This window comes from Mesorhizobium sp. WSM3862, from assembly GCF_002294985.1.
Classification (GTDB): Bacteria; Pseudomonadota; Alphaproteobacteria; order Rhizobiales; family Rhizobiaceae; genus Mesorhizobium.
This window is the reverse complement of the sequence record NZ_NSGE01000001.1, coordinates 167,851-223,284: the sequence shown is the minus strand read 5'-3', so window position 1 is coordinate 223,284 and position 55,434 is coordinate 167,851. Positions and strand designations below refer to the sequence as shown.

The 55,434-nt window shown below is 63.1% G+C and carries 55 protein-coding genes and 2 pseudogenes (2 of these 57 cut by a window edge); 35 read left to right on the top strand and 22 right to left on the bottom strand.

The window, feature by feature from the left end:
- From CK224_RS31720 to tsf, 4 genes are all read left to right on the top strand, one after another.
- Window positions 1–143, top strand: the 3' end of a protein-coding gene (locus CK224_RS31720) for a hypothetical protein (protein WP_245425702.1). The gene continues 211 nt to the left of window position 1, outside the view; the window shows 143 of its 354 coding nt (coding positions 212–354); its start codon lies off the left edge, out of view; the stop codon is at window positions 141–143.
- A 64-nt stretch (window positions 144–207) separates the two neighbouring features.
- Entirely contained in the window at window positions 208–486 is a 279-nt protein-coding gene (locus CK224_RS01105; RefSeq protein WP_067319872.1) for a DUF4031 domain-containing protein, read from the top strand.
- Window positions 487–745: 259 nt separating this feature from the next.
- Entirely contained in the window at window positions 746–1,525 is a 780-nt protein-coding gene (rpsB, locus tag CK224_RS01100) for a 30S ribosomal protein S2 (protein WP_059188654.1), read from the top strand.
- A gap of 120 nt (window positions 1,526–1,645) precedes the next feature.
- Window positions 1,646–2,566, top strand: a complete 921-nt coding sequence (gene tsf / locus CK224_RS01095; RefSeq protein ID WP_095780533.1) for a translation elongation factor Ts — start codon at window positions 1,646–1,648, stop codon at window positions 2,564–2,566.
- 53 nt (window positions 2,567–2,619) lie between these two features.
- Here the strand turns inward: tsf and CK224_RS01090 are convergent, their stop codons facing one another.
- On the bottom strand, window positions 2,620–3,546 hold the full coding sequence (locus CK224_RS01090) for a LysR family transcriptional regulator (RefSeq protein ID WP_095780532.1): 927 nt from the start codon (window positions 3,544–3,546) through the stop codon (window positions 2,620–2,622).
- A 118-nt stretch (window positions 3,547–3,664) separates the two neighbouring features.
- On the opposite strand from CK224_RS01090, the gene CK224_RS01085 reads away from it, so the two are divergent.
- The 13 genes and pseudogenes from CK224_RS01085 to lpxB all read left to right on the top strand — a co-directional run bounded on the left by CK224_RS01085 (window position 3,665) and on the right by lpxB (window position 16,757).
- Window positions 3,665–4,192, top strand: a complete 528-nt coding sequence (locus CK224_RS01085; protein WP_095780531.1) for a nuclear transport factor 2 family protein — start codon at window positions 3,665–3,667, stop codon at window positions 4,190–4,192.
- A gap of 29 nt (window positions 4,193–4,221) precedes the next feature.
- Window positions 4,222–5,331, top strand: a complete 1,110-nt coding sequence (locus CK224_RS01080; protein WP_095780530.1) for an aldo/keto reductase — start codon at window positions 4,222–4,224, stop codon at window positions 5,329–5,331.
- Between the two features lie 150 nt (window positions 5,332–5,481).
- Window positions 5,482–6,204, top strand: a complete 723-nt coding sequence (pyrH, locus tag CK224_RS01075; protein WP_066992639.1) for a UMP kinase — start codon at window positions 5,482–5,484, stop codon at window positions 6,202–6,204.
- An 89-nt stretch (window positions 6,205–6,293) separates the two neighbouring features.
- Window positions 6,294–6,848, top strand: coding sequence for a ribosome recycling factor (gene frr / locus CK224_RS01070; RefSeq protein ID WP_082980388.1), 555 nt, complete (start codon window positions 6,294–6,296; stop codon window positions 6,846–6,848).
- 20 nt (window positions 6,849–6,868) lie between these two features.
- Window positions 6,869–7,600: pseudogene (locus CK224_RS01065) on the top strand (isoprenyl transferase); the annotation flags it as partial.
- Between the two features lie 10 nt (window positions 7,601–7,610).
- Entirely contained in the window at window positions 7,611–8,426 is an 816-nt protein-coding gene (locus CK224_RS01060; RefSeq protein ID WP_066992644.1) for a phosphatidate cytidylyltransferase, read from the top strand.
- A gap of 103 nt (window positions 8,427–8,529) precedes the next feature.
- Window positions 8,530–9,672, top strand: coding sequence for an RIP metalloprotease RseP (rseP, locus tag CK224_RS01055; protein ID WP_066992647.1), 1,143 nt, complete (start codon window positions 8,530–8,532; stop codon window positions 9,670–9,672).
- Window positions 9,673–9,890: 218 nt separating this feature from the next.
- Entirely contained in the window at window positions 9,891–12,257 is a 2,367-nt protein-coding gene (gene bamA / locus CK224_RS01050) for an outer membrane protein assembly factor BamA (protein WP_095780528.1), read from the top strand.
- A gap of 78 nt (window positions 12,258–12,335) precedes the next feature.
- Window positions 12,336–13,391, top strand: a complete 1,056-nt coding sequence (gene lpxD / locus CK224_RS01045) for a UDP-3-O-(3-hydroxymyristoyl)glucosamine N-acyltransferase (RefSeq protein WP_066992654.1) — start codon at window positions 12,336–12,338, stop codon at window positions 13,389–13,391.
- A complete protein-coding gene (gene fabZ, locus CK224_RS01040; protein WP_095780527.1) occupies window positions 13,384–13,845 on the top strand; it encodes a 3-hydroxyacyl-ACP dehydratase FabZ in 462 nt (153 codons plus the stop codon). The genes lpxD and fabZ overlap by 8 nt, the downstream gene beginning before the upstream one ends.
- Window positions 13,846–13,860: 15 nt before the next feature.
- Window positions 13,861–14,697, top strand: coding sequence for an acyl-ACP--UDP-N-acetylglucosamine O-acyltransferase (gene lpxA, locus CK224_RS01035; RefSeq protein WP_095780883.1), 837 nt, complete (start codon window positions 13,861–13,863; stop codon window positions 14,695–14,697).
- Window positions 14,684–15,586, top strand: coding sequence for a UDP-2,3-diacylglucosamine diphosphatase LpxI (gene lpxI / locus CK224_RS01030; protein WP_095780884.1), 903 nt, complete (start codon window positions 14,684–14,686; stop codon window positions 15,584–15,586). The genes lpxA and lpxI overlap by 14 nt, the downstream gene beginning before the upstream one ends.
- Window positions 15,576–16,757 carry a lipid-A-disaccharide synthase gene (gene lpxB, locus CK224_RS01025; protein ID WP_095777721.1) on the top strand — a complete coding sequence of 394 codons (1,182 nt, stop codon included), beginning with the start codon at window positions 15,576–15,578 and terminating at the stop codon, window positions 16,755–16,757. Before lpxI ends, lpxB begins: the two co-directional genes overlap by 11 nt.
- Before the next feature lie 82 nt (window positions 16,758–16,839).
- On the opposite strand, the gene gltA is transcribed toward lpxB, so the two are convergent.
- Together gltA and gltX are read right to left on the bottom strand one after the other, a co-directional pair.
- Window positions 16,840–18,168, bottom strand: a complete 1,329-nt coding sequence (gltA, locus tag CK224_RS01020) for a citrate synthase (protein ID WP_095777720.1) — start codon at window positions 18,166–18,168, stop codon at window positions 16,840–16,842.
- Window positions 18,169–18,349: 181 nt separating this feature from the next.
- Window positions 18,350–19,774: a glutamate--tRNA ligase gene (gltX, locus tag CK224_RS01015; protein WP_095780526.1), complete on the bottom strand. Its 1,425-nt coding sequence runs from the start codon at window positions 19,772–19,774 to the stop codon at window positions 18,350–18,352.
- Between the two features lie 102 nt (window positions 19,775–19,876).
- On the opposite strand from gltX, the gene CK224_RS01010 reads away from it, so the two are divergent.
- Both CK224_RS01010 and CK224_RS31130 read left to right on the top strand, forming a co-directional pair.
- On the top strand, window positions 19,877–20,827 hold the full coding sequence (locus CK224_RS01010; protein ID WP_176477826.1) for a DUF4131 domain-containing protein: 951 nt from the start codon (window positions 19,877–19,879) through the stop codon (window positions 20,825–20,827).
- A gap of 6 nt (window positions 20,828–20,833) precedes the next feature.
- On the top strand, window positions 20,834–21,145 hold the full coding sequence (locus tag CK224_RS31130) for a hypothetical protein (RefSeq protein ID WP_176477825.1): 312 nt from the start codon (window positions 20,834–20,836) through the stop codon (window positions 21,143–21,145).
- Here the strand turns inward: CK224_RS31130 and lexA are convergent.
- From lexA to CK224_RS00980, 6 genes are all read right to left on the bottom strand, one after another.
- A complete protein-coding gene (lexA, locus tag CK224_RS01005) occupies window positions 21,139–21,873 on the bottom strand; it encodes a transcriptional repressor LexA (RefSeq protein WP_066992799.1) in 735 nt (244 codons plus the stop codon). The genes CK224_RS31130 and lexA overlap by 7 nt on opposite strands.
- A gap of 115 nt (window positions 21,874–21,988) precedes the next feature.
- Window positions 21,989–23,194, bottom strand: a complete 1,206-nt coding sequence (gene glp, locus CK224_RS01000) for a gephyrin-like molybdotransferase Glp (protein WP_095780525.1) — start codon at window positions 23,192–23,194, stop codon at window positions 21,989–21,991.
- Between the two features lies 1 nt (window position 23,195).
- A complete protein-coding gene (gene moaC, locus CK224_RS00995) occupies window positions 23,196–23,675 on the bottom strand; it encodes a cyclic pyranopterin monophosphate synthase MoaC (RefSeq protein WP_066992680.1) in 480 nt (159 codons plus the stop codon).
- A gap of 2 nt (window positions 23,676–23,677) precedes the next feature.
- A complete protein-coding gene (gene trpC / locus CK224_RS00990) occupies window positions 23,678–24,493 on the bottom strand; it encodes an indole-3-glycerol phosphate synthase TrpC (protein WP_170950217.1) in 816 nt (271 codons plus the stop codon).
- Between the two features lies 1 nt (window position 24,494).
- Complete coding sequence (trpD, locus tag CK224_RS00985; protein ID WP_095780523.1) at window positions 24,495–25,505, bottom strand: anthranilate phosphoribosyltransferase; 1,011 nt, start codon at window positions 25,503–25,505, stop codon at window positions 24,495–24,497.
- Window positions 25,502–27,394: a SurA N-terminal domain-containing protein gene (locus CK224_RS00980; protein ID WP_095780522.1), complete on the bottom strand. Its 1,893-nt coding sequence runs from the start codon at window positions 27,392–27,394 to the stop codon at window positions 25,502–25,504. The genes trpD and CK224_RS00980 overlap by 4 nt, the downstream gene beginning before the upstream one ends.
- Window positions 27,395–27,538: 144 nt before the next feature.
- On the opposite strand from CK224_RS00980, the gene tpiA reads away from it, so the two are divergent.
- The 6 genes from tpiA (at window position 27,539) to CK224_RS00950 (ending at window position 34,839) form a co-directional block, all read left to right on the top strand.
- The gene (tpiA, locus tag CK224_RS00975; RefSeq protein ID WP_095780521.1) at window positions 27,539–28,306 is read left to right on the top strand and encodes a triose-phosphate isomerase; all 768 of its coding nucleotides are present in this window, start codon (window positions 27,539–27,541) and stop codon (window positions 28,304–28,306) included.
- 171 nt (window positions 28,307–28,477) lie between these two features.
- Window positions 28,478–29,002: a preprotein translocase subunit SecG gene (gene secG / locus CK224_RS00970; RefSeq protein WP_066992690.1), complete on the top strand. Its 525-nt coding sequence runs from the start codon at window positions 28,478–28,480 to the stop codon at window positions 29,000–29,002.
- Between the two features lie 212 nt (window positions 29,003–29,214).
- The gene (locus tag CK224_RS00965; protein WP_095777712.1) at window positions 29,215–30,339 is read left to right on the top strand and encodes a L,D-transpeptidase; all 1,125 of its coding nucleotides are present in this window, start codon (window positions 29,215–29,217) and stop codon (window positions 30,337–30,339) included.
- Window positions 30,340–30,588: 249 nt separating this feature from the next.
- Complete coding sequence (locus tag CK224_RS00960) at window positions 30,589–32,226, top strand: CTP synthase (protein ID WP_082953678.1); 1,638 nt, start codon at window positions 30,589–30,591, stop codon at window positions 32,224–32,226.
- Between the two features lie 17 nt (window positions 32,227–32,243).
- Entirely contained in the window at window positions 32,244–32,780 is a 537-nt protein-coding gene (locus CK224_RS00955) for a DUF1697 domain-containing protein (RefSeq protein ID WP_095780520.1), read from the top strand.
- A gap of 283 nt (window positions 32,781–33,063) precedes the next feature.
- Window positions 33,064–34,839, top strand: coding sequence for a ShlB/FhaC/HecB family hemolysin secretion/activation protein (locus CK224_RS00950; RefSeq protein WP_095780519.1), 1,776 nt, complete (start codon window positions 33,064–33,066; stop codon window positions 34,837–34,839).
- A gap of 43 nt (window positions 34,840–34,882) precedes the next feature.
- Here the strand turns inward: CK224_RS00950 and CK224_RS00945 are convergent, their stop codons facing one another.
- Window positions 34,883–36,136 carry a serine hydrolase domain-containing protein gene (locus CK224_RS00945; protein ID WP_095780518.1) on the bottom strand — a complete coding sequence of 418 codons (1,254 nt, stop codon included), beginning with the start codon at window positions 36,134–36,136 and terminating at the stop codon, window positions 34,883–34,885.
- A 343-nt stretch (window positions 36,137–36,479) separates the two neighbouring features.
- On the opposite strand from CK224_RS00945, the gene CK224_RS00940 reads away from it, so the two are divergent.
- Window positions 36,480–37,541 (top strand): peptidoglycan-binding protein, encoded by a 1,062-nt coding sequence (locus tag CK224_RS00940; protein WP_245425701.1) that lies wholly within the window; start codon window positions 36,480–36,482, stop codon window positions 37,539–37,541.
- A 98-nt stretch (window positions 37,542–37,639) separates the two neighbouring features.
- On the opposite strand, the gene CK224_RS00935 is transcribed toward CK224_RS00940, so the two are convergent.
- The gene (locus tag CK224_RS00935; RefSeq protein WP_095780516.1) at window positions 37,640–39,097 is read right to left on the bottom strand and encodes an NCS1 family nucleobase:cation symporter-1; all 1,458 of its coding nucleotides are present in this window, start codon (window positions 39,095–39,097) and stop codon (window positions 37,640–37,642) included.
- Between the two features lie 295 nt (window positions 39,098–39,392).
- Between CK224_RS00935 and CK224_RS00930 the strand changes: the two genes are divergently transcribed.
- From CK224_RS00930 to CK224_RS00920, 3 genes are all read left to right on the top strand, one after another.
- Window positions 39,393–39,695: a DUF982 domain-containing protein gene (locus tag CK224_RS00930; protein ID WP_067319945.1), complete on the top strand. Its 303-nt coding sequence runs from the start codon at window positions 39,393–39,395 to the stop codon at window positions 39,693–39,695.
- A 350-nt stretch (window positions 39,696–40,045) separates the two neighbouring features.
- Entirely contained in the window at window positions 40,046–41,206 is a 1,161-nt protein-coding gene (locus CK224_RS00925) for a hypothetical protein (protein WP_245425700.1), read from the top strand.
- Window positions 41,193–41,816, top strand: a complete 624-nt coding sequence (locus tag CK224_RS00920) for a hypothetical protein (protein WP_245425699.1) — start codon at window positions 41,193–41,195, stop codon at window positions 41,814–41,816. Before CK224_RS00925 ends, CK224_RS00920 begins: the two co-directional genes overlap by 14 nt.
- A gap of 3 nt (window positions 41,817–41,819) precedes the next feature.
- On the opposite strand, the gene CK224_RS00915 is transcribed toward CK224_RS00920, so the two are convergent.
- The 3 genes from CK224_RS00915 to CK224_RS00905 are packed head-to-tail and all read right to left on the bottom strand — an operon-like array spanning window position 41,820 to window position 43,969.
- Entirely contained in the window at window positions 41,820–42,263 is a 444-nt protein-coding gene (locus tag CK224_RS00915) for a GtrA family protein (RefSeq protein WP_066992710.1), read from the bottom strand.
- Window positions 42,241–42,933, bottom strand: coding sequence for a class I SAM-dependent methyltransferase (locus tag CK224_RS00910; RefSeq protein ID WP_095780515.1), 693 nt, complete (start codon window positions 42,931–42,933; stop codon window positions 42,241–42,243). The genes CK224_RS00915 and CK224_RS00910 overlap by 23 nt, the downstream gene beginning before the upstream one ends.
- Entirely contained in the window at window positions 42,908–43,969 is a 1,062-nt protein-coding gene (locus CK224_RS00905) for a glycosyltransferase family 2 protein (RefSeq protein ID WP_095780514.1), read from the bottom strand. Before CK224_RS00905 ends, CK224_RS00910 begins: the two co-directional genes overlap by 26 nt.
- Window positions 43,970–44,435: 466 nt before the next feature.
- Here CK224_RS00905 and dusA point away from each other — a divergent pair, with 466 nt between their 5' ends.
- A complete protein-coding gene (dusA, locus tag CK224_RS00900; protein ID WP_095780513.1) occupies window positions 44,436–45,434 on the top strand; it encodes a tRNA dihydrouridine(20/20a) synthase DusA in 999 nt (332 codons plus the stop codon).
- A 97-nt stretch (window positions 45,435–45,531) separates the two neighbouring features.
- Here the strand turns inward: dusA and CK224_RS00895 are convergent, their stop codons facing one another.
- Window positions 45,532–46,236: a TIGR02281 family clan AA aspartic protease gene (locus tag CK224_RS00895; protein WP_095780512.1), complete on the bottom strand. Its 705-nt coding sequence runs from the start codon at window positions 46,234–46,236 to the stop codon at window positions 45,532–45,534.
- Window positions 46,237–46,264: 28 nt separating this feature from the next.
- Window positions 46,265–46,495 (bottom strand): DUF1289 domain-containing protein, encoded by a 231-nt coding sequence (locus CK224_RS00890; protein WP_066992723.1) that lies wholly within the window; start codon window positions 46,493–46,495, stop codon window positions 46,265–46,267.
- A 162-nt stretch (window positions 46,496–46,657) separates the two neighbouring features.
- Between CK224_RS00890 and CK224_RS00885 the strand changes: the two genes are divergently transcribed.
- Complete coding sequence (locus CK224_RS00885; protein WP_095780880.1) at window positions 46,658–47,671, top strand: nicotinate-nucleotide--dimethylbenzimidazole phosphoribosyltransferase; 1,014 nt, start codon at window positions 46,658–46,660, stop codon at window positions 47,669–47,671.
- Here CK224_RS00885 and CK224_RS00880 read toward each other — a convergent pair.
- Window positions 47,668–49,188: a HAMP domain-containing sensor histidine kinase gene (locus CK224_RS00880; protein WP_067319971.1), complete on the bottom strand. Its 1,521-nt coding sequence runs from the start codon at window positions 49,186–49,188 to the stop codon at window positions 47,668–47,670. The two genes, CK224_RS00885 and CK224_RS00880, sit on opposite strands and share 4 nt — an antisense overlap.
- Window positions 49,189–49,263: 75 nt before the next feature.
- On the opposite strand from CK224_RS00880, the gene CK224_RS00875 reads away from it, so the two are divergent.
- From CK224_RS00875 to CK224_RS00860, 4 genes and pseudogenes are all read left to right on the top strand, one after another.
- Window positions 49,264–49,887, top strand: a complete 624-nt coding sequence (locus CK224_RS00875) for a thermonuclease family protein (RefSeq protein WP_095780511.1) — start codon at window positions 49,264–49,266, stop codon at window positions 49,885–49,887.
- Between the two features lie 117 nt (window positions 49,888–50,004).
- On the top strand, window positions 50,005–50,616 hold the full coding sequence (locus CK224_RS00870) for a glutathione S-transferase (RefSeq protein WP_095780510.1): 612 nt from the start codon (window positions 50,005–50,007) through the stop codon (window positions 50,614–50,616).
- Window positions 50,556–51,261, top strand: a pseudogene (locus CK224_RS00865) (uracil-DNA glycosylase family protein). The gene CK224_RS00870 and the pseudogene CK224_RS00865 overlap by 61 nt, the downstream one beginning before the upstream one ends.
- Before the next feature lie 108 nt (window positions 51,262–51,369).
- Window positions 51,370–51,861 (top strand): Lrp/AsnC family transcriptional regulator, encoded by a 492-nt coding sequence (locus tag CK224_RS00860; RefSeq protein ID WP_066992738.1) that lies wholly within the window; start codon window positions 51,370–51,372, stop codon window positions 51,859–51,861.
- A 42-nt stretch (window positions 51,862–51,903) separates the two neighbouring features.
- Here the strand turns inward: CK224_RS00860 and CK224_RS00855 are convergent, their stop codons facing one another.
- The 5 genes from CK224_RS00855 to CK224_RS00835 form a co-directional block, all read right to left on the bottom strand.
- The gene (locus CK224_RS00855) at window positions 51,904–52,476 is read right to left on the bottom strand and encodes a DUF3299 domain-containing protein (protein ID WP_066992741.1); all 573 of its coding nucleotides are present in this window, start codon (window positions 52,474–52,476) and stop codon (window positions 51,904–51,906) included.
- Window positions 52,477–52,543: 67 nt separating this feature from the next.
- Window positions 52,544–53,248: a DNA alkylation repair protein gene (locus tag CK224_RS00850; protein ID WP_095780508.1), complete on the bottom strand. Its 705-nt coding sequence runs from the start codon at window positions 53,246–53,248 to the stop codon at window positions 52,544–52,546.
- A 6-nt stretch (window positions 53,249–53,254) separates the two neighbouring features.
- Window positions 53,255–54,124 (bottom strand): NAD(P)-dependent oxidoreductase, encoded by an 870-nt coding sequence (locus CK224_RS00845; protein WP_095780507.1) that lies wholly within the window; start codon window positions 54,122–54,124, stop codon window positions 53,255–53,257.
- 112 nt (window positions 54,125–54,236) lie between these two features.
- Window positions 54,237–55,061 carry an ABC transporter permease gene (locus CK224_RS00840; protein ID WP_066992749.1) on the bottom strand — a complete coding sequence of 275 codons (825 nt, stop codon included), beginning with the start codon at window positions 55,059–55,061 and terminating at the stop codon, window positions 54,237–54,239.
- Window positions 55,058–55,434, bottom strand: partial view of an ABC transporter permease gene (locus CK224_RS00835; RefSeq protein ID WP_066992752.1) — the 3' portion only. It continues 340 nt past the right edge of the window; the window shows 377 of its 717 coding nt (coding positions 341–717); its start codon lies off the right edge, out of view; it ends in the stop codon at window positions 55,058–55,060. The genes CK224_RS00840 and CK224_RS00835 overlap by 4 nt, the downstream gene beginning before the upstream one ends.

Sequence of the window (55,434 nt, the reverse complement as noted above, 5' to 3'; positions counted from 1 at the left end):
CGCTTCATGCCTATGATGGTTCGGTCGAAGAGGCGCTCGCCGTGCTGCGCTCAAGGATGCAGGAAGCGGTGTCGAGAATCGTGACCGAACTTGAAGCCGCCGGCGGCTTCATTTCCTGTCCGAATCCCTTCTATCATCGCTGACTTCGCGTCGGCCCGGGGTGATTGTGAGCGGGCCGCCGATATCGGTTGGAGTGCGGCAAGCTCGATGGCTGTCTATGTCGATGCGGCGATCTGGAAATGGGCCGGCCATCGCTGGTGCCATCTGCTCGCCGACGACACCGACGAGCTCCACCGCTTTGCCGCCGAGCTCGGCCTCAAGCGCTCGTCCTATCAGGGGCCGCCGAAGACTTCGGCGCCGCATTACGATATCACCGGCTTCGAGCGCGACCGCGCCGTGCGGCTTGGCGCGGTCGAATGCAGTCGCGAGGAGATTGTCGCCGTCTTCCGCCGCGTCAGAGTGCCGAACGGCAAGACCCGACGCTGACGGAGTTTTGATGCATGTCGTTGTCCCAGAACCGCCGAACACTTCTGGGCGACATGCATAAGTGCGCGGATCGCCGCAGGTGAGGGCGTTTTCCGGTAGCTCGCTTGCGTTTACGAGACTTCCCCTCTATATGCGCGCTCATTCCACACACGGACTTTGGTGTCTGCCCGGGAGAAATCCGGCTGAAACCTCCGGTGGCATCAGGACACAAGTCCGAAATGCCTGTGTCCGTGGAGGCCAACCGGAAAGGAACTAAAGAATGGCTCTGCCTGATTTCAGCATGCGCCAGCTTCTGGAAGCTGGTGTTCACTTCGGACACCAGACCCACCGCTGGAACCCGAAGATGGCGCCCTACATCTATGGCGCCCGCAACAACATCCACATCATCGACCTGTCGCAGACGGTGCCGCTGCTGCACCAGGCCCTGAAGCAGGTTTCCGACACCGTCGCCAAGGGCGGCCGTGTGCTGTTCGTCGGCACCAAGCGCCAGGCTTCGGACATCGTCGCCGACGCCGCGCAGCGTTCGGCCCAGTATTACGTCAACTCGCGTTGGCTGGGCGGCATGCTGACCAACTGGAAGACGATCTCGAATTCGATCCAGCGCCTGCGCAAGCTCGACGAGACGCTGGCCGGCGAGGCCCAGGGCCTCACCAAGAAGGAGCGGCTCAACCTCGACCGCGAGCGCGAGAAGCTCAACAAGGCGCTGGGCGGCATCAAGGACATGGGCTCGACGCCGGACCTGATGTTCGTCATCGACACCAACAAGGAAGCGATCGCCATCCTCGAGGCCAAGCGCCTCGGCATCCCGGTCGTCGCCATCATCGATTCCAATTGCGACCCGGACAAGATCGACTTCCCGATCCCCGGCAATGACGACGCGGCCCGCGCGATCCAGCTTTATTGCGATCTGATCGCCAAGGCTGCGATCGACGGCATCGCCCGGCAGCAGGGTGCGCTCGGCATGGACATCGGCGCGTCGGCCGAGGCTCCGGTCGAGCCGGCGCTCGACACTCCGGCCACTGAAGCTCCGGAAGCTTGAAAAACGAAGGCCGGCTTCGGCCTTCATCTTTCCAATAAGTTGGCGCGTTAAAGGCGCTTTTGCCGGGCGCATCATCGGGATTCGATGGTGCGTCGGCGCATTTGAAACAAAGAGGCGACAATGAGCATTTCGGCTGCACAGGTCAAAGAACTCCGCGACTTGACTGGCGCGGGCATGATGGACTGCAAGGCGGCGTTGAACGAAACCAACGGCGACATGGAAGCGGCCGTCGACTGGCTGCGCAAGAAGGGCATCTCCAAGGCCGACAAGAAGGCCGGCCGCACCGCGGCGGAAGGCCTGATCGGCGTCGATTCCGGTGTTCGCGAAGCCGCGGTCGTCGAGGTGAACTCCGAGACCGACTTCGTCGCGCGCAACTCCGCCTTCCAGGAAATCGTCGCCAACGTCGCCAAGGTGGCGCTCGCCTATGGCACGACCGAAGCAGTTGCCGCGGCCAAGTATCCGAGCTCCGACAAGTCAGTCACCGACACCATCAAGGACGCGGTCGGCACCATCGGTGAGAACATGGGCTTCCGCCGCTCGGCCAAGCTCACTGTCCCGCATGGCGCGGTGGCGACCTATGTCCACAATGCCGTCGCGGATGGCCTGGGCAAGCTCGGCGTGCTGGTCGCGATCGAGACTACCGGCAATGAGCATGCGGCGAACGCCTTCGGCCGCCAGGTCGCCATGCATGTCGCCGCCACCAACCCGGTTGCGCTGACTGCCGAGGAAGTCGACCCGGCCCTGATCGAGCGCGAGAAGGCGATCTTCTCCGACCAGGCCCGCCAGTCCGGCAAGCCGGAAGCGATCATCGAGAAGATGGTCGAGGGCCGGCTGCGCAAGTTCTATGAAGAGGTCGTGCTCCTGAAGCAGGCCTTCGTGCTCAATCCCGACATCACCGTCGAGAAGGCGCTGAAGGATGCCGAGAAGGAGATCGGCGCGCCGGCCAAGATCACCGCTTACCTGCGCTTCGCGCTGGGCGAAGGCATCGAGAAGGAAACGACCGATTTCGCGGCTGAAGTCGCGGCCGCGGTCAAGAAATAGCTCCGATTCTGGGGAGCGCTTAGCGTGTCCCTTGAGGTGAAGAGCTCACGAGCTCAGGCAACTCGGCCGGGTGTCCGCATGGATGCCCGGCCGATCTCTTGAGCGGTATCGATAAAGGCTCTGAGCTTCGGCGCCATCGATGCCCGGCGCGGAAAATAGAGGAACAGGCCTGGCTCCTCGATCGCCGTCTTCTGCAGGATCTGGACCAGACGACCCGCGGCGAGATCGGCGCGCACCAGCGGCTCGAATACGTAGGCGAGCCCGACCCCAGCAAGCGCAAGATCGATCGCCGCAAGCGAATCGGTGACGATGGCCGTGCCGCGCGTCTCGACCACGACATCCTTGCCGTTCTCGTTCAGATCCCAACGATAGAGCCCGCCGGAGCGGACAAGCCGGTAGCCGATGCAATTGTGCTTGGCGAGATCGGCCACGGCGCGGGGACGGCCGTGCTTTTCGACATAGGCGGGCGAGGCGACAACCACCGCCTTGAAGGGAGGCGTAAGCCGCACGGTGATCATGTCCTGTGCGATCATCTCGCCCAGCCTGATGCCGGAATCGAAACCCTCGCCGACGATATCGACCAGGGCCTGGTCGGCGAAGACCTCGACCGTTACCTCCGGATAGCGTTCGGCCATGGCCGCGATCACCGGCGTGACCGCCAGGGGGATCGCGATATTGGACGCATTGATCCTGAGCAGGCCGGAGGGCCTGCCGTTGACGCCGCGGATGCGGTCGATGCGCTCGGAGATGTCCTGCAGGGCAGGGGCCGCGGTCTCCACCAGCGCCTTGCCGGCTTCGGTCAGCGAAACGCTGCGCGTTGTGCGCGCAAACAGCGGCTGGCCGATGCGCTCTTCCACCAGCCGCACCGCATGGCTGACGGCCGACGGACTCATGCCGAGCTCGGCCGCGGCAAGCGCGAAGCCGCCGCGCCGAGCCACGGCGACGATCACCGGCAGATGCGTCAGCAGATCTCGATCCATTCATGAATAACATCGCATAGTCCTTGCGAACAATGCAATCTTATCGATGCCGTCAACGTGGTCCACATTGTCGCCAAACACATCGGCGGTGGGGCGCGATGCGCAAGGAGAAGAAAAAATGAATGCTTTGAGACACGTGACCTTCGCGGCAGGACTGGCACTGGCGCCCGTCGATGCCGGCGGAGCCGAACCAACGGGCTGGCAAGCGCTCGCCGACGAGCGCGCCGTCATCCGCATCGCGGATGCCATTGACCGCGCCGTCGATGCGCAGGATTGGAAACTCGCCCGCAGCTACTTCGCCGACCGGGTCACCGCCGACTTCAGCAGCCTTTCCGGACAGCCCGCGGCCACGGTCGCCTCCGACGATCTGATCGGCGCCTGGGCTGCCAATCTCAAAGGCAGCAAGACGAGCCTGCACCTGCGGACCAACCATCAGGTCGAAATAGAGGCCGATATGGCGACCGTCCGTTCCAACGGCTATGCCTGGAACAGGATGGAAGGCAATGGCGATCCGCTCTGGGAGGTCTGGGGCACCTATGAGCATCGCCTGACCCGATCGGGTCAAGGCTGGAAGGTCGACGGCTTCACGTTCCGCATGACGCATGAGCGCGGCAATCCCTGGGTGAAAGCGACGCCTGGCCAATAAGCCCATACCAAACACGATCGGAACACGTCATGAGCATGAACTATTACACGCTTGGCAACAGCGGCCTGCGCGTCAGCCGGCTGGCGCTGGGCACCATGACCTTCGGCACCGAATGGGGCTGGGGTGCTGACAGGGAAACCGCCCGCGCCATGTTCGACGCCTATGTCGAGGCCGGCGGCAATTTCTTCGACACGGCCGACCTCTACACCGGCGGGACGGCAGAGACCTGGCTCGGCGAATTCGTCGCCGAGCGCGGCTTGCGCGACAAGGCGGTGATCGCCACCAAATTCACGATGAACAAGGAACCCGGCAATCCGAATGCCGGCGGCAATGGCCGGAAGAACATCATGCGCGCGGTGGACGCTTCGCTGAAGCGGCTCGGAACCGACTATATCGATCTTTACCTCATGCATGTCTGGGACAGGCTGACGCCGGCCGAGGAGGTGTTGCGCACGCTGGACGATTTGGTGCGTGCCGGCAAAGTACGCCATATCGGTCTTTCCGACGTGCCGGCCTGGTATGCCGGGCGGGCGCAGGCGATCGCCGAACTGCGCGGCTATGAGCCGGTCTCGGCCCTGCAGCTCGAATATTCGCTCGCCGAGCGCTCGATCGAACATGAATTCGCGCCTTTCGCCTCGCGTCACGGCGCCGGCATCATGGTGTGGAGCCCGCTGGCCAGCGGCCTGCTCAGCGGCAAATACCGCCCGGCGCAGGCCGGCAATGCCGGCCGGCTCGACGGGTTCCGCAACACCACGCATCCGGGTTTCCAGAAATTCAGCGAACGCAATTGGGCGATCGTTACGGAACTCGAGAAGGTGGCTTCCGAACTCGACCGAAGCATGGCGCAGGTGGCGCTGAACTGGGTTGCGGCGCAGCCGGGTGTGGCCACCGTCATCCTCGGCGCGACGAAACTTGCCCAGTTGCAGGACAATCTCCGGGCGCTCGACTTTTCAATCCCTGCCGAACTCCGCAAGCGGCTCGATTCGGTGAGCCTTGCGCCCGCGCCGTTCCCGCATTCCTTTTTTTTACCCGAGATTCAGGTCAGGGTGGCCGGCGGCGTCGTGACCGGCGACAAGCCGTCCGGCTATTCGCCGCCGGTCCTGATCGAAGGCGAACTGGTCGGGATCAGCAGCAACTGATCGGAAAAGCCTGGAATTTTGCGCGAGGGCGCGGCGTGACATCGCCGCGCCCTTCGTGTATCGGGTCGAACCATCGTGCCAGCGCCGCCAGGCGAAGCGAGGCGCCTTCGCCTCCAGATTTGCCCGCGCCGAGATTTTTCGAGGAACCAGATGACGGTGAAGCCCCTCTATCGACGTGTCTTGCTGAAAGCTTCGGGCGAAGCCTTGATGGGGGAACAGCATTTCGGCATCGACGTCTCGGTCGTCGACCGTATCGCAGCCGACATTGCCGAGGCGCGGGCGCTTGGCGTCGAAGTCGGAGTCGTGATCGGCGGCGGCAACATCTTCCGCGGCGTGGCCGTCGCCTCCAAGGGCGGCGACCGTGTCACCGGCGATCACATGGGCATGCTCGCCACCGTCATCAACTCGCTGGCGCTGCGCACCTCGCTGAACAAAATCGGCGTCGACGCCGTGGTGCTTTCGGCCATTGCCATGCCGGAACTCTGCGAAAGTTTTTCACAGCGCCAGGCGACCGCCTATATGAATCAAGGCAAGGTGGTGATCTTTGCCGGCGGCACCGGCAATCCGTTCTTCACCACCGATTCGGCCGCAGCGCTGCGCGCCGCCGAGATCGGCGCCGACGCGCTGTTCAAGGGCACGCAGGTCGATGGCGTCTATTCGGCCGACCCGAAGAAGGATCCGGAGGCCGTGCGCTTCGACCGCATAAGTCATGCCGAAGTCATCAAACGCGGGCTTACGATCATGGATACGGCCGCGATTGCACTTGCGCGTGAAAACAACATTCCGATAATCGTCTATTCGATCCACGAAAAAGGTGGTTTCGGCGAAATTCTAAGAGGCGGCGGCCGTTGCACCATCGTCGCGGACAATTGACTGGGGCCGAAGACGGCTGAATGATCGCCGGTCCCGGACGAGACTAGAAGACAAGCAGTGAACCCGGCGAACGGGTCGAGGAGATGATCATGAGTGGCGAGTACGACGATCTCAAGCGGCGCATGGACGGGGCGATCGCGGCCTTCAAGCACGATCTCGCTTCGCTGCGCACCGGCCGCGCTTCCAGCAACCTGCTCGACGCCGTCCAGGTCCATGCCTACGGTACGACGATGCCCATTAACCAGGTGGCCAATGTATCGGTGCCCGAGCCGCGAATGATTTCGGTCTCGGTCTGGGACAAATCGATGGTGAGCGCCGTCGACCGCGCTATCCGCGAGGCCAATCTTGGCTTCAATCCGATCGTCGACGGCACCAATCTGAGGATTCCTTTGCCCGAACTCAACGAGCAGCGCCGCAAGGAACTGGTCAAGATCTCGCACGGCTATGCGGAGAACGCCCGCGTCGCGGTTCGCCATGTCCGTCGCGACGGCATGGATTTCCTCAAAAAGGCGGAAAAGGACGGCACGATCAGCGAAGACGATCATCGCAAGCGCTCCGACCAGGTTCAGAAGCTGACCGATGAGATGATCAGCACCATCGATCACCTGCTTTCCGATAAGGAAGCTGAAATCATGCAGGTTTAGGGTCGGTTTCTCACCGGCTCGAAAGCGAGACCATGACAACCCCCGCGCATGTCGCGATCATCATGGACGGAAACGGACGCTGGGCCAAGGCGCGCGGCATGCCGAGGCTCGCCGGCCACCGCGCCGGCGTCGAAGCCTTGCGCAAGACGGTGCGCGCCGCGCCAGAGCTCGGCATCTCCTATCTGACGGTCTACGCCTTCTCCTCTGAAAACTGGTCGCGGCCGAAGTCCGAGGTCAGCGACCTGATGGGCCTCCTGAAGCTCTTCATCCGCCGGGATCTCGCCGAGCTGCATCAAAACGGCGTGCGGGTGAGGGTGATCGGCGACAGGGAGGGGCTGCAGCCGGACATCAGAGGCCTGCTGCAGGAGGCCGAATCGCTGACCGCAGGCAATGAGGCGCTCACGCTGGTCATCGCCTTCAACTATGGCGGGCGCGATGAGATCGTGCGCACCGCGCGCAAGCTCGCCGATGCCGTGGCTCGCGGCGACTTGACAAGCGACGCCATCACGATGGAGAGCTTTGCCGGCTCGCTCGACACCGAGGGCATTCCCGATCCAGACCTCGTGATCCGCACCAGCGGCGAGCTCAGGCTGTCGAACTTCCTTTTGTGGCAGGCCGCCTATAGCGAGCTTGTCTTCCTGCCTTGCTACTGGCCGGACTTCAGCCGGGAGCACCTGGCCGACGCCCTGCGCGACTTTGCCGGCCGCGAACGCCGTTTCGGCGGGCTCGCCGCCCGCGACGTCGCCTTGTAGCGCGGCATCGATGAGCAATCTCCAGCAGCGTGTCATCTCGGCCATCGTGATGGCAGCCGCCACACTTGCGCTCACCTGGCTCGGCGGGCTGCCGTTCCGCCTGTTCTGTGCGGCGATCGCGGCGTTGATCTTCTACGAATGGACGCGCATGGCACGCGCTGAGAACGGTGCGACGCTCGGCTTTCTGCCGGAAGTGCTGATTCTGGTCTTCATCGGCGCGCTGGTCGCCGGCCTGCCGGCACTGTGGCTGCTGCTTCTGGTCGCAGCCATCACTGTTATCGTCGCTGTTGCCGCGCGACTGCGGGGAGCAGTGCAGTGGGAGGCCTCGGGGCTGGCATACGCGTCGTTGTCCGGCTTGTCGCTCGCCTATCTGCGCGGGGACAGCCACTCAGGATTGATCGCCATCCTCTTCCTGTTCGCGGTCGTCTGGGCGACCGACATAGCGGCCTATTTCGTCGGCCGCAGGGTCGGCGGCCCGAAGCTTGCGCCATCAATCTCGCCCGGCAAGACGCAGAGCGGCGCGCTTGGCGGCGCTGTCGGCGGCATCGCTGCCGGATTGGTGCTGGCAATCGCGGCCGGGGCCGGCAATCTCACTATGCTTGGTCTCGTCGCCTTGGCACTCTCGATCGTCTCGCAGATCGGCGATCTGTTCGAATCCTGGGTCAAACGTCGGCACGGCTGCAAGGATTCGAGCAATCTCATTCCCGGCCATGGCGGCGTCATGGACAGGGTGGACGGGCTTGTCGCGGCTGCGTTCGCCCTGTACGTCATCGGTTGGATTGCGGCGGGCGCCGACCATCCGGCAATGGGGCTGTTTCCGAACTGACTGGCGTCGCCAATGGGCGAAAACGACGCGTGCCATGGATTCGCCCGGATTGATGCCACAGTCGCGGCGGACTGTCGCGCTGGGCGAATTTTGAGGGCATGACTTGAACGAGATTCTTCACGCGCTCTTCAGCACGCAGGGCTTTGTCCTCGGCACCCTTGTGCCGTTCCTGTTTGTGCTCACCGTCGTGGTATTCGTGCATGAGATGGGCCACTACCTCATCGGCCGCTGGTGCGGCATCGGCGTCAAGGCTTTTGCCATCGGCTTCGGCCCGGAGCTCTTTGGTTTCAACGACCGCCACGGCACACGCTGGAAGCTTTGCGCCATTCCGCTTGGCGGCTACGTGAAATTCGTCGGCGACATGAACGCGACATCGAGCCAGCCGAGCACCGAGGACCTCGAATCGCTGAGCGAGGCCGAGCGCGAGGTCGCCTTCCACACCCAGCCGATCTGGAAACGCGCGGCGACCGTCGTCGCCGGGCCGCTGTTCAATTTCCTGCTGACGATCGCCGTGTTCGCGGTGCTGTTTTCCCTCTACGGCCGCCCGGTAATGGAGCCGATGGTGGCCGAAGTCAGCGCCGGCAGCCCGGCGGCGCGGGCGGGCATTCAGCCCGGCGATCGGTTCGTCAGAGTCGACGGCAACAAGGTGGAGACCTTCGCCGACGTTCAACGCCTGGTTTCGGGCCGCGCCGGCGACGCCATCACCTTCACCATGTTGCGCGACGGCAAGGAAATCACCGTCACCGCGACACCGGAACCGATGGAGCAGCAGGATGCGCTCGGCAACAAGGTCAAGGTCGCGATCATCGGCGTGGCCAACAACGCCGAACTCGGGCAGCCGCGACTGGTCTCCTACACGCCCGCGGGCGCGCTGGCGGCGGCTGTCGAAGAAACCGGGCATGTGATCGAGCGCACCGGGCAATTTCTGCAGCGCTTCGTCGTCGGGCGCGAGGACAAATGCCAACTCGGCGGCCCGATCAAGATCGCGAAAATGTCGGGTCAGGCGGCCAAACTCGGTTTCGAGTGGCTGGTGCAGCTTGTTGCATTCCTGTCAGTCGGGATAGGGATTCTCAATCTTCTGCCGATTCCCCCTCTCGACGGCGGCCACCTCTTGTTCTACGGCGTGGAGGCCGTCATAAGGCGGCCCGTGTCGGAGCGGATGATGGAGATGGCCTACCGGACCGGTCTCCTTCTGGTGCTCGGATTTATGGGTTTCGTTTTTTGGAATGATCTGTTTGGGTGCTGAAATCATGAAGGAATTTGGCTTCGGCCCCACCCATATTGAGACGCCGTTTACCATGCGTGGGGATATGCGTGACACGAAAGCCACGCAACAGGGTTAAGTAAATACAAATTAACCGGGAGCCTTGCGTGTAGGGGAAATCCGGTTAATACGGTAAGGGAAAATACCGCACGTCCGGTTTTCTCGCCGTGGGGACTACGAGAAAAAGGTACAAAAGCCCGATGAAGGCAGCATCCAAGTTTCTGAGCGCCGCGTCCGCGGCGGCTTTGTCCGCCGCCCTGGTTTTGCCAGGCGCGCTCGCAGTGCAGTTCGTTGCCACATCGGTAGCCGAAGCAGCAGTGGTCAGCAGGGTCGAGGTCAGCGGCAACCAGCGTGTCGATGCCGAAACCATCCGCAATTACATCGCGATCAAGCCCGGCAAGGCGTTTTCAAGTGCCGATATCGATAGCGCCGTGAAGGCGCTGTTCGGCACCGGGCTGTTCTCGGACGTCCAGATCAATCAGGTCGGCTCGACCCTGGTCGTCAAGGTTTCCGAATACAAGGTGGTCAACCAAGTCCTGTTCCAGGGCAACAAGAAGCTCAAGGACAACGCGCTCCAGGCTGCTGTGCAGCTGAAGCCGCGCGCGACCTTCTCGCAGCAGGCGCTCGACGCCGACGTCGAGGCGGTCAAGGCTGCCTATCGGCGTATCGGCCGCGACGACGCCGCCGTGACCTCCCAGATCATGGACCTCGGCGACAACCGCGTGAACGTGGTCTTCAACATTAACGAAGGCGCGCGCACGCAGATCGCGGCGATCAATTTCGTCGGCAACAGCGCTTTTTCCAGCCGTCGCCTGTCGGATGTCATCAACACCAAGCGCTCGTCCTGGCTTTCGTTCGTGCTGCGCGACGATGTCTATGATGAGGACAAGCTGCGGGCCGACCAGGAGTTGCTGCGCCGCTTCTACTACAATCACGGTTACGCCGACTTCCAGGTCGTTTCGGCCGTCGGTGAGTTGGATGAAGCCACCAACAAATACACGGTCACGATCACCGTGCAGGAAGGCGAGCGCTACAACTTCGGCGACATCAGCGTCGAGAGCACGATTCCCGAGGTCGACTCAAAGTCGCTTGAGTCGGTGGTCCAAACGCACAAGGGCGATGTCTACAACGCCAAGGACGTCGAGGACACGATCGTTGCGCTCACTGAAAAGGTCGCCGGCTCAGGCTATGCGTTTGCCCAGGTGACGCCGCGCGGCGACCGCAATTTCGAGAATCATACGATCTCGGTCGTGTACACCATCGACCAGGGTACCAAGGCTTATATCGAACGTATCGAAATCCGCGGCAACGACCGCACGCGCGACTATGTCATCCGGCGCGAATTCGATGTCAGCGAAGGGGACGCGTTCAACCAGGTGCTTATCCAGCGCGCGAAGAAGCGCCTGGAAGCTCTGGATTATTTTCAGAAAGTCGACATCTCGACCGTCCCCGGGTCCGCTCCGGATCAGGTTGTCCTGGTGGTCGATGTGGTCGAGAAGTCGACCGGTGAGTTCTCGGTCGGCGCCGGCTATTCGACCGGCGGCGACACGCCGGGCCCGTCCGTCGAAGGCTCGATCACCGAGCGCAACTTCCTCGGCCGCGGCCAGTACATCAAGCTGTCGGCCGGCGGCGGCAAGAACTCGCGCGACTACGCTATTTCGTTCACGGAGCCGTATTTCCTCGGCCGGCGCATCGCGGCGGGCTTCGATATCTACAAGTCGACCCGCGAGTACAATCACTACAACACTGACGTCACCGGCGCGACCATCCGCTTCGGCCTGCCGATCACCGACAGCATATCGACGCAATTGGCGTACAACATCTCTCGGGAAAAGTATTCCATTGCCGATGGCTGTGTGGATGCCAATGGCGACTACGATCCGAGTAAGTGCACCATCTCCGACGCAGTCCTTGCAGGTATTGGGGAAAGTCCATGGACGAAGTCTTCGGTTAGCCTAGGCTTGGTCTATAACACCATCGACGACATGAAAAACCCGCACGAGGGTCTTTATGTCACAGGCACGACCGAGTTTGCCGGGCTTGGTGGCGATGCCAAGTGGGTGAAGGTGACCGGGCGCGCTAGTGTCTACCAGACCTTGTCAGAGCAACTCGACCTGGTTGGCCTTGTTTCTGGCGGCGCCGGCTACATCGCGGGCTACGGCAGCAACGATCTGCGCATATTTGATTACTTCCAGAGCAACGACCGTATGATCCGCGGTTTTGCCTATGGTGGCATTGGTCCAGTTGCTTTAGGCGACAGTGGCGATCATCTCGGTGGCTCGACCTATTTCAATGCATCTGCCGAGGCCCAATTCCCGTTGCCGGTCATTCCGGAGAGCTTCGGCTTGCGCGGCGCCGTCTTTGCCGATGCGGCGACGCTGTATGGCAACAAACTTGTTGGTGTCGACCCAGATTCAACTGGCCTGCAGTTACGTGCATCGGTTGGTCTTGGCCTGATGTGGGCTTCGCCGTTTGGCCCGATCCGCATCGACTACGCGATCCCGGTCAAAAAGGAAGCGAAGGACGACGTGCAGGAATTCAACTTCGGCATAGCGACCCGTTTCTAATCCGCGGGTTACGATGTTTCCGGGTCGTGTGATGGCCCGGAATCGACTGATCCGACCTAGCTGGATAATGTTTGTGGAATGACCGATCCGGTGTTCTTCGCGCCTTCACGCCGGTATACGGCTGGCGAGGTCGCGAATCTGACCGGCGCCAATCTTATTGATTCCTCGCAGGCCGACATCGCCATCGACGCGCTGGCGCCCGCCAATGAGGGTGGCGACGGTGCGCTCGTTTTTGTCGACGGCAAGCGCAATTTCGCCTTGATGCATTCGCTCAAGGCGGCTGCCGTTCTCTGTCCTGCCGACTTCGCCAACAGGGCGCCGCAGGGGATTGCGGTGCTGGCGCATCCGCGCCCGCAGCAGGCCTTCGCCATGGTGGGGCGACTGCTCTTTCCGCAGGCCGCCACGCCCGGGCCGATGACCGGCGAAACCGGCATTTCGCCGCAAGCGCACATCGACCCGTCCGCGCGTGTCGAAGCCGGGGCGATCGTGGAGGCAGGCGCCGTGATCGGTCCCGGCGCTGCCATCGGGAGCGGCACGGTCATTGCGCCCCATGCCGTCATTGGCCGATCGTGCAAGATAGGTCGTGATGGCTATGTCGGTCCGGGCGCCAGCATCCAATATGCGCTGATCGGCAACCGCGTCATCATTCATGGCGGTGCAAGGATCGGTCAGGACGGGTTCGGCTTCGTGGCCGGCGCGAAGGGACCTGAGCGCGTGCCGCAGATCGGCCGCGTCATCGTCCAGGACGACGTCGAGATCGGCTCCAACTCGACCGTCGATCGCGGTGCGATGTCCGACACGATCATCGGACAAGGCACCAAGATCGATAATCTGGTGCAGATCGCCCACAATGTTCGCATCGGCCGCAATTGCATTATAGCCGGGCTTTCGGGTATTTCCGGTTCCGTCGTCGTCGGCGACAACGTCACCATGGGTGGCGGCGTCGGCCTCGCCGATCATTTGACCATCGGTCCCGGGGCCAAGCTTGCTGCGAGAAGTGGATTCATGAGCAACGTGCCGGCGGGCGAGGTCTGGGGAGGCTATCCGGCGCAGCCCATGGCGGAAGCCATGCGTGAGATCGCGATGCTGCGCAGGCTGGCCAGGACTCGCAAGCAGGGCGACGGAAATGGCTGAGACGGTTGCGACGACACTTGAGGCGGTCGACATAATGGGGCTGATGAAGCTCCTGCCGCACCGTTATCCGTTTCTGCTGATCGACCGCATCGTCGAAATCGACGGCGACGACTCCGCGGTCGGCGTCAAGAACGTGACCATCAACGAACCGCATTTCCAGGGCCATTTCCCGCAGCAGCCGGTGATGCCGGGCGTGCTCATCATCGAGGCCATGGCCCAGACCGCCGGCGCGATCTGCATTCGCAGCCTCAATGCGGAAAAGCCGTCGCTGGTTTATTTCATGACCATCGACAACGCGAAGTTCCGCAAGCCGGTCGTCCCCGGCGATCAGCTCAGGATCCACGTCAAGAAGATCAAGAAGCGCGGCAACCTGCTGAAATTTGCCTGCGAGGCGATGGTGGATGGCGCAAAGGCCGCCGAAGCCGAAGTTTCGGCTATGATGGTCACCGGCTGACGGTTTCTAATGCTCATGAAAGTTCAGACATCAATCCATCCTTCGTCGGTCGTCGAAGAAGGTGCCCAGCTCGGCGAAGGTGTGCGTATCGGACCCTTCTGCCATGTCGGCGCCGATGCCGTCATCGGCGATCGCGTCGAGCTGGTCAGCCATGTCTCGGTGATGGGCGCGACCACCGTCGGAGGCTCGACCAAGATCTATCCAATGTCGACGCTCGGGGCGCCGCCGCAGAACACCAAGCACAAGGGCGGGCGCACGACGCTGGTCATCGGCGAAAATTGCACCATCCGCGAAGGCGTCACCATGCATGTCGGCACCGATTCCAGCCGCGGCGAGACGACGGTCGGCGAAAATGGCAATTTCCTGGCCTACGCCCACATTGCCCATGACTGCATCGTCGGCAAGAATGCCACCTTCGCCAACGGAGCAACGCTCGGCGGGCATTGTGAGATCGGCGACAATGTCTATATCGGCGGCTTGACCGCCGTGCATCAGTTTGTCCGCGTCGGCGACAACGCCTTTATCGGCGGCTGCTCGGCGGTCGTCGGCGACGTCATTCCCTATGCGATCGCCGTCGGCAATCGCGCCAAGCTGCGCGGGCTCAACGTGATCGGCCTGAAGCGCTCCGGCCTGCCGCGCGCCGAAATCTACATGATGCGAAGGGCTTACAGGGCGATTTTCGACCACTCCCGCACGGTCGGGGAGAATGTCGAGATCGCCAAGGCGGAGTTCGCCTCGTCACCGACGGCCATGAAGATGATCGACTTCATCACCAGTCGCGGCAAGCGGCATTATGCCGTCCCGCCGCTGAAGGGCGGTGGCGGCGATGACGATGGCGATGACGAGGGCTGAGCCCGCGGGGTCAGGGCTTGCACTCGCGCCGGGCTCCAGGGTCGGCATCATCGCCGGTGGCGGCAGCCTGCCGGTCGAAGTGGCGGAAGGTCTGGTCAGACAGGGACATTCGCCTTTCATCATCCTGGCCGAGGGCGAGGTGGATCGCGAAGCGGACTTCGCCGCCTACGAGCAGGCGACGCTTGCGCTCGAAGACATCGGGTTCCTGCTTCCCTTGCTGAAGCGCGAAGGCATTAGCCACCTGGTTCTTGCCGGCGAGATCAAGCGCAGGCCGCGGCTTGCGAAGATACGTCCAACGCTCAGTCTGCTGACGATAATCCCCTCCGTGGCAATGGCGCTGGCCCGCGGCGACGACGGGCTTTTGAAGGTTCTGACGCGCGGGCTGGAAAGGCGCGGTATCACGGTGGTCGGAGCGCATGAGATCGTTCCAGATCTCGCTGCCGGCGAGGGCACGCTGACCAAGGCAGGACCAAAGCAATCGGACTGGCGCGATATCGAGGCGGGCCGCGCGGCGGCCAAGGCCATCGGCGAGCTCGACATCGGCCAGGCGGCGATTGCGGTCGGAGGGCGGGCTATCGCGTTGGAAGGCATCGAAGGCACTAGAGGCCTGCTCGAGAGGACGCGCGAATTGCGCGGGCACGGCAGGCTCGCCGGCAAGACGCGCGGCGTTCTCGTCAAATGCGCCAAGCCAGGGCAGGAGCTGCGCGCCGACTTGCCGTCGATAGGCCCGCAGACGGTCGAGGCCGCACATGCGGCCGGCCTTGCCGGCATCGCCGTTGAAGCCGGCCGCTCGCTCATTCTCGAAGGCCCGGCGACTCTTGCGCGGGCCAATGCGCTTGGCTTGTTCATCGTCGGATTTCCCGCGACGGAGCCGACCGATGGCCAGTGAGAGGCCGCTCAAGATCGCCATCGTCGCGGGCGAGGAATCGGGCGACTTGCTCGGCGCCGACATCGTGCGTGCGCTCGAGAAAACCACCGGCCGTAAGATCCGGCTCGTCGGCATCGGCGGCCGGCATCTGCAGGAACTGGGGCTGACACCGCTCTTCGACGGCAGCGAGATCGCGCTGATGGGCTTCAGCGCCGTCTTGCGCGACCTGCCGCGGCTGATGCGCCGGATCAGCCAAACAGCCGGCACCATCGCGGCGGAGCGGCCGGATTGCCTGATCACCATCGACAGCCCTGATTTTTCGCTGCGGGTCGCCAAAAGGGTCCGCGCCGCCGCGCCCGCCATCCCGATCGTCCATTATGTCTGCCCGAGCGTGTGGGCATGGCGGCCGGGCAGGGCGGCGGCGATGAAGCCCTATGTCGATCACATCCTCTGCATCCTGCCCTTCGAAGTGAAGGCGCTCACCCGACTTGGTGGGCCGCCCGGCACCTATGTCGGCCACCGGCTGACCCAGGATCCCGGCGTGCTTGGCGCCGCCAAGGCGCAGAGCTTGCCGCGGGACCTGTCGGAGGATCGCGTGAAGACGCTGCTGGTGCTGCCCGGCTCGCGCCGCGGCGAGGTGCGCCGGCTGATCGAGCCGTTCGGCAAGGCGATATCGGTCTTGCACCAGCGCGGTCACCGCTTGCGGCTGATGCTGCCGACGGTGCCGCATGTCGCCGACCTGGTGAAAACATCCGTCACGCGTTGGGACGAGAAGCCAGAGATCATCACCGATCCGGAGCGCAAATGGTTGGCTTTCGGCAAGGCCGACGCGGCTCTGATCGCCTCCGGAACAGTTTCGCTCGAGCTTGCGCTTTGCGGTGTTCCAATGGTCTCCAGCTACAAGCTCGATCCGATCGCGAGGCAGCTGCTGCAGCATCTGGTGACGACCTGGTCGGCGCTGCTGCCCAACCTGATCGCCGATCGCGCGCTGGTGCCGGAGTTCTACGATCAGTATGTCAGGCCGGAGAACCTGGCGCGTCAGTTGGAAGCCCTGTTTGCCGACACCGGCATGCGCGCCTGGCAGCGGGCAGGTTTTGCCGAAATCGCCAGGCGCATGGCGACCGACAGGCCGTCGGGCGAGATTGCTGCAGAGGTGGTGCTGGGGTGCATCAGAAAAGCGAATAGGGAGTAGCGAATAACGAGTAGGCTGGGCGCCGCTCAGCGCCGCCGAGTTCTGTCCCTATTCGCTACTCGCTATTTCGCTATTCGCTCACTCACCGCTTCGCAATCGGCACGTAATCGCGCTCCGTGGCGCCGGTGTAGAGCTGGCGCGGGCGGCCGATCTTCTGGTGCGGATCTTCGATCATTTCCTTCCACTGCGCGATCCAGCCGACGGTGCGGGCGACCGCGAACAGCACGGTGAACATGGTGGTGGGGAAGCCCAGCGCCTTCAGCGTGATGCCCGAATAGAAGTCGACGTTCGGATAGAGTTTCTTCTCGATGAAATACTCGTCGGTCAGCGCGATCTTCTCCAGCTCCATCGCGATGTCGAGCAGCGGATCATCCTTGATGCCGAGCTCGCCCAGCACCTCATGCGCCGTCTTCTGCATGATCTTGGCGCGCGGATCGTAGTTCTTGTAGACGCGATGGCCGAAGCCCATCAGGCGGAACGGGTCGTTCTTGTCCTTGGCGCGGGCGATGAATTCCGGGATGTGATCGACATGGCCGATCTCGCCCAGCATGTTGAGGGCCGCCTCGTTGGCGCCGCCATGCGCGGGGCCCCAGAGGCAAGCAATGCCGGCCGCGATGCAGGCGAACGGATTGGCGCCCGAAGAGCCGGCGAGACGAACCGTCGAAGTCGACGCGTTCTGCTCGTGATCGGCGTGCAGGATGAAGATGCGCTCCATGGCGCGCGCCAGCACCGGATTGATCTTGTACTCCTCACACGGCACGGCAAAGCACATGTGCAGGAAGTTGGCGGCGAAATTCAGCTCGTTCTTCGGGTAAATGAAGGGCTGGCCGATGTGGTATTTGTAGGCCATCGCCGCGATCGTCGGCATCTTGGCGATCAGTCGCATGGAGGCGACCATGCGCTGATATGGGTCCGAGATGTCGGTCGAGTCGTGGTAGAAGGCCGACAGCGCGCCGACCACGCCGCACATGACGGCCATCGGATGGGCGTCGCGGCGGAAGCCGGTGAAGAAGCGCGACATCTGCTCATGCACCATGGTGTGGCGCGTCACGCGATAGTCGAAGTCGTCCTTCTGCGCCTTGGTCGGCAATTCGCCGTAGAGCAGGAGATAACAGACCTCGAGGAAGTCGCCGTGCTCGGCGAGCTGGTCGATCGGGTAGCCGCGATGCAGCAGGATGCCGGCGTCGCCGTCGATGAAGGTGATCGCCGACTCGCAGCTTGCCGTCGAGGTGAAACCGGGATCGTAGGTGAAGGCCCCGGTGGTGCTGTACAGCGCGCCGATGTCGATGACGTCGGGCCCGGTCGAGCCGCTTCGCACCTTGAATTCATGCGTCTTGCCGGCGAGCTCGAGCCTTGCGGTCGACTCGCGCGCCTTGCCGCCCGATTCCAGTTTTGTCGCAGCTTCGCTCATTGCAAACTCCTCTATGTTTTCTCATGCCGGCAAGGCAATTCCTGCAAACGACACGTCGAAATCACCGGAATGCGCGAACTTGCCACCGCATTTTAGGAGGTGCGTGCCAGATTGGGCCAAGGCCTAATGTTGCACTGCGAAACACACCTTTCAATGCCAATCTTCTTGGGCCAGTTCGCTCCTAATCGATTTGATCCGCAACGCGCGCTAGGCTCTCCTCACGGCCAAGTACGGCGAGCACGTCGAACACGCCGGGCGAGGTGCTGCGGCCGGTGAGCGCGGCTCTCAGCGGTTGAGCCACGGCGCCGAGCTTATGGCCGCCTGCCTGCGCAAAATCGCGAATAGCGGCTTCCGCGGTTGCGGCGCTCCATTGGCTGGAGATCGCGGCGAGCGCGGCATGGGCGCCGCGCAAAATGGCGCGGGCGTCGCTGCCAAGCAACCCCGCAGCCTTTTCGTCGAGCCGCAAGGGCCGCTCGGCGAACAGGAAGCCGGCTCCATCGACAAGCTCGACCAACGTCTTTGCCCGCTCCTTGAGGCCCGGCATGGCGGCAAGCAGCTGTGCCTTGCGCCTCTCGTCGAGTTTGGCCGCGAGCGCCGGGCCACCCTCGAGATAGGGCAGGGTGGCTACGAGAATACCAAACAGCGCCTTGTCGTCCATCTTGCGCATATGGACGCCGTTCAGCGCCTCGAGCTTGGCGAAGTCGAACCGGGCGGCGCCCTTGTTGACGTCGCCGATGTCGAACCAGGAGATCATATCCTTGATCGACATCACCTCGTCGTCGCCGTGGCTCCAGCCGAGCCTGGCCAGATAGTTGAGCAGGGCCTCCGGCAGATAGCCCATGGCGCGATAAGCCTCGACGCCGAGCGCGCCGTGGCGCTTCGACAGCTTGGCGCCGTCGGCACCATGGATCAGCGGGATGTGCGACATCGACGGCACGGTCCAGCCCATGGCGTTGTAGATTACGGTCTGGCGCGCGGCGTTGGTCAGGTGATCGTCGCCGCGGATGATGTGGGTGACGCCCATATCGTGATCGTCGACGACGACGGCATGCATGTAGGTCGGGTTGCCGTCCGAGCGCAGGATGATGAAGTCGTCGAGGTCCTTGTTCGGGAATCGCACCTCGCCCTGCACGCGGTCGTGCACGACGGTCTCTCCTTCGGTCGGCGCCTTGATGCGGATGGCGCCCTTGACGCCGGGAGGGGCCTCGGAGGGCTCGCGGTCGCGCCACTGGCCATTGTAGCGCGGCGGCAGCCCCTTGGCCCGCGCCGCCTCGCGCATCGCCTCCAGCTCGGCAGGCGTCTCATAGCTGAAATAGGCCTTGCCCAGCCGTACGAGCTCCTCTGCCACCTCACGGTGGCGCGGCGCGCGCTCGAACTGCGACACGGCCTCGCCGTCCCATGAGAGGCCGAGCCAGGTCAGCCCGTCCAGGATAGCGGCCGTCGCCGCTTCGGTGGAGCGCTCGCGGTCGGTGTCCTCGATGCGCAGCAGCATCGTGCCGCCCGTGTGCCTGGCGTAGAGCCAGTTGAACAGCGCCGTGCGCGCGCCGCCGATGTGCAAATAGCCGGTGGGCGAGGGGGCAAAGCGGGTGACGACCTTGTCGGACATGGAACTCTCGGAAGAAGCACTGAAGCGGGCATGTTTGCGCGGACTTTCGCGCGGTGGGCGTTCATGTAGCATAGGAGGTCTGGGGCGCAAGGGGCAGACCCGATGGCTGGACGTGGCCGGGGTGCGGAGGAGGGCGAGGAGACGACGGCTGGCGTGAGCGAGCGCCTGCTGTTTGCCGCCACCGTGCCTGCCGAGGCTGTACCGGTTTTGGTTCCAGTGCCGCGTCCGGCCGCCGAAATTTTGCCGCCGGACGGCGATGCTTCGCTACAAGCTCGTCCGCCGGCAGCCATCGACTTAATCCGCAGGCGGTTCCGCCGTGCCTCGTTTTCCGCGTTTCGCCGGGGTGTGGCCGAGGCAGCCTCCACCGAGCTCGACCGCGGCATCGGCTTCCTGCTGGTGCCGGTGTTCCTGGCCGCCGGCGTGATACTCTATTATTCCTTGAGCGCCGAGCCGGATCTTTACCGACCGCTGGCGGCGGTGGCGCTGATGGCTCTATGCGCGGCCGTTTCGCGTCCCTGGCTGAAGACACACCTGGTCTTTATGGCGGCTTTGTTTTGCGCGCTGGGCTTCATCGCCGCGAAGGTCGAGACCTGGCGCGCCGCAACACCGATGCTCGGCTCCGAAATCCAGACGCGGCTGACAGGCCGCGTCGCCGTCGCCGAGGAAATGGCCAATGGCCGCGTCAGGCTGACCATCGATCTCGTCTCGACAGCGCATCCAAAGCTGCGCTACGCGCCGGATCGCGTCAGGCTCTCGGCACGCAGGATCCCGGCCGGCATGAAGGCCGGATCGCTGGTTACGGGTTACGCACGGCTCCTGCCGCCGACCGGGCCGGTCCGTCCCGAAAGCTATGATTTTTCCTTCGACAGCTATTTTTCCGGCATCGGCGGCAGCGGATTTTTCCTCGGCGACCCGAAAGTCATTTCGCCAACGGACCCGATCGCTCAGACGAGCATCGCCTCAGCCATCGAGAACGCGCGCGAAAAACGCACGCCGACGATCAGTGCGGCGGCAATCTCGCCTTCGGGTCCACCGACGGTGCTTCTGATGTGATCGGCAATGCAGACCCGCGAAGCTTCCCGACCTGCCTGCGACTTTGCAGACCTCATCGTCATCAACGACGCCACGGCCTACAATCCCTGCCGCGATCCACGTATCCTCGTCGTCACCAAGCGGCAGCTCGCGCGCGACGGCAGTGCCGCCGTCTTCTTCGATCCGCAATCGGCGACGGCGCGAGCATCCATTCAATACGCCGTCGAAAAACCGTACCGCCCTTGGCACGAACAGCGGCGCTACTCGCGTGAGGCGAGGGGGTTAGCGCCTTACAAGAAGCCCGAGAAGCCGGAAGCCAAGCCGCAGCCCCCTCAGTAGCGGCGGATGAGCCCCACGAGCTTGCCTTGAACCTTGACGCGATCGGGACCAAAGATGCGGGTCTCATAGGCCGGATTGGCAGCCTCGAGCGCGATGGAGGCGCCCTTGCGGCGGAAGCGCTTCAGCGTCGCCTCCTCGTCGTCGACCAGCGCCACGACGATCTCCCCGGGGCTCGCAGTGCTGGCGTTGCGGATGATGACCGTATCACCATCGAAGATGCCGGCCTCGATCATCGAGTCGCCTTTGACCTCGAGCGCGTAGTGCTCGCCGCCCGCGATCATGTCCGGCGGCACTGTGATCGAATGCGTCTGGTGCTGGATGGCGTCGATCGGCACGCCGGCGGCAATGCGACCCATCACCGGGATGGAGACGGCTGAAACGGCGTCGTCGTCATTGCTGGGCGTCGGCGTGCGGGCGGGCGCCGCGGGTTTGATCTGGCGGCCGAGATTGCCTTGGCCACCCTGGATGACGCTCGGCGAGAATTTCTTCGCCGCATTGAGGCCGGGCGCGATCGAGTCAGGCAGGCGCAACACTTCGAGGGCACGCGCCCGGTTCGGCAGCCGGCGAATGAAACCGCGCTCCTCCAGCGCCGTGATCAGGCGGTGGATGCCCGATTTCGAGGCAAGGTCGAGCGCTTCCTTCATCTCGTCGAAAGACGGCGGAATGCCACTTTCCTTGAGCCGTTCATGGATGAACATCAGCAGTTCATGTTGTTTGCGCGTCAGCATGGCGGCCCCCATGGGTTCTGAAACCAGAATCGAAAAACAAACCCAGAACAAACACTATCTGTTCCAGTTGTGTTCCGCAACCCTTTAAAGTTTAGTGAATGTGTTGACGTTTTGTTCAGCGTAACATCAGAACGCTGCACTCCTCGCCGGCTTCAGCCGCCGGTGCGAAGGGTGGGCGCACGATCAGGCCATTGGCATCGGCGAGCAACCTCAACATCGAGGAATCCTGGATGCCGAACGGTGTTGCGATCAACGCCCCCGCATCTTCGCGGACCACGGCGCGCACATAGTCCTGCCTGAGATCGTTGGCGTGCATTGCGACGCCTAACCGGGCCGTGCGGATTTCCTGCCGGCAGGACCGGCCGCCCAGCCGCGCCAGAAGCGGCTTCAGGAACAGCTGCGAGCAGACCAGGCTTGCGACCGGATTGCCGGGCAGGCCGATGCAGCGAATGTCGCCGAGCCGGCCAAACATCAGCGGCTTGCCGGGACGCATGGCGATCTTCCAGAAGTCGAGCTGCATGCCTTCGCCGGTCAGCACGTCATGGATCAAGTCGTGGTCGCCGACGGAGGCGCCGCCAAGCGTGACGATGACGTCGGCGCCGGCCTTGACCGCCTTCTTGACCAGGGCCGCAATCGCGTCCTTGCGGTCGGCGGCGATGCCGAGGTCGAGCGCGCGCGCGCCGACCGACTGGGCCGTAGCTGTGACGCCATAGGCATTCGACGAGATGATCTGGTCGGGGCCGAGCGCCCTGCCCGGCGGCAGCAATTCGTCGCCGGTGGCGATGATGGCGAGCAGCGGCTGCCGCACCACGTTGAGACTCGGATGGTTGGCCGATGCCGCCAGCGAAAGCGCCGCCGGATCGAGCTGGCGGCCTTTTTCGAGGAGCAGGTCGCCCTCGCAGAAGTCGAGGCCGCGGCGACGGACGTTTCGTCCCTCCACGGTCGGCTCGGTCACTTCGATGCCGCCGCCGCCGAGATCGCGGACATTCTCCTGGATAACGATGGTATCGGCGCCTTCGGGGAGCGGCGCGCCGGTGAAGATGCGCACGGCCTCGCCCTTGCCGACAGAGCCGGTGAAGCCACGCCCGGCGGGGGCCATGCCGATCACGGAGAGCCGGGCCGGCGCCGAGGCTACGTCGGCGGCCCTTACGGCGTAGCCGTCCATCGCCGACGCATTGAAGGGCGGCTGGGTGCGCAGAGCCACCACGGGGTCGGCCAGCACCCGGCCGGACGCGTCGGCCAGCGGCACGCTTTCGCCTGGCAGCGCGGTCGCGCCGTCCAACAGGCGTTGGAGCGCCTCGGCGACCGGAAGCAAAGCCATGCTAAGGACCTACCTTGTAGTCGCCCGACTTGCCGCCGGTTTTCTCGACCAGCCTGATGCCGGAAATCGCCATGCCGCGGTCCGCTGCCTTGGCCATGTCGTAGATGGTGAGGCAGGCGACCGACGCCGCGGTCAGCGCCTCCATTTCCACCCCGGTCTTGCCGGTAACCCTGGCAAGCGCGCTGACCCTCAGGCCGGGAAGCGCGTGGTCGGGCTCGATCTCGACGGACACCTTGGTGAGAAGGAGGGGATGGCAAAGCGGGATGAGCTCATGCGTCTTCTTGGCCGCCATGATGCCGGCGATGCGCGCCGTGCCCAGCACGTCGCCTTTCTTGGCGTCGCCGGCCAGGATCATCTCCAGCGTTTCCGGCTGCATGGTGACATACCCTTCGGCGATGGCCGTGCGCGTTGTCTCGGCCTTGCCGCCGACATCGACCATGTTGGCTTCGCCCTTGGCGCCGAGATGCGTAAGCGCGGGCATCGTCAAACGGCCTCGGCCGGCGCCTTGCCCGTCAGCAGAAGGGCGGTCGCGGCGGCCACGTCGGCCTGCCGCATCAGGCTTTCGCCGACGAGGAAGGTGCCGATCTTGCTCTTTTCCAGCCGCCGGCAGTCCTGATGGGTGAAGATGCCGCTCTCGCTGACCAGCAGCCGGTCGTCCGGGACCATGGCGGCAAGCCGCTCGGAAACGTCGAGGCTGGTTTCGAAGGTTCTCAAATCGCGGTTGTTGATGCCGATCAGCCGCGACGAGAGGCGAAGCGCGCGTTCCATCTCCTGTTCGTCATGCACCTCGACCAGCGCGTCCATGCCGAGATCGAAGGCCGTGGCTTCCAATTCACTGGCCAAGGCGTCGTCGACGCTCGCCATGATGATGAGGATCGCGTCCGCGCCCCAGGCGCGGGCTTCATGAACCTGATACGGGTCGAAGAGGAAATCCTTGCGCAGGGCGGGCAGGCTAACGGCGGCGCGCGCCGCGGTCAGAAAGCCGGGCGCGCCCTGGAAGGACGGTGCGTCGGTCAGCACCGAAAGACAGGCAGCACCGCCTTGCTGGTAGGCCCTGGCGAGCGCCGGCGGGTCGAAGTCGGCGCGGATCAAGCCCCTGGAAGGGCTGGCCTTCTTGATCTCCGCAATCAGCGCGAAGCCGCCGGCCTTCCGCTTGGCCTCAAGCGCCGCAAGGAAGCTGCGCGGGGGTTCCGCATCCTTGGCCTTCGCCTTGACCTCGGCAAGCGGCGCGCTGAGCTTCGCGGCGGCGATCTCATCGCGCTTGTAGGCTTCGATCTTGCGCAGGATATCGGACAAAATTCTAACCGTTCGAAATCTCGATGAGCTTGTCGAGCACCGCCAGCGCCCGGCCGCTGTCGATGGCCTGCGCTGCTGCCTCGATGCCATCGCCGAGCGTCGTTGCCTTGCCGGCCACCACCAGCCCGGCGCCGGCATTCATCAGCACGGTATCGCGATAAGCGCCGGCAGCGCCGCCCAGCATATCGCGCAATGCCCTGGCGTTGTAGGCCGCTTCGCCGCCGCGCAGGTCTTCCTTGTTATGCCGCTTCAGTCCGACCGCTTCCGGAGTGAGGGTAAACGTGCGGATCTCGCCGCCGGCGAGCTCTGCGACCTGCGTCTCGCCCGTGGTGGTGATCTCGTCATAACCGTCGCCGTGCACGATCCAGGCATGATCGGTACCCAGCGCCTTCAGCGTCTCAGCCACCGGCATGATCCATTCGGGCAGGAAGACGCCAACCATCTGCCGGCCGACGCCGGCTGGATTCGACAGCGGGCCGAGCAGGTTGAAGATAGTGCGCGTGCCGAGCTCGCCCCGGACAGGACCGACATGCTTCATCGCCGGATGATGCGCTGGCGCGAACATGAAGCCGACGCCGGCTTCCTGGATGCAGCGGCCGATCGTCTCCGGTGCGATGTCGACTTTGACGCCTAGCGCCATCAGCACATCCGCCGCGCCGGTCAGCGAGGACAGGCCGCGATTGCCGTGCTTGGCCACCGGGACACCCGCGGCGGCGATGACGAATGCCGATCCGGTCGAAATGTTGACCGAATGCGAATTGTCGCCGCCGGTGCCGACGATGTCGATGGCGCCGCGCGGGGCTTCGACGCAGAGCATCTTGGCGCGCATCGTGGCGACTGCGCCGGAGATCTCGCTCACGGCCTCGCCGCGCACGCGCAGCGCCATCAGGAAGCCACCGATCTGCCCCGGCGTCGCGTCGCCCGACATGATGATGTCGAAGGCCTCGCGCGCTTCCTCGAAGGAGAGCGCGGTGCCGGTCGCGACCTTGGCAATATATGTCTTAAGCGCGCTCATCGTGTCTGTGCTTGGGAAACGGCGGCCGGATCGATACGAACGTCATATTGCGACTGCAGCTGCGCCACCAACTGATCGAGCAGATCGTCGGATATGCCGGCGCTGAAAGATTTCTGCGCGTCTTCCGGGACAGAGCTGCCATCGGCACCGGCAGGTTCGAAGACTTCGGCAACCTTGAAAAGGATCTGACCGTCGCCGGTGGGCGAGGGGATCAGGCCCGTGCCGCTTTCGCCGACGCCGAACATGGCCGCCGCGCCCTCCTTGCCGAAATCGGCATCGTCGGCGTCGCGCTTCAGGCCGCGCTTGGTCTGCTTCTCGAGCTTAAGCTCGCCCGCGATCACGTCGAGCGTCGCACCGGCCTTGAGGCGCTTTTCCAACTCGCCGGCCTTGGCGGTGAGCCGCTTGTCGGTCTCGGCCGCGGTCCAGTCGGCCACCACATTCTGGCGAACCTCGTCCAGCGTGCGGTCGCGCGCCGGCGTGATCGACTGGACTTCATAGAAAACGAAGCCGTTGGCGGCAGTGGTCAGGCCTTCATTCTCGGTGTTCGGCTCGGCCTCGAAGACGGCCTTGATGAGGTCCGCCGATTGCGGCAAGTCGTTGACGATCGTGCCGTTCGGCCGCTGGCCGGTGCGGTCGATGGCGTCGATGGTGACGACCTTGAGCTTTAGCTTGTCGGCCGCCTGGGCAAGCGAGGCACCGGAAGCGCGGGTGTCCTCGTAGCTGTCGTGGACGTCGAGCAGGACGCGGCTTGCCTCGCCGAGCGCAAGATCCTTGCGGATCTGGTCGGACACTTCCGAAAGCGGCTTCACCACCTGCGGCTTGATTTCGGTGACGCGCAAGAGCACCGGGCCGAAGGCGCCCTGAACCACCGGGCTGACCTCGTTGACGTTGAGCGAGAAGGCTGCGTCGGCCACCGCCTTGTCGGCGATCTTGTCCTTTGCCAGCGTGCCGAGCACGGTGTCGGCCTGCGTCTTGCCCTCTGCGGTGACGATCTTGTCGAAGGTGGCGCCGGCCTTCAGGGAGTCAAATGCCGCCTTGGCCGCGTCCGGCGTCTTGAACACCAGCTGTTCGATGGTGCGCATTTCGGGCGTCGTATAGCGCGCCTTGTTCTTGTTGTAGTCGTCAGCGACCTGCTGATCGGTCACCGCCGTCGGGTCCATGATGTCCTGCGGCTCAAGCCGGATATAGGAGAATTTACGGTATTCCGGCGCCGCGTAGTTCTTCTTGTTGGCTTCGAAATAGGTTTTCAGCGCGCTGTCGGACGGCGCCTCGATCGGCTGGACGAGTGTCTTCGGCAGGACGAGATAGTCGATCGTGCGGTCCTCGCCGCGATAGAGCGCGACCGCCTTCAGGAAGGTCTGCGGCGCCTTGAGGCCGTCGGAAATCGCCTCGACGATCTGCTGGCGGACCGCCACCTGCGAGCGGTTCTTCAGATAGTCCTCGGGCCGCATCCCGATCTGGCTCAGCAAATATTCGAAGGTCCTGCGGTCGAACTGGCCGCCTGGACCCTTGAAGGCCGGATCCTCGCGCGTCAGCTCGGCCAGCCGGTCCTTGGAAAGGCCAAGCCCGAGCTTGCGGGCCTGCTCGTCGAGAACGGCGCCGGAGACGAGCTGCGCCAGAACCTGGTTGTCGAGGCCGAGCAGCTTAGCCTGTTCATGCGTGATGCGCTGGCCATATTGCTGCGACAGCAGGTTGATCTGGCGATCGTAGGCGAGGCGGTATTCGTTGATCGAAACCGTGGTGCCGCCGGCGGTAATCACCGAATGATGGCCAGCCAAGCTTCCCGACAGGCGCCCGGAAATACCCCAGACGGCAAAGCTCACCACCAGCAAGGACAGCAAAGCTTTCGCGACCCAGGTGCCCGCCGCGCTTCTCAAAATACCAAGCATGCCCACTTCCGATCTTTGCGCATTTTCGCATGCGCCGACTCTGAAACAAGCGCAATAGCGTCCTTCCGGCCCACTGTCGATTGCTTTGTGGCCCGATTTTGGTACTGAGGGCGCTGCCTTATGTTGCCTGGAGAACTCGACGCCATGACCCCTGGAATCCGTCCGCTCGTTGCCGGCAACTGGAAAATGAACGGCACCAGCGCCTCGCTCAACGAGTTGAGGATGATCGGCAACGGCTTCATGAGCGGCCTCGATGCGGAGACGGAAGCCCTGGTCTGCGTTCCGGCCACCTTGCTTCACCAGGCCGCAGAGATCCTTTCGCGCACACCGGTTCGCGCCGGCGGCGAGGATTGCCACCCCAAGGAGAGCGGCGCCTATACGGGTGAGATTTCGGCCGAGATGCTGAAGGATGCCGGCGCAAGCCATGTCATCGTCGGCCACTCCGAGCGGCGCGAGCAATGCGGCGACGATGATGCGATCGTCAACGCTAAGGCTTCGGCCGCCTGGCGGGCAGGGCTGGTGGCCATCATCTGCATCGGCGAGACGCGCGCCGAGCGTGAAGCCGGCGCGACGCTCGATGTCCTGTCGCGCCAGCTCGACGGTTCGGTGCCGGCGAGCGCCACCGCCGCCAACACCATCATCGCATACGAGCCCGTCTGGGCCATCGGCACCGGCCTGACGCCGACCGCCGCCGACGTCGCCGAGGCGCATGCCCATATCCGTGGCAAGCTGACGGCGCTGCTCGGCGATGCCGGGGCCAGGATGCGCATTCTCTATGGCGGTTCGGTGAAGCCGTCCAATGCGGTGGAGCTGCTTGGCGTCGAGAATGTCGATGGTGCGCTGGTCGGCGGCGCAAGCCTGAAGGCGGCCGACTTCCTCGCCATTGCCGAAGCCTACATGCACATGTCATAGCCGCAGGCGGTGGCCCGCGGCGGCAGGGGCGCGGCCCAAATCGTTGCAATGGCCTGATTGCTCCCCATATTCCCGGCCACGGGCTTGGAAATGCCGCCAAAGCATTGTAAGGAGCCGCCTCCAAATCACCGGTCGTATGCGCGGCCGCGCTAGGCCTCGCCAGGATAAATTATGGAAACGGTACTGATCGTCGTTCATCTTATGGTCGTGCTCGCCCTTGTCGGGGTGGTGCTGCTGCAGCGCTCCGAAGGCGGCGGACTCGGCATTGGCGGCGGTTCCGGTTTCATGACGGCGCGGGGCGCAGCCAACGCGCTTACCCGCGCGACTGCGATCCTGGCCGCGGCTTTCTTCGTGACTTCGCTCGCGCTCTCCATCCTTGCCCGCTACGGCGAGAAGCCGATCGACATCCTCGACAGGGCACCGGCTTCGACCTCGGGCAATGCCGGCAAGGGCGTGCTCAACCAATTGCCGGGCGCCACCGGTCCGGTGGGCAGCTCGCAGCCGGCGGCGCCGGCTACCGGCACCGCGCCGCCCGCCCCGTCGGGCGGCGCGACGACCACCACGCCGCTGTCGAATGGCGGCACCACCACGGCTCCGGCCACTGCTCCCGCAACACCGGCGCCCGCGAATCCGACCACGCCGCCGGCCGCGAACGGCGTTACATTGCCGGTCACCCCGCAGGTTCCGAACCAGTAGCCGGACAAGCATTGCCGCCGCGATCTGTTGTTCTTTGAACACAGTCGCGGCAAATGCCGCTCGATCACGAAGATTCAACCAAATGTAACACGTCGCTCAGCTTGAGAGTGCGCTGGCTAATCGATTATAGATTGCGCGCGGCACTTTCGGCGTCCTTGGGGGGCGCCGGGCGACGCCGTTGGGCAACTAGCATAGAAAATCGGATCTTCGCCATGCAGCTTCGCAGCTTCATCCTTTTGGGATTCTGTGCCGTATTCGGCATGGGATCCGCGGCCTTTGCCTCACCGGCAAATCTGGCCGCTTCGCCGTCGGTAGAGAAGACCGACGCAATCCCCGTCGCCGCCAAGAGCGACGCATCGCAGCTGAGGCTTCTCAAGAAGAAGAAAAACCCGACTCCGGACGACCTCGCGCAGATCGAAAAGCTCGAGGCCAAGATCGCTGCCGACAAGGAAGCGGCCAAGCAGAAGGCGCTCGAAGCCCGCAAGCTGGCGATGCGCGAGGCGGCCAAGGCCAAGGCGGATGCGGCGCGTCAGGAATGGCTCTCCAAGAAGGGTTCGGCCGCGCCGGCCGAAGTGGCCGATGCGAAGCCCGGGAAGAAGACCGTCAAGATCATCGAACCGATCATGCCCGTGGCGCCGATCGCCTCGCTCCAGGCCGAGGAGCCCATCCCGGCCGACGCGATGAACATCACGGCCACCGGCAACAACGGTGAGTTGCGCAGCGAACAGCCCGGCCAGAAGCGGGCGAGCAGCGGCGGGCTGTTCGCCGGCCTGTTCGGGGGGTCCTCGGTGACCTCAATCAACTATCTGCCGGAGACCCGCGCGCTTGATTCGGCGCTCGCCAAGAAGGATGCCAAGAGGCCGTTCAAGGTGAAGCCGGAGTTCGTGCCGCAGGACGTTGCCTTCACCGGCTATGAGCCCGGGACGATCGTCATCGACACGACTGCTCGCCGTCTCTACCTCGTCGAATCGTTTTCCACCGCGCGCCGCTACGCCATCGCAGTCGGCCGTGAAGGCCTTCAGTTCAAGGGGACGGTGGCCGTCGGCGACAAGCAGGAATGGCCGCGCTGGATCCCGACGCTCGACATGCAGAAGCGCGAGCCGAAGCACTATGGCCAGTACAAGGACGGCATGCCCGGCGGCGGCGAAAACCCGCTCGGCGCGCGCGCCATCTACCTCTATGACGGCAAGAAGGACACGCATCTGCGCATCCACGGCACCATTGCACCGCAGTCGATCGGAACCAGCGCTTCCAACGGCTGCTTCCGCATGATCAACGAGCACGTCATGGATCTCTACAGCCGCGTCAAGATCGGCACCAAGGTCGTTATTATCTAACGCGTTGAAGCAAACTGCCGAAAGGGCCGGCACCACCGGCCCTTTTTCTTTGATCAAAGCGCGTCGCGTTGAAAGACGCAGGTGCCGCGCTTTCGAGTTTCTGTTCTGATGCCTGCCGTTCTCCCAAACCACTGCACAGTTTTGGGCGGCATGCTTCAGAGAAATGCCCATCCGGACACGAGCGCCATTTGGGAAAAAGCCTTCGCGGCGGTTTTTTCTCTGGCGGAATCAATCAGGCCGCGTTAAGCGATGACTCCCATGGCGCGATATGTATTCATCACAGGCGGCGTGGTTTCCTCACTCGGAAAAGGCATCGCTGCAGCAGCTCTTGGGGCTCTTCTGCAGGCGCGTGGCTATCGCGCGCGGATCAAGAAGCTCGATCCCTACCTCAATGTCGATCCCGGAACGATGTCGCCGTATCAGCATGGCGAAGTGTTCGTGACGGACGACGGCGCCGAGACCGATCTGGATCTCGGCCATTACGAGCGTTTCACCGGCCGCTCGGCCAACCAGCAGGACAACATCACCACCGGCCGCATCTACAAGAACATCATCGAGCGCGAGCGGCGCGGCGACTATCTCGGCGCGACCGTGCAGGTGATCCCGCACGTCACCGACGAGATCAAGCATTTCGTCCTCGAGGGCAATGACGATTACGACTTTGTGCTGTGCGAGATCGGCGGCACTGTCGGCGACATCGAGGCGATGCCGTTCCTGGAGGCGATTCGCCAGCTCGGCAACGACCTGCCGCGCAACAACGCGGTCTATGTGCATCTCACCCTGATGCCGTACATCCCTACCGCCGGCGAATTGAAGACCAAGCCGACGCAGCATTCTGTCAAGGAATTGCGCGGCATCGGTATCGCGCCTGACATCCTTCTGGTGCGCGCCGACCGGCCGATCCCCAAGGAAGAGCGCCGCAAGCTTTCGCTGTTCTGCAATGTGCGCGAGAGCGCCGTCATCCAGGCGCTCGACGTGCCGCACATCTACGACGTGCCGATGGCGTATCACAAGGAAGGGCTGGATTCCGAGGTGCTCGCCGCCTTCGGCATCGATCCGGCGCCGAAGCCGCGCATGGAGCCCTGGCAGGCGCTCTCCAGCCGCATCCACAATCCGGAAGGCGAGGTGACGATTGCCGTCGTCGGCAAATACACCGGCCTCAAGGACGCCTACAAATCGCTGATCGAGGCGCTGTCGCATGGCGGGCTTGCCAACCGCGTCAAGGTCAAGCTCGACTGGATCGAGAGCGAGATCTTCGAGAAGGAAGACCCGACGCCGTGGCTGGAGAAGGTGCACGGCATCCTCGTTCCCGGCGGTTTCGGCGAGCGCGGATCCGAGGGCAAGATCCTGGCCGCGAAGTTCGCGCGCGAGCGCAAGGTGCCTTACTTCGGCATTTGCTTCGGCATGCAGATGGCCTGCATCGAGGCTGCGCGGTCGCTCGCCGGCGTCGAGCATGCCTCTTCCACCGAATTCGGCCCGACCGAGGAGCCGGTGGTCGGCCTGATGACGGAATGGCTGAAGGGCAACATGCTGGAGAAGCGCAGGGCTACCGGCGATCTCGGCGGCACCATGCGCCTCGGCGCTTATCAAGCCGACCTCGCCAAGGGGTCGAAGATCGCCGAGATCTACGGCGACACGCAGATCTCCGAGCGCCACCGGCACCGCTACGAGGTGAACATCGACTACAAGCAGCGGCTTGAGGATTGCGGCCTGGTCTTTGCCGGCATGTCGCCAGACGGGGTGCTGCCGGAGACGGTGGAATATCCCGACCATCCCTGGTTCATCGGCGTGCAGTACCACCCTGAACTGAAGAGCCGCCCGCTCGAGCCGCACCCGCTGTTTGCAAGCTTCATCGAAGCGGCGGTGGAGCAGTCGCGGCTGGTCTGAACGATCGGCCGGCGACCATGCGAACTTACGTCGCGCTGCTCTACAGCATCATCCTGGGCGAGGGGCGGCGCGTTGTCATGTCCGAGCTCAAGGCGATGGCCGAAGCCATCGGGCTGAAAAACGTCCGCACGCTGGTCGCCACGGGTAATCTGGTCTTCGAGGCGCGGACGGCCAGCGTTTCCGGTCTCGAACGGCGGCTGGAAAAGGCCTTCGAAGAGACTTTCGGCCGCCATGTCGATATCATCGTGCGCGGCTCAGAAGACTGGCTGAAGCTTGCTGCCGCCAATCCGTTCCCGGACGAATCGGCAAAAGCCGGCGATCAGGTCGCGGTGCGGGTGATGCGCCGGCCGGCGCCTGAAGAAGCCGCAGCGGCTCTTACAGCCTATGCCGCCGCGGACGAGAAGGTGCTGTCGGTCGACGGCGATATTTGGGTCGTCTTTTCGCGCGAGCGGCCAAGCTCGCGGCTGCTCGCCGCAGCAAACCACAAGCGCATGGGGATCGGCACATCGCGCAACTGGAACACGGTGCGCAGACTGTCCGAGATGGTCGGTTGAAATAAGGGTGGCTTTCGCCGCCCCGACTACTCAAGTCCCAACCCTCCGCGCCGGAGCAGGGCGAATCCGATTCCTCGATCGTTCACCGAAATCTGAGGCAGGCGACCGTTCCGATGAAAGGCCGCTGAGAAACACCTTCACGCAATCTGGAGATGATTCTCCTTTCGAGAAGCTGGCGCAAAACGGGAGATTTGATAAGGTTTGCTCAAGTCTACATGTCAGGGGGCATCGTGAGTTTGTGAGCAAGTCTCAGCCAGGCTTACAAGTGCCTAGCCGCAAAGCATTGCCTGAGCTGCTCGCGCTCGTGCAGCCGACGATCGTTATTCTTGCGATTCTTGCTGCCTGGGCCCTGACCGTCGGGCCAACGCAGGCTCAGACGATCTCCGATCAAATTGGTTCGGTGGTGTCAGATCAGAACGAAATCATCCGGCGCTACTCGGCCCCGCGAAAGCCCGGCACGATCGATCTTTCGGTTTCCGATGCCCGCAAGGAAACCCCGCCCGCCGCGGCTCGAAAAATAAAGTTCATATTGCGATCGGTAACCGTTCGAGGCGCCGTCACGGTCCCAAATGAAACACTTCGAGCTGCCTGGGCCGGGGATCTGAACAAAAGGATCAGCCTCGCAGAAGTCTACGCGATCGCGGAGAGGATCGACGCCATCTACCAGCGGGAAGGATATTTCTCGTGGGCGGTCGTGCCCAAGCAGGACGTCTCTTCCGGTAACGTGGTCATCATTCTGTATGAATCCTACGTGCGAAAGGTCACCATCAAGAGTGCCGTGCCCAACGTCGAGGAACGTCTGCGGCCCTATATCGATCGCATCGTCGCCATGCGTCCGATCCGCATCAAGGAAGCCGAGCGCGTACTGCTGTTGATGAGCGACCTTGCCGGCCTGACGATTGAAGGCGTCTTCACGCGTCCCGAAACGCCCTCGGCGGGCGGGGATCTGAAGTTGGACATCAGCTTCAACCGTGCCAGCGCAACAGGGATATTCGATAATTTTGGCAGCGACGCGGTCGGTCCGTACCAGCTGACCGGCACCGGTACCTTAAACGATGCGCTGAGGCTGTTTGAGGCGACGAAAATCGTGGGGGTCACCATTCCCGCCAGCCCGGACGAGCTCAAATTCGTCCTCGGCTCGCAGGATGTTCCGGTATGGTATGACGGATTGCACGTGGGCTACAGCCTCGGCCATGTATCTTCCGAACCCGGCGGCGATCTCGGGCCTCTCGAACTCGATGTTCAGTCGACCTTCGGGATAGTCTATGCCAACTACCCCTTCCTGCGGACAATCGGTCATAGTCTTTTTGGCCGGATTGAGCTGAACTTCAAAGACAACTCGCTGGACGCTAGCGGGCAAAGGGCGACGGACGAAGACCTGCGATGGCTGGCAACGTCCCTGAACTATATCGGCGAGCTGGACAAGGGCGCCATTTCGTTGACCGGCACTTTCGGCCAAGGTCTCGACGCCCTTGGCGCGAGCGACAGCAGCAACCCCCATGCGCCGCGTGAAGGCGTTCCCGACGACTATCGGTTTTTCCGCGCCGATCTCGACCTGCGCAAGGAGATCGTCTCGCTCACCACCATTCGTCTTCGCGTCGCTGCCCAGTATGCGCCCACGGCGCTTCCATCGGCGGCGCAACTCGTGCTCGGCGGCGATCCCTATGGCCTGGCCTTCGACGGCTCGGCGGCGTCCGGCGACAGCGGGATAGCCTCCGCGCTGGAACTGGGGCGAAACATCCAACTCCCGGAATCTTCACCCTTCTCGAATATGAACGTGTTTGCCTTCGTCGACTATGGCGCGATCTGGAACCACGACACGGGCGTGGATTACACCGAGGCAGAACTGGGCTCGGCCGGGGTAGGGGTGGCAGCTTCTTTCGGACAACACCTCAATGCAAGGGCGATAGTCGCAATACCGTTCCAAGACAGCCAAGAGCTGGCCGATACCGGCACGCGATTCCTGTTCCAACTCATCGGTTCATATTATAGCGATGCCGGGAAAGCCGAAACAGACTTCCACCGTGCTTCAGGAGATGGAGCGGCTCACAACGGGTGAGCCGCCGCAAAATTGTCGAGCCGTCTCGGCTCTCATCCGGCATTCAGTGGGGGTTGGGCGGCGTATACGGCTGGCCAAGAGCCTCTGAAACCGCAACAAATACACGCGTTGCAGGCGAAGAGCAGACCGTGTCGCGTGGATCGTCGGTCAGCGTCGGCTCCGCCTTGCAATCGCCGGAAGCAATGTCGCTGTTGGTCTGGACCACGGCGGCTATGTCCGCACCTGCCTTGTAAAACAAGGTCGTGTTGTAGCCTGGCAGTTCGCCCGTATGGCCCACCCAGCCGCCGATGCAACCGACGCCGATCCCGTAGCCGGCCGCGCCCGGGAAGGTCAGCCGCTCCTTCTGCGCAGCTGCCCCCAGCAAGCCGTTCCCGGTGCCCAGTGCCCGAGCATAAACCAGCAAATCGTCGATATTGGAAATCAGTTCCCCTGCAGTCCATCCCCAGGATGGGTTCCAGTTCGTCGCGTTGCTTGGTGCATCCGGCTTGGCAAAATCCCCCTGCAGGGTAAAGCCCTGAGCATAGGGCACCGGCAAATCCACCGAGTCGCCCGGCCAGGACGTATTCTTGAGCTTCAGCGGATCAAAGATCTGCTCCTTGAAAACCTCGCCGATGGTCTTTCCAGTAACCTGCTCCATGACCATGCCGAGCAGGATCGTGTTGGTGTTCGAATAGTTGAACGAGGCTCCGGGCTCGAAGAGAGGCGATTCTGCCACGCCGATGGCTACCAGCTCCTTGGGCGTGAAGATCGTTTGAGGCTTGGAGAACAAGACATCTTGGAATTTTGCACTTTGGGTATAGCTCGCAATGCCGCTGGTCATATCGGCGAGCTGGCGGAGCGTGATCCGATCGCCATTGGGGATGCCGGGCACGTATTTCTGGATCTTGTCGTCAAGCGACAGCTTCCCAGCTTCGGCCAACTGCATGATCGCTGTGCCGGTGAATGTCTTGGTAACTGAACCTATGCGCGTGTGCATCCCCACAGCCATGGGTGTGCCGGCGGAAGGGTCGGCCTTGCCATACGCCGCCTTCCATGTTCCGGAAGGTGTCACCACGCCGACGATGACACCTGGTGCCGCCGTCTTGGGCAGCGCGGATCGAACCGCAGCGTCAAGCTTCGCGCTGAGCTCCGAGGGCAGCGGCGTTGCCTTCGCCGGAACCGACCCATCGGCAATCACTTTTTCGATGTTCGCAACGCATCGCGCGCTATCGGTTGCGAATGCGTTTTGGGAGGAAAAAGCAAACAGGGCGACGGAACCGATGCAGCGGACGATCAGACGAAACCCATTCTCTTCCATTGCCATTCTCCACATTTAGAAAAAGGTCGGACGAACATCATGGTGAGCAGTTAAGGATCGAAAAGTCGGGCGCAGGGCGTTTTGGAGCTCTTGGCGGGGAAGCGCACAGCGCCGGCGTTGGTTGGCGAGCGCAAGTTCGTCTAAACAAACATTCTCAACCCGGACGGGAACTCGCCTCTCCAACTTGCGCCCTCCGCATAAGCTACGTTCCGAGGCAAAGATACGATAAGATGAGGTCCGGAGCCAAGGTGTATCGCTGGGCGTGGAGCGCTTTGGCAGAACTCGCCTAGCTAAGCACGGCGTTAGTGCCAGCAAATGGTGCTCGGCGGCTTGGAGAATGGCGATGTTCGACTTCGAATATCTTGGTCAGAAACGACAAGCGGGAATTCTTGCGAAAGTATCGGAGACTTCCACCTTTCCGGTGACACGAAGGCACGTGCTCGCAAGCTCAACCCTGCCGTTTCTCGTCGCTTTTGCCGGTGTTCGGCGGGCGGCCGGCGGATCGCAGGATCCGGTGTTTCAATTGACCAAAAGCCAGGTTCCTGATCGAAGGGTCGCGCTCCTTCAATGCGTGCTCGAGGACAAAGGGTTTTACTCTTCCGATGTTGATGGATTGTTTGGCCCGCAAACAGAGAGCGCCACGAAGGCCTTCCAGGCGGCGCATGGGATAACCGCTGACGGTGTCGTGAGCATTCGGACCGGCAAAGCGCTGGGGTTGCCGTTTTGGGACACGAACATCATGCGCCGTCTGGATCCGCCTTTTCGTGACGATGCGAAATATGCGCAAGGCACTCAATTCGACTTCAGAAGCCTGGCCGGCCTTGGCAACTTCTTCAGCGGCCAACCGGACGTCGACTACGACTCGTCAAATACGCTTACTCGAAGAGCTCTCCGAACCAACAATCCGGGTGCCATCAACATTTCCAATTGGCAGAGAGACAGCATGAACGGATATATGGGATGCACGTTGCCGGATCGTCATGGAAATCAAACTGCCATATATGAGGCCCCGGAGTACGGAGTAGGCGCTTGGGGATTCCTGCTACGAAAAATATACTTTAATGGCAGCAAGGATAAGGTCACCGTCGGCGCCATTGTCGACAAGTATCGAGGTAAGAATTCTCGCGATCCTTATATCGATGGCTATAAGAGATACTCGGCCGGAAAATTTTCTGAGGACTACGAGGTCGACCTATATAACAACGCGATTTTGGCAAGGTTGGCTATCGCTTCTTACTCTCACGAATTCGGTTCCTGGTATCCTCTCACGGACGACCAGCTTATGGCGGGCTTTGCTGTTACGGACGGCTATATAGACGCGACAGGCAAGGACGTGGTCGTCGTGTCTCCTGAAGAAATGGATCCTACCATCTACATCATTGAGCCCGAGCTCGAACTGCCCTGACGCAACTTTTTCGAGCGCAAGGACCCCGCATTGGCTGGCCCGAGATGGTGGGCAAGTGAGACGAAGCAAATGGGGCGGCTTTCGCCGCCCCGACTGTGTTAAGCCTTGGCCATGCGTGCGCCGGCGCCGAGCGCCATTGTGCGCAGCACATAGTAGACGGCGCCCGCGATCGCGACCCCGAAGAACCAGCCATAGACGCCCCACCAGGACGGCAGCCAGTTGGTGAAGTTGGGCAGGATCGAGGAGAAGATCGCGCCGATGCCGGCGGCGATGAAGGCGTTGACGTGCCAGCCGCCCTGGAAGCGGAACTCGCCATCTTCGCGGTAGAGCGCGTTGACGTCGACCTCGCCCTTACGGATCAGATAATAGTCGACCATCATCACGCCGAAGATCGGCCCCATCGTCGCGCCGATGATGTTGACGAAGGAGGCAGCGCTGCCTTCCCACGGCGCAAACGGATAGAGCACCAGCGCGATCAGCGCCGCGATATAGCCGCCCTTCTTGAAGTCGATCTGACGCGGGAAGACGTTGGAGAAGTCGAAGGCCGGCGAGACGAAGTTCGCCACGACGTTGATGCCCAGGGTCGCCACCGCGAAGGTCAGCGCGGCAAGGGCCGCCAGGAACCAGCTGTCGAATTTGGCCGAGATCTGGTCGGGGTGGAGCAGCACCTCGTGATAGACGTCGTAGGCGGCGATCGTGGTGATGCCGGCGACCAGCGAGAACAGGATCAGGTTGACCGGCAGGCCCCAGATGTTGCCCTTGCGCAGCGCCGCGTTGTTGGGCGCGTAGCGGGCGAAGTCGCAGAAGTTGAGGTAGAGCGCCGAAAAGTAGGTTACCCAGATTGCCGCCACCGCGAACAGCGCGGTCCACGAACCCGGCTCGCCTGGCACGCCGGCATCCTTGGTCCTGTCGAGCAGCACGTCCATCGGAATATCGCTGGTGAAGGCGAAGGTGCCCGACTTGACGCAGAGATAGATCGCCAGGATCAGCATCATCACCCAAACGGCGGGTCCGGCCCAGTCCTGGAACCGGCGCACCGTTTCCATACCCTTCTGGATGATCAAAAGCTGCAGCGCCCAGATGACGACGAAGCAGATCACCTCCAGCGTGGAATGGCCGAGCAGATGCGAGGTCTTGTTGAACTCGTCGAACCACTGCAGCCGCGTCAGCAGCGCCACGATTGCGCCCGACGCAGCGGCCGTCTGCGCGCCATACCAGAAGCAGGCGACGACGGCGCGCACCAGCGCCGGAATGTTGGCACCCCAGATGCCGAAGGAGGCGCGCGCAAGCACGGGGTAGGGAACGCCGGTCTTCACGCCGGCATAGCCGACAAGGTTCATCAGGAAGTAGATGATCAGCGAGCCGATGCCGATGGCGATGATGAAGTTGACGAAGCCGCCGCAGAACAGAAAAAGGCTCGCGGCGAGATAATAGCCCCAGAGGCTGTGGACGTCGGAAGTCCAGACGTTGAAGATTGAAAACGGCCCCCAGTTCCTGACTGTTGCCGGAGCCAGATCCTCGTTGTAGAGGTCCGGCGAAGCGCCTTGTATGGTCATTGCAACTGTCCCCTTTTGCAAAACGCGGCGTCCCCGCGTTAACTGGTGAGGGTAAGCCTGCCGCTGGGGAACCTACAAGCAATCCATTTGCCGGCTTTGGCCTTAAAGTCATTCAATGAGAATCGCGCTTCTCGTCGCGCCAAAACAGGAATCGCCTTTACTTGAGTCGGCTTGCTGATCGCGCCCTGTCCGGTTCCGAACTTTTTCGAGCAGCAACCAAAATTGTGTGGAACCAAACCCCTGGACATGCGTTTATGCGGGTTCGGCCGCTTTGCGGTCGACCGGGAGGATAGTGATGGATCGCTTGCATTTCTTTACCCCAGTGCGGATCGCGCGTGGGCAGGGATATCCCTTGGAGGAAGTCGACAGCGTCTCTGAAGCGATGGTGTTCCTGCGGAAGTGGCCAACGGGGAGGCGCGGCCCCGTTTATCAATGCGCCGTGAATTGCTGCTCGGCAGCTATGGCTGGCAAGATGTCGGCTGAGGAGGCGAGAAAAGCTTTTGTCGGCTTTGCCCGCATCACTCGGATTCTCGACGACGAGATGGCGCTGCCTTTGGGCGGCGTGTCGATGGACAATGTCTACGCTCTAAGGCGCTAGCACGTTCGAATCCTTCGGCAGCATCAGACGTCGGCCTGAGGTCGACGTCCCGGTGGTGTTGTGTCCTTACTGGCACGAGTTGCGTTGTTTCAATTCCTCCTGAAAGAGCGTTTGAGGGGGCTTCCACCGGGGCCAGCGGCTGGTCGTCTCATACGCCGGACTGTTTTCATGGCCTGTCGCCGGCGCGCCGCTACCGGCAGATTGTCCACCGGATGCCATGCCGGCCGGAATATCGTGCAGCGGAACTAAAAATCCCACCGCCCCTTTAGGTATGCAGCGTTGGACCGAGAGGCGTGTTGGCGAGGGATGCCGGCACGACGCGGATGCCATCCGGGCGGTTGGAGGCGGATTTGGCAGTTGATGTGGCGCGTGCGAAGAGCGGCATTCGCCTCACGGTGATCGCAGTGGCGGCAGTGCCGCTGCTGTTTTTGTTGAGCGGTCTTGTCATCCGCTACGCCGCATTCGCATCGGTGTCGCCGGATCCGAGCCTAGCGGCCTATGCCCGCGCCTTCTGCAAATGGGATTGCTCCTGGTATGTCGGCATTTCCGAACAGGGCTATGAGCGCTTTCCCATTCCTGGCCGCAGCAATGTCGGGCGCTGGGGGTTCTTTCCGCTTTATCCGATGCTGGTGGCGGCGGTCCGCACGATTCTGCCCTTCTCCACGATCGCGATTGCGACGGCGGCATCGCTGGCGTGCGGCTATGTCTCGTGCCTGGTGGCATGGCCGCTCATGGACAGGAACATGCGGGCCTATGTGCTTTATTGCGCCTTCCTGCTGAGCGGCCCGTTCTCGTTCTATTTTGCCACCTTCCTCACCGAGCCGCTCTTCGTGCTTTTGACGTCCTGCCTCTTCCTGGCGCTCAAACGCTCGAACCATCTCGCCGCGGGGTTGTCTTGCGCGCTGCTCTCGGCAACGCGGGTCGTCGGCGTGCTGGCCGTGTTCGCGCTCGTCATTCGCATGTTTGAGGAGCATCGCGCCAAGGGCGGGTCGGCTATCGGCTTCCCACGCTGGCTGCTCGGCCGGCCGGATCTCATCATCGCCATACTCATCTCGCCCGCCGGCCTGTTCGCCTACATGCTCTACCTTTACGTCACGGTCGGGGACGGCTTTGCCTTCGTGCATGTCCAGCGCGCGTTCGGGCGCGTGGCCGGCAACCCGCTGCTGTTCCTCTGGGCGGGGCTGTCCTATCACCCCGGGGCCGGTTGGTGGCCCAGTGCGCCGCAATGGAGCGCGTCGACGGCAATCGTGGGACTGGCGCTGGCGGCGGTGCTCGCGGCGCGCCGGCAAATTGGCGCGGCCCTGTTCTGCGCCATGGCCATCATCCTGCCTTTGACCTCGAATCTGGCTTCGATGGTCCGCTATGTCGTCGGCCTCGCGCCGCTGACGATGCTGACGGCGGTGCTGTTGTCGGGCTCGAAGGCGACATTGGTCGCTGCGCTGATTGTCTTCCTCTTCACCTGCTACTTCATGACCGTGGCCTGGCTTGGAGGCTATCTTGCGCTGGTCTGAGCTGACGGAATCGACCAGGCCGGTAATCCTGGGTGCCGGCTACGCGCTGGCGGGCGCGCTTGCGGCAGCCGAGATCGCCATCCTGGCGCTTGCCCTCAGCCCGAATGTCAACGACGATTACCGCGCCTATTACATCGACAAGACCACCACATGCCTCAACCGGGACGCCGTGGGGCGCTACACGCCAGGCCGGACCGTATCGTTCCGCTCCGACGGCGCCCGGGAAGCAACCACCATGATGGTCTGCGGCTGGTCGGGGCCAGTGGCGGACGGCACCCATTCGCTGGGCGAGAGCTCTCACCTGCGCCTTACCCTGCCGCTGCTCCGCGACGGGCTTCGGGCAACGCTGGAAATGGCCGCCATTATTCGCCCGCCGCAGACCTGGCAGAGGATCGTCGTGTCGGCCAATGGGACCGAGGTGTATCGGGGGACGCTGTCGGGCGATGTGGCGACAACTGTGTCCTTCGTCATTCCGCACGCCGTGCTGGCTGGCAAGGCGACACTGGACATGGCCATCGAGTATCCCGACGGCATTCCGCAAAGCGCCGATGCGAGCAACATCTACAACCGCGCCATCAAGCTGAGATCTTTCCGGTTGGACACGCTTTGATCCTCAGGACGGCCCGTCATCGCGCAGGCGGCGCTCTGCAAAGACCCAGCGATCGAGCACAAGAAGGTTAAGCGCTGGGATGGCCAAGGAAGTGAGGAGAACGGGAACGGCAAGCGGCAGGCCGAATGTCACCGTCAGCAGGTACGGTGCCGCGTAAGCCATAGCGAGGCCGGCAATGGTCAGCAACACGAAACGCGGCGCCTGTGACCGGTGCGAGCCGGCCGACATGAAGGTGAAGGATTTGTGCGCCAGATAGGAAAACAGGGCGGCGGCCGCGTAAGCGGCGAGCGAGGCTTCGACGGGCGCGAGCCCGAGCCAGTTCGATTGGGCAAAGATTGTAGTCAGGACGGCATAGAGGATTGTGGCGACAAGGCCGACTGAAGCGAAGCGCCCCAGGAGCTTCGTGCCGGCGACGCGACGATTCTCAGGCGCGGGCGACACAGGCATACTGCGCTCCGAGCGGCAGCCAACCGAGCGCGCTTTCCAGTTTCCGGGCAAGCGGCTTGGCCGACGGCAGGAGCAGAAAATGCTCGCAGTGCACGTCGCGGAAGCCCGCCTGCTCAAGCAGCGATGCCGCCTTGCCAGCGCGAAGCAGGACGGCGTCCTTGTCGAACGGACATCTCAACACCGCCATACGGGTCAGCGGGTTGTAGGGATTGTGCTCGATGATGCAGCCAAGTCCGCCTCGCCGAACGACGCGCCGCATCTCGCGGAAGAAATCCAGCCACGACGCAGGCGGCACGTGGTGGACGACGCAACTGGCGAAGGCCAGGTCGAACATGCCATCCGCGTAAGGCAGGCGTGAGGTGTTGCACACGCTGTACGCGACGTGCGGGTTCTCAGCGCTGGCACGCGCGAGTGATTCCTTCGACACGTCGCAGCCGTCGAGTCGATCGAAGACATCGGCGAGATGCGGATGAAGCGAGCCCACGCCGCAACCGACATCGAGCGCGCGCACGCCTGCGCCGCCCCGCCGGAGGTCCTGCTCGAGGACCAGTCGTCGCAGAAGCTCGGCCTTGGCACGCAGGAAGAAATCATGGCGCAGCCCGGAGAACCGGATCGAGCCCTCGACTGCCTCACTGTAGCTGGACCTATAGCTGTCGAAGAGTTCGGACATCCGCCGTGACCCCGTTCCTGGACTTGCGAAACGAAGCGCGCTTGTCGCGGGAGGCGACGCGCATCGGCCGGTCGAAGCCACTCAGCCTTTCGACAACATAGAGCGGGCGCCGTTTGACCTCGGCATGGATGCTGCCGACGTAGAGACCCATCACGCCGGTCATGAAAAGATTGATGCCGATTAGCAGCGACACGATCACCACCGTGGATGTCCAGCCGGCAATCACGCCGGTTTCGAGGATCCAGGCCGCGATGGCGTATGCGCCGAACGCCAGGGCGAGAGCGGAAATGGCCAACCCGGTCAACAGCACCAGTTGCAGAGGCCGCTCCGAAAAACCGATGATGCCATGGATGGCAAGCCGCATCATCTTCCATAACGGGTATTTGGTTTCACCAAGCGTCCGCGCCGGGCGCTCGAACGGCACCGCCGCCTGCTTGAAACCCATCCAGCCGAACATGCCCCTGACGAAGCGGTCGTGCTCCGGCATGCGCTTGAACGTGTCCAGCGCCCTCCGGCCGACGAGGCGGAAGTCGCCGACATCGCGCGGGATCTCGACCGGTGTCATCCTCTCCAGTAGCCGATAGAACAGGCTGGCGGTAAAGCGCTTGAACCAGGTTTCGCCCTTGCGGCTGACGCGCCTTGCGTAGACGATTTCGAAGCCGTCCTTCCACTTCGCCACCAGGTCGAGAACGACCTCGGGCGGATCCTGCAGGTCAGCGTCCATGACGATGACAGCCTCGCCGGAGGCCGCTTCCATGCCGGCGCTGATGGCGATCTGGTGGCCGAAGTTGCGGGAGAGCTCGATCAGGCGGAAGCTCGGTTCGGCGGCGACCATGCCGCGCAAATAGCTCACGCTTCGATCGCTGCTTCCGTCGTCGACGAAGATGACTTCGGTGTCTCCGTCCAGTTTTGCGGTCAGTGCGCTGATCCGCTCGACCAGCCGGGGCAACACCTCCTCCTCATTGTATATCGGCAGCACCAATGAGTAGCGTAGGGACGGTGCCCGCGTCCGGATCCGCTGGACAGATTCTTGCATGCGATTGCAATGGAACACCGGCCAGAAAGTTCCATAAGCAGGCGCTAATTGCGGAAGAAATGGCGCTGTTCCTCACCAAAAAAGGCGCGCAACGTTCGGTTGAAATCTAACCGGGTACCGACAGAACTCCTTGGATCGAGGATTTTGATGCCCATCTTTTTCAGGCCGGGCGGATGGGAGCGCCACCGGATCGCGGAACAGCCACCCATCTCGCGACTACCAACGATGCGATTTCTCGATCCGACGCTGCATCGTGCGCCGATCTCGGCGTTCCTGCGGCGCAAAACCTTTCTTGAGATGCCCCGTGACGAACCTGGGCTCTCCAAGAGCCGGATTTTAGTTTAGGGAAGGTGTCCAATTCGTCTGCGCTCCGTGTGCACCGACGCATCGGAAACCGGAAAAAAGGGGCGTCTGTGGGGAAAAGACTACACACGACGTGGCCCAACATTTTTGAAACAACAAAAAAATGTCGAAGTATCAAGATTTCAGAATAGCCATAGCACCAATGATGGACTGGACGGACCGGCATTGCCGGTTCTTTCACCGTCAGCTGACGCGTCGCACGTTGCTCTACACGGAAATGGTGGTGGCGGACGCAGTCATCCATGGCGCACGCGAGCGCCTGCTCGGCTTCGACGGTGCCGAGCATCCGGTTGCGCTTCAGCTTGGCGGTTCGGATCCGCGAAAGCTTGCCGAAGCGGCGGTGATCGGCGAGGCGTTCGGTTACGACGAAATCAACCTCAATGTCGGCTGTCCGTCCGACCGCGTCCAGTCGGGCACTTTCGGCGCGTGCCTGATGAAGACGCCGGTGCTGGTCGTGGAATGCATCGCGGCGATGAAGGCGGCGGTGAGAATCCCCGTCACGGTCAAATGCCGCATCGGCGTCGATGACCAGGACCCCGAACCCGCTCTCGACACGCTCGCAGACGGCGTGCTGACGGCCGGCGCCGATGCGCTCTGGGTGCACGCCCGCAAGGCGTGGCTGGAGGGGCTTAGTCCCAAGGAAAACCGCGAGATCCCGCCGCTCGACTATCCGCGCGTCTATCGGCTCAAGGCCAGGATGGCCAACCAATTCATCGGCATCAACGGCGGCATTCAATCCCTTGACGAGGCAGAGGCGCACCTCGCTTATGTCGACGGCGCCATGCTCGGCCGCGCGGCCTATCATACGCCCGGCATCCTCACCGGGATCGATGCCGCATTTTACGGCGAGGCGCCGGTCGCTTTCGACTACGCGGCGCTGATGGACGCCATGGCCGCTTACGCCGCGCGTCACATCGAGAAGGGCGGACGGCTCGGCCATGTCACGCGCCATATGGTCGGGCTGTTCCACGGTCTCCCGGGCGCGCGCCGCTACCGGCAGATTTTGTCCACCGACGCCAATAGACCCGGCGCCGGGCCAGAGGTGCTGAAGACGGCGTTCGCGGCAATAGATTTCGCGGCGGCGGAAACCGAAGCCGCGTGAGGCGGATCGGGCGGCTAGAGCGTTTCACCGTTCCACAGAAACGGCGAACCGCTCGATGCGTTTGTCTAGACGAAAATTCGGGGCGTAAACCGGGAATCTAGTCGCGCATGATCATGCGGTCACCGCGCACCTCGAAGCCCGACAGCGAGCCGATGAAGTTCATGCCGAGCAGGCTTTGCTCGAGCATGCCGGGCGCTGCGATCATCACCGGCATATCCTTGCGCACGATGCCGCCGATCGCCATCTCGTCGGTCCTGACCGTTGCCGCACGCGCCATGCCGTTGGCGGTCGAGACGTCCACGGTGTAGCTGAGCGCCGCTGGGTTGAAGCCGGCCGCCTGGGCGTCCTCCGCCGTCAGCACCGTGCTGGTCGCGCCGGTGTCGACCACCGTGCGCACCGGCCTGCCGTTGACGAGGATTCGCGCCTCGAAATGGCCATTGCCGGCCTTGTCGAGCGTCACGGTGGCACGGCCATTATCGACGCCCAGCGCCAAGGGGCTTCCCGGAACAAGGCCGGCGGTGACGCGGCTGACAACATCTTGCAACTCGTAGCGGTACTGGTAGCCGGCGATCAGTGCCAGCACGATTGCCGCCCAGACGCCGAAGTTGCGCGCCATGTCACCGAGCGGCCGGCCAGAGCGAATAAGGCTGGCGCCGATTACCGCCACCAGGACTCCAACCCAGATCAGCCTGCTGAAATCGTTGTTCTCGATGCTGAAGGTGCGGCCGGCGGAATCATTCATCATCAGCAGGATCAAGCCGGCGCCGATCACCAGCATGACGACCCAGAACAGGCGATTCATGGCCAGCCCTTTCTCACAGCCAGCTCTTTCACAACACGCCGCGCTCGCGCGCCATGCGGGCGCGCCGCGTCTCGCGGCGGGGCCGGCGTTCGACCGTCTCCAGCCGCGCCGGCAACTCGGCCATGACTGCACGCCGGACTTCCGGCGTCATCGCGATCCACCCGGCGATCTCATCGCGCGTGCGGCCGCAACCGAAACAGAAGCCGGTTTTCATGTCGATGGAACAGACGAGTATGCAGGGAGACTCGATGGCCGTCATGCTGTTCTCTTGCCTTCACTCCACATGGTGCAACCGCAACGCCAATGCAAGCCCTTCGCGATGCGCCACCGACCGGCGCTTTCGCGGCATTGCCGGGCGGTTGTGCCAGGCGGTGAAGGCGGCTATGCCGCTGGCTGTTCCTGCAAAGAGACCGCATTCGACATGACCGCAAAGCCTTTCGATGATTTCCGCACTCTGCTGGCAACGCTGCCGCCGGCCGACGCCGCCGCCGAAATCCGCGTCCGCACTCTGTTTGCCAAGGCCGACAAGCCGAAAGCCTCGCTTGGCCGGATTGAAGATGTCGCGGCATGGCTCGCCGCCTGGAGCGGGCGGGCGCCGCCGGCCGTCAATCGTCCGCTTGTGGCGATCTTTGCCGGCAATCACGGTGCCGTTCGGCATGCCATCTCGCCGCGGCCGGTTTCGGCGACCGCCAATGCCGTCGAACTCTGCGCCGCCGGAGGCGCGGCGATCAATCAGATCTGCATCGCCAACGATCTCGGCCTGAAGGTCTTCGACCTGGCGCTGGATATTCCGACCGGCGACATCACGCAAGAAGCGGCCCTCGACGAGCGCGGCTGCGCCGCCACCATGGCCTTCGGCATGGAAGCGGTCGCGGGCGGCGCCGATCTTCTTTGCCTTGGCGATCTGGGCGTCGGCAATTCAACCATTGCGGCCGCGCTCAGCGCTGCCCTCTTCGGCGGCAAGGGCTCCTACTGGGTTGGCCCTGGATCGGGCGCGGACACGGCGATGATGGCGCGCAAGGCCGAAGCGGTCGACCGGGCGCTTGCTTTCCACGGCGCCGGTCTCGGCGATCCGCTCGAAGCCTTGCGCCGCGTCGGCGGGCGCGAGTTCGCGGCGATCTGCGGCGCCATTCTTGCAGCCCGCATGCAGAAGATTCCTGTGCTGCTCGACGGGTTCGTCGCGACGGCTGCCGCCGCGGTTCTGCACAAAGCCGATCCTTCCGCGATCGACCACTGCCTGCTCGCCAGCCTGTCGCCGGAGCCGGGCCAAGCCAAAGTCGCCGAACGGCTTGGGCTCGAGCCACTGCTCGATCTTGCTGTCAGTCACGGGGAAGGAGTTGGGGCTGGACTTGCCGCCGGTCTTGTCAAGGCCGCGGCGCTCACGAGCTCCGGTATGGCGGCGGCGGTTCGGGTCCAACCGGCGTCCCGGAGCTAACGCCGGCGGGCGGCGACAGCCTTGGTCGGCAGCGCGGGCAATTCCTCCATCACTCGGCTCAGCGGGAAGATGGCGATGGCCTCGGTGCCTTCGCGCAGCTTGGAGTGCAGCTCGAACTCGCCGCCATGCATGTCGAGCAGACCCTGCACGATCGGCAGTCCGAGGCCCGTTCCCTGTTCGGCGCTCTTGATGGCGATCGAGCCCTGGCCGAAGGCGGAAAGCACCACTGGGATTTCCTCTTCCGGTATGCCGGGGCCGTTGTCCTTGACCGAGATGTACTGACCGCCGCCCGCCGTCCAGCCGACGCGCACACGCACTTCGCCACCCGACGGCGTGAACTTGATGGCATTGGACAGCAGATTGAGCGCGATCTGCCGGATGGCACGCTCGTCGCCGAACAGGCGCGGCAGCGCGGTCTCGAACTCCTGGATGACGCGGATGTCCTTGTTGCGGGCTCTCAGTTCCATCATATGGCAGCAATCCTCAACGATCGTCACCAGCACCACCGGCTCCTCGTTGAGTTGGTAGCGGCCGGCCTCGATGCGCGACAGGTCGAGGATCTCATTGATCAGATCGAGCAGATGCTGGCCAGATTCGTGCACATCATGCGCATAATCGCGATAGGTTGGGTTGTTCATCGGCCCGAGCACTTCATTGGCCATCACTTCGGAGAAACCGAGGATGGCGTTGAGCGGCGTCCGGAGCTCATGGCTCATCGAGGCGAGGAAGCGCGACTTCGCCAGATTGGCGTCCTCGGCGCGCCGCCTGGCCTCGTCGGACATGGATTTGGCAGTCTCCACCTCGGCGATCAGCGCGTCCTTCTCGGAGCGGAAGGAGAGCAGCATCCAGGATGACTGGTTGAGATGGCGCGCGACGTAGCCGAAGAAGGGCAGGGCAGCGACCAGAAGCGCCGCCATGATCCCTTCGATCGGCATCCACAGGCGCAGGACGGCATAGACATAGACCGCCACGGGAACGGCGAAGGTCGCCAATAGCGCGCCGCCCAGCGACGATGCCATCACAGCAGTCGTCGCCATGGCGACCAGGAGTACCATGGCCTTGACGACATGGAACTGGTCGACCTGGCATGTGGAGCAGCCCAGCCAGGCGAACCAGGCCCAGCCGAGGCCGCAGAGCGAATGGCCGATCAGGAAATCGCGGCGCGTCTGCACAGGGTCGAGCTCGGCTGCTTCCGCGCGCTCGACGCGCCGCGCCATGAAAGTGACGATAGCGTAGCAAAGCAGCATGAAGAGAGCCCAGACGGCGACCTGGTTGCCCAGGCCCGCGAAGCGGCCGATGGCCGCTACTACAAGCACAAGCAGAGGAATCGCCGCCGCACTGACCACCATGGCGCGTGCATGCAGCTTGAGCAGTTCGCGGTCGAAATCGAGGCTGCCGGCCTGCTGCGAAAGACGGTCACGCGTCCTGCGCACCGCGCGCGCCACATCGCTGTTGCGATGCGGTTTCCTGCGGTCCACAATGAATTTGTCCGCTGTGTCCGAGCGTAGCAAAGGCATGCAAGTTCAATTTCTGCGCGCAGCGATTTTCAGTTCGTTAAGCTACGTTCGAATGATTAAGAGACTGTTTGCCATATGAGCCGTTCCTGGTCGCGAAGACCGCGCCGGCGCTATGTTCCGCGGCCTCCGCGAAGCCTTTTGCGCAGGCTTCTGGATTACGGGCTGGCCGTGGTCCTGCTTGGCCTGTCGATCCTGGTGGCGGCGCGGCTCGACCGGTTCGAGATGCGACAGGAGCAAGGCACGGCCATCGTCAAGGACGGTGATTCGATCACGCTTGGCGCCGAGCGCATCCGCATGCGCGGCATCGACGCGCCGGAATACACACAGACGTGCCGCAAGGACGGAGCCGACTATGCCTGCGGCAAGCTCGCGCGGCAGTCGCTGGTGCGGCTGATCGCCGACAGGCCGGTCTCCTGCACCGGCTGGCAGCGCGACCGCTACGGCCGGTTGCTCGGCGACTGCAAGGCGGGCGACACGCACCTCAACCGCGCGCAGGTACAGTCCGGATGGGCCGTCGCCTTCGGCGACTTCGAAACCGAGGAGGCCGTCGCCCGGACTGCCAAGGTGGGCATCTGGGCTGGCTCCTTCGATGAGCCGCAGGACTGGCGGGACAGCCATCACAATCAACCCGTCGAAAGGAAGCACGGCGCACTGGCTTCGCTCGGCGATGCGTTGCGTGAGCTTGTTCGTTTCTGGTGATGCCCGCTTCGGGGGATGCTCTGTTTGCCAACATGTGGTCTTGCCAAACCGCTATGCAGTTTTGGGCGACATGCATTGCAGCGCGCCCTAAGATTGGCATGAAGATCGGAGACTGGAATGAAGCTGTTCGATGGCGGCCGGGCGCCCAACCCCAGGCGGGTTCGGGTTTTCCTGGCTGAAAAGGGGCTAGCTGTCCCTTTGGTGCCCGTGGACATGGGCGCGCTGGAGCATCGCAAGGAGCCGGTGGCGTCGCGCAATGCGCTGCGGCGGCTGCCCGTCCTCGAACTCGACGACGGGACCATCATCACCGAATCCATCGCCATTTGCCGTTATTTCGAGGAGTTGCATCCCGAGCCCGCCCTGTTCGGAACAGGCGCGCTCGGCAAGGCCATGGTGGAGATGTGGCAAAGGCGTCTGGAGTTAAACCTGATGAGCTGCGTGGCCGCCGCGTTCCGGCACATCCATCCGGCAATGAAGGAATGGGAGGTGCCGCAGATCCCGGAATGGGGCGAGGCCAACAAGCCGAAGGCCATCGAGTTCCTGCATCTCCTCGACCGGGAGTTGGCGGATAGGGAATTTGCCGCCGGCGACACCTATTCGGTCGCCGACATCACCGGGCTGATCGCCATCGATTTCATGAAGCCGGCACGCATCAAGGTGCCTGAGGAATGCGGGAACGTGCTGCGCTGGCACGCAGCGCTCTCCAGCCGGCCAAGCGCTGCTGCTTGAGGCTTGTTTTTGGAGAACCCGCCGGACATGAGCGAAGCGCTGGAGAGCCTTGCCGCCAAGGTGCGGGCTTGCCGCATCTGTGTCGAGCAGCCGCGCGGCCGGCCCCTGCCGCATCAGCCGCGCCCGGTGCTTGTGCCTTCGTCGAAGGCCCGCATCCTGCTTGCCGGCCAGGCGCCGGGCACGAAAGTCCACATCTCGGGCATGCCGTTCACCGACGCTTCCGGGGATCGCTTGAGGAACTGGCTCGGCGTCACCCCCGACGAGTTCTACGACACGGAAAAATTCGCCATCGTGCCGATGGGTTTCTGCTTTCCCGGCCAGGACGCCAAGGGCGCCGATCTGCCGCCACGGAAGGAATGCGCGCCTGCCTGGCGCGCCGATCTGATGGCGCTGATGCCGCAGATCGATCTGGTGCTGACGATCGGCGGTTATGCGCAGTCCTGGCACATGGGCACGGCGCGTGGGCCGTCGCTGACGGAAACGGTCAGAAACTGGCGCGCTGTCTGGGATGCTGCAGCCGGGCCGAAAGTGCTGCCGCTGCCGCATCCGTCATGGCGAAACACCGGCTGGCTGAAGAAGAATCCGTGGTTTGAAATGGATTTGCTGCCATTCCTGCGCTCGGAAATCCGCTATCGCCTCAATTAGGCATCTTGCAAGAAATCACTCGCTTTTGCCGGCATTGGCAGAATTTCTTTCTTGTGAAAGGGCCTGATAAAAAGGACTATAGCCAAACTATTCCGCTGGAGCCTTCCCATGGACCGCCTAGACAGAAAAATTCTTCGCCTCCTGCAGGAGGACGCGACGCTTGCGGTCGCCGATGTCGCCAAGAAAGTCGGCCTGTCGACCACGCCGTGCTGGCGGCGCATCCAGAAGCTCGAGGAAGAGGGCGTCATCAAGCGGCGCGTGGCCATTCTCGACCATGAGAAGGTCAATGTGCGCGTCACCGTCTTCGTTTCGATCCGCACCAATTCGCACAGCCATGAATGGCTGCGGCGCTTCTCCGAGGTCATCCAGGAATTTCCGGAGGTGGTCGAGTTCTACCGCATGAGCGGCGACGTCGACTATCTCTTGCGCGTCGTGGTGCCCGACATTGCCGCCTACGACGCCTTCTACAAGCGGCTGATCGCCAAGATCGAGATCCGCGACGTGTCGTCCTCCTTTGCCATGGAGCAGATCAAGTACACGACCGAGATCCCGCTCGACTACATGATCCTGGACAAGGAGTCGGGGGCCAACGCGGCCTGAGCACGGCGCTCGCGCTTCCCGCTATGCGCGAAGTTGCGAGACCTAGTTCTTCTTTTTGTTGAGGAAATTCCACGGCGAGTTGACCGGGAGCGTGACGGCGTCCGGCACGCTGTCGACATCAGCCACCTCGGCCTTGCGCACGGTATAGCCGGACTGCACGATCAAGACGCCGTCCAGGATGAAGAGTTGGCTCTTCTCCATGCCGGGCTTCAGCACGCCGGTGACGGAGACCGGCTGGTATGCCTCCGCCATCCTGTAAGGATGCGCCGGCGTTACCAGCACGATCTGGTTCGGCGGCGGCGTCGGCATGTGGCTGCAGGCGCCGGTCCAAGGCACCAGCAGGAACTGGTAGACGAGGTCGCCCTCGCGATCGACCGGCAAGGCGTAGCCGGACAATTGAACGGTCTTGTCCTGCAGATTGAGCGACAGTGTCTCACCGTGATCGGGCAGTTTTGCCGCGATCATCGGCAGGTTGGCGTCCTCGGCGACCGCCTGCGTCGCCGGGCGCAAGTCTTTCCAGAAGATATGCGCGACGTCGGCCGCGGCGTCGGCTCTCGCGGTGGCGAGCATAAGCACGATCGCCAGCGTCGCGCTTGATCTGAAACGCCTGCTCATGGTCGTGATCCTCCGCCAGTCCCATTTCCGAAGCGAGTAAAAGCGTCGTGAGCTTACTTCGCTGAGATCAAGGTCGTGTGGTCGCGAGCCGTTCGAGCTGTTTGACATCCGAAAGTTCCTTCACCGCGTCCTTGCCGATCCAGCGTGCCGTCTTGTCGGACGACGCCGCCAGTTTCTCGGCCAGCGCAAGGGCAGGGGCGTGCAGCGCCACCGACCGCTTGCCGATCTGCCGCAGCGCCCAGTTCACCGCCTTACGGACGAAGTTGCGCGGATCGCCCGCATGCGTCTCGATCAGCGGCAGAGCAGCGAGGAAGCTCGCGTCCGGCTCCTTCTTCAGATGCACCGCCGCCCAGGCCAGCATGGCAAAGGCGGTGCGGCGGACAAACTCGCGCTCGTCCTTGGCGAATTCCTCGACCAGCTCACGCCAGAACGGTGTTTCGGCGAACAGGTCGGCAACGGTATCGACAATCTCCCAACTGTCGAAATCGGCGGCCCAGCGCCGGCATTGACCGATGTCGAGCTTCTTCGGCTCGCCGGTGAAAGCGGCCATCAATCGCGCTTCGCGAATGTCGGTGTCCCACAAGAGCAGCGACCGTTCCTGGTTCTTCTTCAGCTTGCGCGCCAGCGGCCGCAGATCGGAATTGCCGACGCCGAGCGCGGTTCTCGTGTTGATGCCGAATCGCGCCATGCCGGCGCGGTTTTTCTCGCTGCCGATCGAACGCAGATGGGCGACGATCTCGTCGGCGCTCCAGCTCGGATCGGGCAGGACCATCGCCGTCTATTTTTCCAGGCGGGCGAGCAGCGAGGATGTGTCCCAGCGCCTGCCGCCCATATCCTGCACGTCCTTGTAGAACTGGTCGACCAGCGCGGTCACCGGCAGCTTGGCGCCGTTGCGGTTGGCCTCGGCGAGGCAGATGCCGAGATCCTTGCGCATCCAGTCGACGGCGAAGCCGAAATCATATTTTCCGGCGTTCATCGTCTTGTGGCGATTCTCCATCTGCCAGGAGCCGGCAGCGCCCTTGGAGATCACCTCGATGACCTTCTCAATGTCGAGCCCGGCCTTCTTGCCGAAATGGATGCCTTCGGCCAGCCCTTGGACGAGGCCGGCAATGGCAATCTGGTTGATCATCTTGGTGAGCTGCCCGGCGCCCGCGGGTCCCATCAGCCCGACCATGCGGGCATAGGCATCGATGACCGGCCTGGCCTTGTCGAAGGCGGCCTGCTCGCCGCCGACCATGACCGTCAGCACGCCATTCTCGGCGCCCGCCTGGCCGCCCGAGACCGGCGCATCAAGGAAGGAAAAGCCGGCCTTGTCGGCGGCTTCGGCCAGTTCGCGCGCGACTTCGGCCGAGGCTGTTGTGTTGTCGATGAAGACGGAGCCCGTCTTCATGGCGGCAAAGGCGCCGCTGGCGCCTGTCGTCACCGAGCGCAGGTCGTCGTCATTGCCGACGCAGGAGAAGACGAAATCCTTGCCTTCGGCCGCCTCGGCCGGTGTCAGCGCCAGGCTGCCGCCATGCTGGGCGACCCATTGCTCTGCCTTGGCGGTCGTGCGGTTATAGACAGTGATGTCGTGGTGGCCCTTGTTCCTGAGGTGCCCGGCCATCGGATAGCCCATGACGCCAAGACCGAGAAATGCAACCGATGCCATAACCTGCCTTCCAACAAGAGATTTCAGTGGCGGAAGGTCTAGGCTATGCGAAAAATTCGTCAAGGCGCGCAAAGCCGCATCGACTGGTGCAGGCCCGTCCGCTGACGACGCTCTATCGTTTGAGGTGAATGGTGATCCGGCGTTCGATCCATTCGACGCCGTGACGCAGGATCTCGACCAGCACCAGGTAGACGATCGCCACCCAGATATAGGCCTGGATGTCGAAGGATTTTGCGTAGGCGAGCTTCGCGTTGCCCATCAGGTCGTAGACGGTGATGATGGCGACAATCGCGGAAGCCTTGATCATCAGGATGAGCTCGTTGCCGTAAGGCCGCAGCGCCACGATGATCGCCTGCGGCATGATCACCTTGCGCAGCGTCTGCAGCTTGTGCAGACCGAGCGAGGCCGCGCCCTCCCACTGGCCCCGCGGAACGCTTTCGATGGCGCCGCGCAGGATCTCGGCCTGGTAGGCGGCGGTGTTAAGCGAAAAGGCAAAGACGCCGCAGTAGAACGCCTCGCGGAAGAACCACCATAGTCCGACGGTTTGCAGCTCGGGGCGGAACGAGCCGATGCCGTAATAGACCAGATAGGTCTGCACGAGCAGCGGGGTGCCGCGGAAGAAGTAGACGTAGCAATAAGCCAATCCGGAAAGGATCCGGTTCTTGGACATCCGGCCGTAGGCAACCGGCAACGAGAGAATAGCGCCCGCCACCATCGAAACGGAGACCAGCGACAGGGTGGTTGCGAGCCCCTGCAGATAGGCCGGCGCGTATCTGGCGAAGAAATCGGCGTTCCAGGCGTGGACCAGATAGGCCACGATGCCGATGCCGAAAAGGCTCCAGAGGCCGACCAGCGCGTAGCCTATGATGCGCACGCGCGGCCAGCCGCGAGCCCGGGGCGGTGGCCTGTCAACCGCAATAGCCTGGCTGACGCTCATCGTGCCTCCCTCCGCCCGAGCGAGCGCTGGATATAGCCGGTGGCGACCGAGGACAGGATGGCCAGCACAAGGAAGACCAGCGCCGCGACACTGTAGAAGAGGAAGGAATGCTTGGTGACGCGCGCCGCGACACCGGCATTGCGCAGGGTTTCCGCTAAATTGACGACCGACACCAGCGAGGTGTCCTTGAGCAGGCTGAGCCAGCAATTCTCCAGACCGGGGAAGGCGATGCGCAGCAGTTGCGGCAGGATCACCAGGCGCATCGTCTGCCATTTCGAAAGGCCAATGGCGTAGCCGCCCTCATACTGGCCCTTGGGAATGGCGCGAAAGGCGGAGAGAAAGACTTCGCTGGCGTAGGAGGAGAAGATCAGCG

Coding starts and splice junctions, on each gene's coding strand:
- CK224_RS00870 (WP_095780510.1), top strand. CDS start 50,005: ATGAAGCTGTTCGATGGCGGCCGGGCGCCCAACCCCAGGCGGGTTCGG.
- CK224_RS00895 (WP_095780512.1), bottom strand. CDS start 46,236: ATGAATCGCCTGTTCTGGGTCGTCATGCTGGTGATCGGCGCCGGCTTG.
- gltA (WP_095777720.1), bottom strand. CDS start 18,168: ATGAGCGAAGCTGCGACAAAACTGGAATCGGGCGGCAAGGCGCGCGAG.
- lpxD (WP_066992654.1), top strand. CDS start 12,336: ATGACCGATCCGGTGTTCTTCGCGCCTTCACGCCGGTATACGGCTGGC.
- CK224_RS00960 (WP_082953678.1), top strand. CDS start 30,589: ATGACTCCCATGGCGCGATATGTATTCATCACAGGCGGCGTGGTTTCC.
- glp (WP_095780525.1), bottom strand. CDS start 23,194: ATGGCTTTGCTTCCGGTCGCCGAGGCGCTCCAACGCCTGTTGGACGGC.
- CK224_RS00980 (WP_095780522.1), bottom strand. CDS start 27,394: ATGCTTGGTATTTTGAGAAGCGCGGCGGGCACCTGGGTCGCGAAAGCT.
- rpsB (WP_059188654.1), top strand. CDS start 746: ATGGCTCTGCCTGATTTCAGCATGCGCCAGCTTCTGGAAGCTGGTGTT.
- CK224_RS00935 (WP_095780516.1), bottom strand. CDS start 39,097: ATGACCATACAAGGCGCTTCGCCGGACCTCTACAACGAGGATCTGGCT.
- tsf (WP_095780533.1), top strand. CDS start 1,646: ATGAGCATTTCGGCTGCACAGGTCAAAGAACTCCGCGACTTGACTGGC.
- CK224_RS00945 (WP_095780518.1), bottom strand. CDS start 36,136: ATGGAAGAGAATGGGTTTCGTCTGATCGTCCGCTGCATCGGTTCCGTC.
- bamA (WP_095780528.1), top strand. CDS start 9,891: ATGAAGGCAGCATCCAAGTTTCTGAGCGCCGCGTCCGCGGCGGCTTTG.
- CK224_RS01105 (WP_067319872.1), top strand. CDS start 208: ATGGCTGTCTATGTCGATGCGGCGATCTGGAAATGGGCCGGCCATCGC.
- frr (WP_082980388.1), top strand. CDS start 6,294: ATGAGTGGCGAGTACGACGATCTCAAGCGGCGCATGGACGGGGCGATC.
- lexA (WP_066992799.1), bottom strand. CDS start 21,873: ATGCTGACGCGCAAACAACATGAACTGCTGATGTTCATCCATGAACGG.
- gltX (WP_095780526.1), bottom strand. CDS start 19,774: ATGTCCGACAAGGTCGTCACCCGCTTTGCCCCCTCGCCCACCGGCTAT.
- CK224_RS00965 (WP_095777712.1), top strand. CDS start 29,215: ATGCAGCTTCGCAGCTTCATCCTTTTGGGATTCTGTGCCGTATTCGGC.
- CK224_RS00845 (WP_095780507.1), bottom strand. CDS start 54,124: ATGGCATCGGTTGCATTTCTCGGTCTTGGCGTCATGGGCTATCCGATG.
- CK224_RS00905 (WP_095780514.1), bottom strand. CDS start 43,969: ATGCAAGAATCTGTCCAGCGGATCCGGACGCGGGCACCGTCCCTACGC.
- CK224_RS00930 (WP_067319945.1), top strand. CDS start 39,393: ATGGATCGCTTGCATTTCTTTACCCCAGTGCGGATCGCGCGTGGGCAG.
- lpxA (WP_095780883.1), top strand. CDS start 13,861: ATGAAAGTTCAGACATCAATCCATCCTTCGTCGGTCGTCGAAGAAGGT.
- secG (WP_066992690.1), top strand. CDS start 28,478: ATGGAAACGGTACTGATCGTCGTTCATCTTATGGTCGTGCTCGCCCTT.
- CK224_RS01010 (WP_176477826.1), top strand. CDS start 19,877: ATGGCTGGACGTGGCCGGGGTGCGGAGGAGGGCGAGGAGACGACGGCT.
- dusA (WP_095780513.1), top strand. CDS start 44,436: ATGTCGAAGTATCAAGATTTCAGAATAGCCATAGCACCAATGATGGAC.
- CK224_RS00850 (WP_095780508.1), bottom strand. CDS start 53,248: ATGGTCCTGCCCGATCCGAGCTGGAGCGCCGACGAGATCGTCGCCCAT.
- CK224_RS00955 (WP_095780520.1), top strand. CDS start 32,244: ATGCGAACTTACGTCGCGCTGCTCTACAGCATCATCCTGGGCGAGGGG.
- lpxI (WP_095780884.1), top strand. CDS start 14,684: ATGACGAGGGCTGAGCCCGCGGGGTCAGGGCTTGCACTCGCGCCGGGC.
- CK224_RS00885 (WP_095780880.1), top strand. CDS start 46,658: ATGACCGCAAAGCCTTTCGATGATTTCCGCACTCTGCTGGCAACGCTG.
- CK224_RS01085 (WP_095780531.1), top strand. CDS start 3,665: ATGAATGCTTTGAGACACGTGACCTTCGCGGCAGGACTGGCACTGGCG.
- CK224_RS00875 (WP_095780511.1), top strand. CDS start 49,264: ATGAGCCGTTCCTGGTCGCGAAGACCGCGCCGGCGCTATGTTCCGCGG.
- CK224_RS00915 (WP_066992710.1), bottom strand. CDS start 42,263: ATGCCTGTGTCGCCCGCGCCTGAGAATCGTCGCGTCGCCGGCACGAAG.
- CK224_RS00940 (WP_245425701.1), top strand. CDS start 36,480: ATGTTCGACTTCGAATATCTTGGTCAGAAACGACAAGCGGGAATTCTT.
- fabZ (WP_095780527.1), top strand. CDS start 13,384: ATGGCTGAGACGGTTGCGACGACACTTGAGGCGGTCGACATAATGGGG.
- CK224_RS01080 (WP_095780530.1), top strand. CDS start 4,222: ATGAGCATGAACTATTACACGCTTGGCAACAGCGGCCTGCGCGTCAGC.
- trpD (WP_095780523.1), bottom strand. CDS start 25,505: ATGAGCGCGCTTAAGACATATATTGCCAAGGTCGCGACCGGCACCGCG.
- lpxB (WP_095777721.1), top strand. CDS start 15,576: ATGGCCAGTGAGAGGCCGCTCAAGATCGCCATCGTCGCGGGCGAGGAA.
- CK224_RS00855 (WP_066992741.1), bottom strand. CDS start 52,476: ATGAGCAGGCGTTTCAGATCAAGCGCGACGCTGGCGATCGTGCTTATG.
- CK224_RS01060 (WP_066992644.1), top strand. CDS start 7,611: ATGAGCAATCTCCAGCAGCGTGTCATCTCGGCCATCGTGATGGCAGCC.
- moaC (WP_066992680.1), bottom strand. CDS start 23,675: ATGCCCGCGCTTACGCATCTCGGCGCCAAGGGCGAAGCCAACATGGTC.
- CK224_RS00880 (WP_067319971.1), bottom strand. CDS start 49,188: ATGCCTTTGCTACGCTCGGACACAGCGGACAAATTCATTGTGGACCGC.
- pyrH (WP_066992639.1), top strand. CDS start 5,482: ATGACGGTGAAGCCCCTCTATCGACGTGTCTTGCTGAAAGCTTCGGGC.
- CK224_RS00890 (WP_066992723.1), bottom strand. CDS start 46,495: ATGACGGCCATCGAGTCTCCCTGCATACTCGTCTGTTCCATCGACATG.
- tpiA (WP_095780521.1), top strand. CDS start 27,539: ATGACCCCTGGAATCCGTCCGCTCGTTGCCGGCAACTGGAAAATGAAC.
- CK224_RS00840 (WP_066992749.1), bottom strand. CDS start 55,061: ATGAGCGTCAGCCAGGCTATTGCGGTTGACAGGCCACCGCCCCGGGCT.
- CK224_RS31130 (WP_176477825.1), top strand. CDS start 20,834: ATGCAGACCCGCGAAGCTTCCCGACCTGCCTGCGACTTTGCAGACCTC.
- CK224_RS00910 (WP_095780515.1), bottom strand. CDS start 42,933: ATGTCCGAACTCTTCGACAGCTATAGGTCCAGCTACAGTGAGGCAGTC.
- CK224_RS00860 (WP_066992738.1), top strand. CDS start 51,370: ATGGACCGCCTAGACAGAAAAATTCTTCGCCTCCTGCAGGAGGACGCG.
- CK224_RS01090 (WP_095780532.1), bottom strand. CDS start 3,546: ATGGATCGAGATCTGCTGACGCATCTGCCGGTGATCGTCGCCGTGGCT.